The organism is Heliobacterium mobile (genome assembly GCF_009720735.1).
Lineage (GTDB): Bacteria > Bacillota > Desulfitobacteriia > Heliobacteriales > Heliobacteriaceae > Heliobacterium > Heliobacterium mobile.
This window is the reverse complement of record NZ_WNKU01000026.1, coordinates 1-44,361: the sequence shown is the minus strand read 5'-3', so window position 1 is coordinate 44,361 and position 44,361 is coordinate 1. Positions and strand designations below refer to the sequence as shown.

Sequence of the window (44,361 nt, the reverse complement as noted above, 5' to 3'; positions counted from 1 at the left end):
CTTCTTCCCCGAAGACAAGGGTTTACAATCCGAAGACCTTCATCCCCCACGCGGCATTGCTCCGTCAGGCTTTCGCCCATTGCGGAAGATTCCCCACTGCTGCCTCCCGTAGGAGTCTGGGCCGTGTCTCAGTCCCAGTGTGGCCGTTCACCCTCTCAGGCCGGCTACCGATCGTCGCCTTGGTGAGCTGTTACCTCACCAACTAGCTAATCGGACGCGGACCCATCTAAGAGCGGATTGCTCCTTTGGTTCCCAGAGGATGTCCTCCAGGAACGTTATGCGGTATTAGCAGCCCTTTCGGGCTGTTATCCCCCACTCTCAGGCAGGTTATCCACGCGTTACTCACCCGTCCGCCACTAAGAATGAATCCAGTAAACCTTCTTCATTCTCCGTTCGACTTGCATGTGTTAGGCATGCCGCCAGCGTTCGTCCTGAGCCAGGATCAAACTCTCCACAAATAATGTAGATAAGCTTGAGTCAAGCTCTGATTGATAAAGTTTCTTATCGAGGTAAGGCTTCTTGTAACAGAAGTCATCCACTCTCAAGAAGTTGTCCGTCCCGCTCGCGCGGGCCGATATTGACTTTGGTTTCGCACGCTTTTGCTTTAACAACTGTTTGATTTTCAAGGACCAGAAATCGACTAAACTTGTAGCTTTTTGTCGCTTTTCGCCGTTTCGTATCGGCGACGTTTGCTATTATGACATAACCACATCGCCAAATCAACCATCATTTTTTTCCAATCGCATATTTTTTTCGCTTTTTTATCGGAAGACTCAAAAATACACCGGAATGAACCGAACATAAGTGCAGGAACAAATATGTTATCAACATAATGAACGACTTTTCGTTTGCAACAAGATGAGACGAGTTATAGTTACTTGGATATAACGTTGAAAAAATAAAGCAGGTCTTTCTCCTGAGGAGAAAGACCTGCCGATAAGCAACGGGTAAGCACCTATCCGTCGAAGTATTAGTACTTGACGAGGTACTCGTCGACTTCCCAAGGATGGACGGAGATACGGAAGGAATCCCATTCGTCCCGTTTAGCATCAATGAAGCGCTCCGCAACGTGCGGTCCAAGAGCAGCTTTGATAACTTCGTTCTTTTCGAGTTCGTCCACAGCTTCAGACAGGTTGGAGGGCAAGCTGGAAATGCCGACTTCAGCCCGACGAGCGGCATCCATGTGGTAGATGTTTTCGTCCACAGAAGGAGGAGGGGTAATTTGATTTTTAATGCCGTCCAGACCAGCTTTGAGGCAGACAGCCAGGGACAGGTAGGGGTTGCAGGACGGATCGGGGCTGCGCAGTTCGACCCGGGTGGAAGCGCCACGTTTGGCAGGAATCCGGATCAAGGGGCTGCGGTTGCGGCAGGACCAAGCGACGTAGCAAGGAGCTTCATAGCCAGGAACCAGACGCTTGTAGGAGTTGACGAGCGGGTTAGTTACGGCAGCAAAAGAACGGACATGCTTGAGCAGACCGCCGATGTAATACTTCGCTTCTTGGCTCAGTTGATCAGGGGTGCTGGGATCATAGAAGGCGTTTTTGCCGTCTTTGAAGAGCGACATGTTGGTGTGCATACCGGAACCGTTGATACCGAAGATCGGTTTGGGCATGAAGGTAGCATGGAGACCATGACGCTGAGCGATGGTCCGGACGACAAACTTAAAGGTGACAATTTTGTCGGCTACATCGAGGGCGTCGGAATATTTGAAGTCGATTTCGTGCTGACCAGCAGCAACTTCGTGGTGGGAAGCTTCGATTTCAAAGCCCATTTGCTCCAGGGTCAGAACCATGTCGCGACGGGCGTTTTCACCAAGGTCGATGGGGGTCATGTCGAAGTAACCGGCTTTGTCATGAGTGATGGTGGTCGGTTTACCTTCGGAATCGGTCAAGAAGAGGAAGAATTCGAGTTCGGGACCGACGTTCATGGAATAGCCCATTTCAGCAGCTTCGGCGAGAACGGACTTAAGCACGTTCCGGGGGTCACCAACGAAGGGAGTACCATCGGGATTGTAAATATCACAGATCAGACGGGCCACAGCACCGTCTTGAGGACGCCAAGGGAATACGACAAAGGTATTCGGATCGGGACGGAGGTACATATCGGATTCTTCGATGCGGACGAAACCATCGATAGAGGAACCGTCAAACATCATTTCGCCGTCAAGGGCTTTTTCGAGTTGTTCCACGGGGATGGCAACGTTTTTCAATACGCCGAAGATATCGGTGAACTGAAGGCGAATGAACTTGACGTCCATTTCACGGCACATGCGCAGGACGTCTTCTTTGGTGTAACCCATGAACATAACCTCCCATATTTGCTCGTAATAGTTTGGACAAATAAAAAACGCCTTCATGCATCGCGAAAAAATTTTTCGCTATAACAGAAGGCGCCTTTGCCTCATATTTGTCACATCATCGTGACTGCTTTACTCAAGATCAATTATATGCTTGAGGACAGCCACTGACAAGAGGTTCTTTTTAATTTTTATCGAACGTCGACACAACATTCCTTTTTCTGGTGAAACGTCTTCACAATAAACCGGGGTGCATCCTGTTGCCGTATGACCGAACCATATTCGGAGAAAAATAAAGGTGAATAGGAGCTGCGTTCTGCATACTCGCTTAACAAGGCAAAGGCTTTCTTCGTTTTTAGCTCCTTTGTGGAAAGAAGCATATAGAGAGAATCGCCATAACGGAACAAACTGCCGTCCTTCACACCTAAGCTGACTAACCGGCAACAGGCCGAGAGTACATCCTCAAAGCACCCAAATACATAAACCACTTCATCCCGTTCTTCCACAGGTGCCTCTATTTTTTCAACGGGTTTTCTACCTTCTGTTTCTAGTTCGGGAATCGCAGGTGTTTCCTGTTGCCGCTTGAGGATGAGCACCACCCCTTCTGGAACCAATCCTAGGGCTTCTACGGAAAGCCGGAGTGACAGGTCGGTCAGGGTCCCCTCTTCCATGGCAGTTCGAAGGACACCTGCAAGAAAACCTTGAGCTTGTTCTGTGTACTGCCATAGCTCTTTAATCCCAATATTATGGGTCGTCAAGTCCTCCGCTGAGACAAGGATTTGAATCCGTTCCTCAGTGATTTTTTCGACTTTCATGGCAATCAAACCTCCTGCCTCAATTCATCTCTCAACCCAAATTTTTCTCGTCTATCATAATTTTATTCTCTTTCATTTGATTTTACGGGTTTGAACTTTATTATAATCGATTCGTGGAGAAAGTAAAGAAAATTTTTCTGAAAATTTAATCGATTCTGTTAAATATCGTTGAGCACTATCGTATCGCTGATAAAAGCTAATGTTTTCCCGATAAACGGTTATAGTATGTAACAAGAAGAGAGGAAAGGGAGACACCATGACCGACGAAATTCACAAGTTATACACGACAGAAATACGAGAGAAAAAAGCAGCGGCTACCGGTGTTCATCATAAAAAAGGAAGACGCGGTCTCGTTGGTGCCATGATTACACCGGCCGATTTAGCAGGTAAGGAATATAAGTCTCCAGGTACATTACAGGAATTTCACGTAGATGATCTGGTCTCCCGATTGGAGTCCTCCCCCATTTTAAAGACACTCATTCTTGATCGTATGGATGACCAGTATCGCCAATATCGCCAAGCGACAGAACAAACGCTAGATTTGTTGACGGATATCCTTGCAGAATCTCTAAAGCGCTTCGAAAAAGAAGCGGAGAGCCTTCGGCAGCGTATTGCCTGCTTAGAAAATAGTCAAAGGACCGATTCGCTCTCTCTGAATAAACCGCCCTATCCGGTGCCGCTAAACTGGAATCCAAACAAACGAATCCGTTGGGGAAGTACACCAGAAGAAATTAAAGCTGCTGTCTTCCGCCAGCTTCAGCGACTCCAGGCGAACGGTAACCCTATCTGTGTGGAAACCATCAAATCGGAAGTACCGGGGATGTTACGCTGGCTCTATGGGGAAAAAGCTGTTTTCAACGGACTTAAAGGACTGCAACAAGAGTACCGCAGACAGATGGAACGGTATTCTTCCGCAGACGATTACGACCAAGTTGAAATGCAGTAACTTTACATTTTTATGGAAGAACCTAAGGTGGCGCTCCGGACGGGGAATGCCACCTCTTTTTCACTCGCCTTTATTTCGTCTATTTTTTAGTCACTTTTTCCGGTCATTTCTTCGATTTTGCTTCAAGACGCAAAGGGAACAGCGAAGAGATGTCGAAAAAAGTTACCTTTAGTGTGGATTATCGCCACGAATGTTCTCAAAGTACCCCTTGAGGAGGATCCAGTAAAATGTGGGCTCACCCGCTCGTCGTTCCTGCAATCACCTTCGTTGCCGGCGCACTCGCCATGCTGTTGAGCCAACGGCTCTTTGATCTGTTGCATCCGGCCTACCGCACGAGTTCAGAGATTGCCAAGGGTAATGTCGCCGTAGCCCTTGCCAACGGCGGCAGACTGATCGCTCTATCGATGGTGATCTACCAAGCGATCACTCGCAACGATAGCGCAGGTCAATGCTTAGGTTGGGGACTCTTCGGCATCGTCTTTCTTTTGGCGGGCTATTACCTTTTCGATGTTTTAACCCCGACGGTCAAAATCCAACAGCAACTCAAGCAAGACAACCGTGCTGTCGGTGTCCTGGTGCTATGCCTATACATCGGCCTCGGTATCATCGCCAGTGCTGTCATGATGTAGACGGTTGCCGCTTCACAGCCAGGGAACGGTGGATGGACATGGCCGCTCTGATTCCTTCGCAGGTAGCGAAGACAAGCATCTGAGTTTTATTGATGATGTCTCCGGCGGCATAAACATGGGGAACGCTTGTCTCCATCTGTTCATTGACGACAACATGGCCGCTTTCGTTGCATTCCACGTTCAGAGACTGGGCCAATTGATTGTTCGCTTTGACGCCATAGGTGGACAACGCCACATCGACTTCCCGGACAGAACCGTCAGTAAAACGTAGAGCTTGCATGCGCCCTTTTTCACCGGCTTTGCCGATAAACCGTTCGACCAGTTCAGTGAGTACGTCAATGTGATATTCCCTAAGCAGATTCTCGTATTCGTGATAACCGTCTAAGGGTAGACCGTTTGTGACGATACAGACCTGATGGGTATAGTTGAGCAGTTCCAAGGCGTTGTAGATTGTCTTTTTGGAATGGCCTAAGACGGCGGATTTTTGGCCGATGAATTCGTAGCCGTTGCAATCGAGACAGTAATGAAGAGTCCGGCCAGCAAAATCAAACTTGTTGGTGATGTCCGGTTGATTATCCTCCAATCCAGTAGCTAAGACCAAGCGACGACTGATGTATTCGGCACTGCTGGTGGTGACGACAAATTCCTCATTATCCTTTTTCTCAGCTTTTAGGACTTGGCTTTTCACGATTTCAGCGCCATAGTTCTGAGCCTGCTCCCGGCCTACACGCAACAGTTCCTTGCCGGAAATGCCTTGGGGAAAACCAAGATAGTTATGGTATTTGGGAACCCACGATGTTCGTCCATCTCCCCCGTCAAAAACTAAGACAGAATGATTGTAACGGGCCAGTTGAATGGCGGTGGCCAAACCGGCGGCCCCGGAACCCACTACGATGATGTCAAAGCGCACGCTGACTGTCACCAGCCCTTTCTAGGATTTTCTGCGCTTAGCTTTCCCCGGTAAGGACGGAAAAAGATATGGCGAATCTTTCCCGCCATTTTGGCCTACCAAAGCAAAAGAGCACCCATCGACGCAGGGGTGCTCTTTTGCGTTTCCTTATATTTCGGCTAGTACTCCCTTGTACCTACACAACAGTTCGGTACACGCCGGGCGCCACTTCTTTTAGTTTGCCGTCATACATCCCTAAAAACCGAGACGATTGGGTTACAGTGCCACTTTCAATGGCTTCAATCAGATCTTCCTCAGTAACGCGAACGCGGCTCTTGGACACTTCTCCGCGAATCACACCGTCAACGACCAGCTGTTTTAAAACTTCCGGTTCAATCCCAAAACAACGATGAGCCGTACCGGGACTGATGAATTTTTCTGGATTAAACTTTGGCGACATATTACTCCCCCACTTAATCTTCCCATTCGACTTTTTTCTACTTTATTTAAACGTATATATTACCTCAAATCGCATTTTCCTTCTTTTTTCGGCAAATTTTTCATTTATTTTTGCTTCGGCATAGGCATCGTGGCCAGGTTGCATACTACAGATGAGGAATCGGCAAAGGGAGGAATCGACGTGGGTGGATCACAAGGAAGAGGCGACCAACGACCACTTCCGGATAAGTTTGTCCCGGAAGATCTAGGTAGTGCGACTCGGGTGGCACTTGATGGACGTTCAGACTTATATGGACACGTCACTGAAAAGGGGGTCCGTCCTCGTGAGCTAGGAGTGCAAGAGACATCCCAGTTCTCGACGCGAGGTGCCCCTTGGGGAATGCGGGAAAGTCTCGTAGATTTGACTCATGAAATGGGAATTGACTTTGATAAGTTTGTTGAAGGCATCGCCAAAGACAGGTCTGATATGGAGATGGCCCAGGAGTTTGGCGTCCCCGAAGGGACCGTATCTCACCTGAAAAATCATTTTTTCCGTTACGGGATTAATGATGTACAAGGACAGGACTAGGGAGTGTGCCCCAATAAGTTTATGAAAGGTGGGCCTTTTAAGCAGAGGCCCACCTTTCGATTATTTCTCTAGAACGGAAGTAAAAGACTTGTTAAGATTAGGCTCTGAGGGCCTGAATATTCTTACGGTTGACTTTCTAATGATTTTTTGATAGATTATATTTTATTCCAAGTTTAATGATGCGCCCGTAGCTCAGTGGATAGAGCACTGGTCTCCGGAACCAGGTGCGCAAGTTCGATTCTTGCCGGGCGCACCAGTTCATTGGGCGATTAGCTCAGATGGTTAGAGCGCTTGCTTGACATGCAAGAGGTCAGCGGTTCGATTCCGTTATCGCCCACCATAGTTACATATTGAGCGAGAAAGAGTTTTGACCTCCTGTTCGAGGTGTGAACTCTTTTTGTTTTAAGCGCCACTTTTTCCCAGCATAGACAGATATCGTTTCAAGTTGTTCAGGGCAGCTCTGAAGATCAACCAAATTCTATGTTTGAAGGGAGCTAGAAGCATGGCCATTAAAGTCGCCGTTGCCAGCAGCGATGGGAAGTTAGTCAACCAACACTTTGGGCACACTCGGGAATTTCTGATTTTTGAGGTGGATCATCAAGGTTTTCGCTTCTTGGAAAAAAGACCTGTTGTCCCCCATTGCTCCTGCGACGGGGCGCCTCCTCCGACGGCAAAGACCTCCGTAGAATCGCTAACCGATTGCCGGGTCGTACTGGTCACCAGGATCGGTGATGGACCTCAGGAAAAGTTGAAAAGCTTAGGAATTAATTGCATCATCAGCTATGATTTTATTGAGAACGCCTTAAATGAGATCGTATCTTCGGAAATCGCATCATCCTAAGGTTTATGATCTACAAAAATACTGGGGCTTAAATGGCCTCTTTTCTTTTTTGTATTCCCTTGCCAAAATCCCTTTGGCCGTGTATACTGTGTATATAGTCCTGATGTGGTGAAACGCTATCTTCTCGATCGCCTTTGGCTAGGGAGGTTTGACGGATATCCCTAAACAGGGCGAATTATGAGGAGGTTTTTTTATGTTTCAAGACAAAGTGTTAACCTGTAAAGAATGTGGCTGCGAGTTCGAATTTACCGCTTCCGAACAAGAGTTCTATGCGGAAAAAGGCTTCACCAACGAACCCGGCCGTTGCCCCCAGTGCCGGGCTGCTCGGAAAGCCCAAAACAACAACAACCGTGGCGGCGGTTATCGTCAAGAGCGGGAAATGTACCCTGTCACTTGCTCCGCTTGCGGCAAAGAAACTACGGTTCCTTTCCAACCCCGTGGCGATAAGCCCGTATACTGCCGCGACTGCTTCCAGCCCCAACCCCGCAACCGTTGGTAATCTCTTAGCTAACAAAAAAGCTCGCCTTAACTGGCGGGCTTTTTTTCTGTCTTACTTTACATAAAAGGGTTGCCCATAGGGCGGCGCTCTTATAACATTCGGCTAACTGTCATTTGCCTTCACCCGCTCCATAGACCAGTCATGTACCTTTCCGAGAGCCAGTGTGGACATAAGCGCTCCGAACAAGGCTAGGGCCATATCCCACTGCGTATCCCATACATCTCCCTGAGTCCCCAAAAAAGCCTCCGCGGCAGTTCCTGTCGCCAAAGCGACCCACCATTCAATGAGTTCATAGAAGGCGCTGACAGCCAGGCAGACGGAGATGATGAGCAGGTTTAGCAGTTTTCCCCGCTGCAGCGGCGACAAACGCAAAAGAATCTCCCGGGCGATGATGGCTGGAATGAAACCTTGGGCAAAGTGGCCTATCCGGTCATAGTGGTTCCGGCTCAACTCTAAACTATCTCGGATCCAGTCGAAGAGAGGAACCTTGGCATACGTGTAATGACCTCCCACCATAAGGATGATCATGTGGACCGCGATCAGGCAATAACAGAACGTAGAGAATTGAAAACGGCGGTAGGTCACAGCGAGGACGACCATGCCGATCATGGCTGGCAGAACTTCCAAGACCCAGGTGAATCGATCCTGTGGCTGAACACCGGACCAAACAAGGACAGACAACACCAAGATCAGCAATAACACATGAACGGAACGACCGCTCATCGACTCTCCCCCTACTTGCTCAGATGGCTTGTCTCCGTGCAAAAATGATGTAAAATCTATCTGGGATTAAAATGTTGAAATGTTAGCGTTATAAGTTATGATACTTGTGAAAGTTTTGCGATTGCTCGCGAAATTCTATAATAAAGGAGAAATTCTTCGAAGCTCCCATATTCCCCTTTTTTTGAATCGGGACTTTTGGATTCTTTTGGGACTGATTATGATATTTCACCTTGTTCGGCTAGAAGGGCATCTGGAACGGACTGAGTGGAAATATATCATCTATGAACATTATCAAGGCAGCCTAATGTTTGGCTTCGACAGTAGCTTTTTGATTTTTTCAGGTCGTCTTTTTTAACAATGCGATAGGACTAGCTTCATGCTATAATGAGTCGGAAAAATTCAGCGAATGAAGGAGAAGATTCCATGGATTTCCCGAAGGATTTCGGATTTCGTATGCCGCCAGAGTGGGCACCTCATGCCCGCACCTTCATTACCTGGCCAGTTTGCGAAGAGACCTGGCCTGACGAATTGGAAGATGTCCGTAAGGCCTATGCCGAAGTGGCCAATGCCATCGCCAAGTTTGAACCGGTGACCTTAATCGTCCGTCCTGAGTTGGTCAGTGATGCGGCCAAACTTTGCGATCCCGCTGTCGATATAATGCCTCTCGACTATGACGATTCCTGGATTCGTGACAACGGCCCCACTTTTGTCATCGACGGGCAAGGCCATGTAGCCGGCATCAACTGGCAGTTTAACGCCTGGGGCGGTAAATTCTCCTGGGAAAAAGACAACTTAGTGGCGCCGCAAATCTTAGATCATCTCGATGTTCGCCGCTTCAATGCCCCTTTCATCATGGAAGGCGGATCGATTCATGTCGATGGTGAAGGTACCATGTTGACGACAGAAGAATGCCTATTAAATCCAAACCGCAACCCCCATATGGGCCGTTCCGACCTGGAGGGTGAACTGGAGAAGTATTTAGGCGTCGAAAAAGTTATCTGGCTGAAAACCGGTCTCTATGGCGATCATACAGACGGCCACGTAGATAATGTAGCTTGTTTCGCTCGTCCTGGAGTGGTGCTCATCCAGGTCTGCAATGACCTGGACGATCCCAACTATGCCACCAACCAAGAAAACCTGGAGATTCTCCGGCAAGCCACTGACTCACAAGGTAGAAAATTTGAGATCATTCCGATCGAACAGCCTCCTGCCTTATACCATCATGGAGATCGCATGGCTGCCAGCTATATCAATTTCTATTTCGTCAACGGTGGGATCATCTTGCCCGTCTTCGGTGGTGAATGCGCTGAAACGGACGCGAAAGCCGCTGAAACACTAGGCAAGGTCTTTCCCGATCGCGAGATCTATAAAGTTCACAGCCGCTTTATCTTGATGGGCGGCGGCAACGTTCACTGTGCCACCCAACAAATGCCCCGATAAAAATATCCCCCGAAAAACCTATTTTCCTAGATCAATGATGGGATGAGGTGTATCCATTGCGTAAGATAACCCTTGCCGCCACCCAGATGAGCTGCACTTGGGATGTGGACGATAACATAAAAAAAGCGGAGAGCCTGGTCCGTCAAGCGGCGGCCCAAGGGGCACAGGTCATCCTGCTGCAGGAGCTCTTTGAGGCACCTTATTTCTGCCAGACAGAACTGCCCGAGTATTATGATCTGGCCAAAGAGACCGAAAAGAACCCGGCCGTACTTCATTTTCAAAAAGTAGCCCAGGAACTGGGCGTGGTTCTGCCGATCAGCTTCTTTGAAAAGAAAAATAACGCCCGCTACAACTCGGTTGCCATGATCGATGCCGATGGCACCATTCTAGGTGTTTATCGTAAGACCCATATCCCTGACGGTCCCGGCTATGAAGAGAAGTTCTATTTTAATCCCGGCGATACGGGCTTTAAAGTCTGGGAGACGCGGTACGGAAAGATCGGTGTGGGGATCTGCTGGGACCAGTGGTTCCCGGAGGCGGCCCGCTGCTTGGCCCTCATGGGCGCCGAAATCCTCCTCTACCCGACAGCGATCGGCTCGGAACCGGAACAGCCTGACTATGATTCGAAGGCCCACTGGCAAACCTGCATGCTCGGCCATGGCGCCGCTAATTTAGTCCCTGTCGTCGCTTCGAACCGCATCGGCCGTGAGTCTTCTGGAAAGTCGGAAATCAACTTCTATGGCTCCTCTTTCATCTCAGACCCGTGCGGTAAGAAAGTCACTGAGGCGGATCGCCTTACGGAGACTGTCCTCACCGCCACTTTCGACCTCGATGAAATCGCCCAGATGCGCACCTCCTGGGGGATTTTCCGGGATCGCCGGCCCGATATGTACACAGCCATACTAACCTGTGACGGTATCAATCCTTATCGGGGGATCAAGTTTTAGTTGCAATTTATTACAACTCTCTTGTAATTTAGTTACTGTTTGAAAGCGGTGAGCCTCTCACAGTCGAGGGACTCGCCGCTTTTTTATGTCGTTTTAACGTAGTGTCTGTATTGCCATTTTAGCCGGGAATATACCTCAACTGCTGCTAAACCGATTCGCTGGTTCTAATCTACTCTTTTGTTGTAACCTACCCGTTAACAGGACACCACCGGGGAATGCTAATCTGGGAGGTGTCCCTCTTGCAGGAGTTGTATCTGCCTCAGCGGGCTTTATTTGAGGAAGAAGCTTTAACATTTCCCTTGGGCCAACATCTCATGGAGTTCTGCCGGGAAAAGGCCATTCCGACCCGGAAAATTCCTTCCCATAATCGGGTCACCGGCCTGCCCGGCGAGACGCCCCAGCAGAAATACGCCCAAGCGAAAAAGACCCTCGTCGTAGGGGTCAAACAGGATATGCGCTTTCAAAGCTGCCGCCCCTCGGCAGACTACCAGTTCCCCCTGATGACCAGTTGCCCCGGCCACTGTGAATACTGCTATCTGCAGACGACCCTAGGGCAGCGGCCTTATCTGCGCGTCTATGTGAATGTCGAAGAAATGCTGCAACAAGCGGAAAAGCTGATCCTGGAAAAAGCCCCCCACATAACGACCTTTGAGGTGGCCAGTTCAGGCGACCCCTTGAGCGTAGAGCACTTGACCGGATCGCTGTACAGGACGATCGAGTTTTTCGGCGAACAGGAACAAGGGCGCCTTCGGTTCGTTACCAAGTTCACCCACGTCGATCCTCTGTTAAAAGCCAGGCATAATGACCACTGTCGCTTCCGTTTCTCTATCAACAGTGCCAAGGTGGTTCAGGAATTTGAACACAAGACACCATCTGTCGACGAACGCCTGCAGGCGGCTCGAAAGGTCGCTGGTGCCGGCTACCCCTTAGGTTTTATCATCGCTCCGATCATGGTCTATCCAGGCTGGCTCGACGAATACGAACAAGTCTTAGACACATTAAAAAAGGAGTTGGACCTCGTCCAACCCCTTCGACACCCGGTCTCTTTTGAATTGATCCAGCACCGCTTTACCAGCCGCGCTAAAAAGGTGATCCTCGATCGGTTCCCCCATTCGCGCTTACCGATGGTCGAGGAAGACCGTAAGATGAAATACGGCAAATACGGCATGGGCAAGTATGTATATCCCGTCGAAACGGCCAAGGATATGGAGGCCAAAATGCGGGATGCCATCGTCAGGCGCTTTCCCGATGCCTTGATCGAGTACTTTACGTAAGCTAGGAGCGGAAATTGATAAACTGCAGTTCAATGTCCAGATCGGCTTTTTTCAGCAGTGCGATGATAGCCTGCAGGTCATCGCGCTGCTTGCCGACGACGCGAACTTGATCGCCCTGGACCTGGGCTTGAACTTTGATCTTGCTGTCCTTGATCAGTTTGGTAATCTCTTTCGCTTTTTCTTTGGAGATTCCCTGTACCAATTCCACCTGCTGACGGACTGTGTCACCGGCGGCTGATTCCACTTTCCCGTATTTGAGAGCGCGCAGGGAAATCCCGCGCTTTACCATCTTGCTTTCCAGGATATCGACGACGTTTTTTAGCTTAAAGTCGTCATCGGAAACCAGGGTGATGCCTTTATCGTCCTGGCGAATTTCACTTTTGCTGTTCTTAAAGTCAAAGCGATTTTCGATTTCCTTCAACGCTTGATGAACAGCGTTCGTCACTTCCTGCATATCCACCTGAGATACGATATCAAAGGACGCTTCTTTAGCCACAAAACCCGAACTCCTTTCGCATTGACGAGTCTAATGTAAGGTATCCATTAAAAAAACCCGGGGTAAAGGTCCCCGGGTTTTTTTACGAGCGCACAAACTCTTTTGTGACGACTTTATTCAAATCACCGAGGGTGCCTAGATTTTGACCGTTATAGATGACTTCCACAGCACCAGCATTTCCCGCATGGATATAGACCTTGTTTTTCCCGGTAAAGGTCATCGTTTCTCCAATGGACAATGTGCCCGTATAGGCGGGAACATCATCCTGTGTCACCGCCATCCAACAGCGATCTTGAACGATGCGGAACGTGACGGCTACACCATCCGTCGCAGGCGCTTGACTTGCCAGAGGGGTCTCCGGAGTGATCGATGCAGCTGGTTGAGCTTCCGCCGACTTGGAGGCCGATTCGTCTGTGGCCGTTGTAGGTGTAGTATCGGTGCGGTTCGCTTGGGGGTCGCCATTGGCAGGACTTTCCGGAGACGCTGAAGGGGACGGTGTTTGCTTAGAGTTGCTAGCGTTCACTGTCAATGGGGTATTTTCCTTGGTCGGCTCTTTCTCCGCTTGCAGCGAAGGCTTTTCCGGTGGTCCGGGGTTATCTTTAGGCAAGTTCGCCGAGAGGAAGATCAAGCCGGCAACAGCGGCGACAGCTAAGCCGTAACCAGCCAATTTGACGGTATTGCTCGTCTTAGGCCCGGAGAAGTCTTTTTCCTCCTCCGTCGTTGCGGCGGGCGCTTCTTCGACCGTATCTTTCCAGTCGTGTTTTAGCTCTGCAATGAGCGGGACCGGGTCGAGTCCGAGATATTTGGCATAACTGCGCAAAAAGCCGATACCATACACACGGCCCGGCAGTTCATCATAATTACCGTCTTCCAGCGCCATCAGGTAAGCCAAGCGAATGTTGGTTTCGTTCTCCACCTGATGGAGGCTGAGCTGCTTCTGTTCCCTGGCCTGTTTGAGGACAAGCCCAAGGTTCGACATCTCAAATCCTCCTCTCATACTCGATAACGTGCCGTCATATATGTCTCGATCAGGTCAACAGCTTCCTCGACCGATGTTGAATCAATACTCAGGTGATACCGGCGGCTGGGACCGTTGGGGTAACCGTATAAGGGATCGTAATAGTCCTTCAATAACGTTTCCGCCACAGACGCATAAGCACCCTGCTCAACAGCTTCGCAGAGATAGTACACGTTGTTTTTACCTAGCCGTTGCTCTAATCGAAGCAAGGCTTGCGTCAATTCATGAGGTTGTCCCAGCTTGGCATAGATGTCGACGAGGCGTTTGACTCGGGAAGACCGTGACGCATATACATGAATATGGTCCCCCGTTTGCATCTGCTTATAAAAGATTTGAGGCAAAACCACGCGACCGATGCGACGGCTCTCCCCCTCCAGCACGATTCCCCGCTTGTCACGATGCTTTTCCAGCGCCATGACGAGCCGGCCTTCAAACGTTTGCTGGCTCGGTATAGACGAGTAACCTAAATGACCAAAGACGCTGCCCCGGTTTTCCGCTAGCGATTCAAGGTCAACCGTCCCTATTCCTCGCTGCTCCAAGGCAGTTAAAATCTCCGTCTTGCCCACGCCTGTATTGCCGTGAAGAACAGCTAGCCGCAAGGAGGGGACCATCTTTTCAAAGTATTCATTGACGAAACGTCGAAAAGACTTGTATCCACCTTCGAGCCGGTACGTTTCCAGCCCCATCAGGTTCAGCACAGTCGCTACCGATTTGCTGCGCATTCCGCCGCGCCAGCAAAAGAGCACAGCCGGCCCAGTTCCGGCTGCTGCTTGAACACGCCGGCAGATATCGGGAAGTTTCGGACTGACCAGTTCTAAACCGAGTTGCCGAGCCGGTTCAGGCCCTTGTTGACGGTAGAGAGTGCCCACACGGGCTCGTTCAACATTATTAAAAAGAGGTACATTGATTGCACCTGGAATCGTCGCTTCCGCAAATTCCCCTTCCGAACGGACATCAATGAGCGGACCGTATTGGCCCGCTAAGACCTTTTCGATCGACAAGGGGATTTCCGAGTTTGCCCTCATGAGTTCCCTTTCAAATCACTAGCATCATATCGTCGCTTTTTCTACGTTTTTTAATGACATTCTAACATTAGTATATCATTTGGAGTCATAACCTGTCAAAAAGTTCAAAATCCCGCGAGGTCTATCTGGCCTTGTTCAACTTTTTGTAAAAGAGGCATCATTTTTTCGTTTATTTCTGAAGATAAGGGTCTTTTTACGGCGGGTCCGCTCGGAGTCGTTCCCGGCCCGGCAATATAGAGGTTCCAACCGGTTTTACCGAGATTTTTTACATCTTTCCCGGATAGAATGCTTTCCAACTGAGGCAGGATGTCAGTGTCCAAATAACCGCTTTCGACGACAAAGATTCCGGAGGGGGTTGGCTCGTTGGCGTTGACTAAGGCGATCCCCACGTTGGTACCGGTCAAGCTTGCTGTCATCACTGGCAACGTGTCTTTGACAGTAGAAATGAGCACATCACCTGTCAAGGGGATGTTTTCGCCAGTGACGGCCCTGGTCAGGACGGCTTTCTTATTTGTTTCTGCTAACCCTGTTCGCAGCGCTTTTTCCACGACTGCAACCTGAGTGTCACCAGCCGTAAATAGGGCAGTGATGGCTCCGTTTGGTGAGATAGCTCCAGCCAGGGCTCCTACAAGGTAGGCACCAGCCAGTCGGTTGCTGCCGGTTTGTACGTCTCCCGGGGTGAGAGAGAGGAATTTGGTCTTCGGGTAGGTTTGCTCCGCCGAAGGTAAGATATCTTTATAGGCCGGGTCAGCGATCAGTACCACTCGGGCTTCATTTTCCCCAAAGTATCGCAAAGCCTCTTCTGTGCTAAGAAAATCGCTGGTGGTGACGATCTGCTTATGTACACCCAGGCGTGTTTTAACGCTGCGCACAGCCTCTGTCACTTTGGGATTGAGCGTTGCTGTTGCTGAGTCTGCCGGCGCCAGAATGGCACCGACAAGAACAGGGACGGGTCCTCCGCCGGTCTCTTCATCCGTTTCTACAGGGCTGGTCGGGGTACTGCGGCATCCGCTTAACAAGAGACTCAAGATGATCGTAAAGAGAAATAAGGTCTTCAGGCGGTTCACTTGCACAGTCCCCCACTTTCTTTTCCACGGTTTAGCTCCCTGTCTTTTTGGCACTTCCGTATTTCGCTTCAAAGGCAGCTCGTGAGATGAGCAGTTCCCGAGGTTTGCTGCCTTCATAGCCACCGACAATACCACGCTGCTCCATGATGTCGATCAGTCGAGCGGCCCGAGCGTAACCGACGCGCAGGCGTCGCTGTAGCATGGAGATAGACGCTTGTCCGCTGTCTAGGAGAATGCGCACGGCATCCACAAAGAGTTCATCTTCTTCCTCTTCATGGGTCTCGGTCTGCTCCTGCGCTTGAATGACCCCTTCTTGGTACTCAGGCAAGCCTTGGTTTTTTAAAAATTCGACGATGTTTTCCACTTCTTTATCGGAGACGTAACAGCCTTGCATACGGATGGGTTTGTTCGCCCCGACGGGCGAGAAGAGCATGTCGCCGCGGCCGAGTAGTTTTTCGGCCCCTGCTTGGTCCAAAATCGTACGGGAATCGATTTGGGAAGAGACGGCAAAGGCGATCCGTGAAGGAATATTCGCCTTGATGATACCGGTGATGACATCCACGGAAGGACGCTGCGTCGCTACGACCAGGTGAATGCCGGCGGCTCGGGCCATCTGGGCAAGGCGGCAAATGGCATCTTCCACATCGACGGCGGCCACCATCATCAGATCGGCCAATTCGTCGATCAGCACCACTACATAGGGTAAAGCTGGCTGTGGTTCGTCGGGACATTCCTGGGCTTTTAACTGATTGTAGCGGGTAATGTCTTTAACACCGGAGGCGGCAAAGAGTTCATAGCGGTTTTCCATCTCGCTGACGATCCACTTTAAGGCAGTGGCCGCCTTCTTAGCATCGGTTACGACCGGGGCGATCATATGGGGAATGCCGTTGTATTGAGTCAGTTCGACCATCTTCGGGTCGATCATGAGAAACTTCACTTCGTTCGGTTTTCCCTTGAAAAGGATGCTGCTGATGAGGGTGTTCATGCATACGCTCTTACCGGCGCCGGTGGCACCAGCGATGAGCATATGGGGCATCCGGGACAGGTCCGAGATAATCGGTGTGCCCGCGATATCTTTGCCCAAGGCAATGGTCAGCTTCGATGCAGACTGTTGGAATTCGGGACACTCCAAGACTTCCCGAAAAGTAACGGGGGTCACTTCTTTGTTCGGCACTTCGATGCCGATGGCCGCTTTTCCCGGGATGGGCGCTTCGATCCGTACGGCGCCGGCAGCCAAGGACAAGGCGATATCATCGGCCAAATTGGTGATTTTCGATACTTTTACACCAGGGGCTGGTGAAACTTCATAGCGCGTGATGGCCGGTCCCCGGCTGACCTGAGTCACTTTGACGCGCACGTTGAAGTTCTCCAAGGTCTCTTCCAAAATGCGCACATTCTCCGTGATATCTTGATTGAGGCGGGTACTCTTTACGCGCAAAGACCGGTTTAAAAGGCTCAACGGCGGCAACATATACTCTTCAACCATGTAAGAAGGATCGTGAGGTGCCCCGTTTCCCGCCTGATTAGGGCCCCTTTCTCCAGCGGCCGACTGGTCCTGGGCCTCATCAGTGCCTTGTGGCGATCGGGAGAGTTTTTCCACTAAGGTGTCTTCCATGGAATCGGGTTCTTCGGGAAATTCGGTGGGGTTGTCATCATGGCTGAGAACGACAAAAGTAGGGGCTTCTTCCGGCACCGCATCATCAAGAGAGTTCTGCTCTCTCTCCTCCTGGTGCGGCGGCAAGGGCTCATCTTCAGCGACGGTCTCTGCAAAAGATCCTGAACGCGTTGGATTGGACAGGTCCACTTGGGTGAGCCAGTCGGGGGTATTTTTTTCATGATCGATGATGACCAAAGGCACTTCGTCCGTTTCCGTCGGATCAGGAGCTTTCTCTTCTGTTTTCTTGCGACGGCTTTTCTTTTCTACGGATTTCTTCGGAACCGGCTCTTCCTCTTCCACTACGGTGAAGAGCAGTTTACTCAAGGAGGCGTGGGACCGTTGAAAACCTTCGAAGAAGATGGCGGCGACAGTGCCCACCAATTGAACGAGAGACACTTCAAAGGTAAAGAGGACAGCGGCCAAGATGAGTGTGGTCAAGATGATGTATGTACCGATGACCCCAAAGAGCGTTTTGAACAGGATGGCCATGGACGCACCGATGATGCCGCCGCCCTTCCCGTCCATACCGGCTTGCCAATCGGTCCCTTCCAAGGAAAGACCTAAGTGCAAAAAGGTAAGCACGATGATGAAGGCAAAGGTCAATCCGACGACTTTCCTACCGATGATCAGTTTTGCCCGCTGAGTCATGACCATGATGCCGAAGTACGCTAAAAACAAGGGCAGCATGATCTTCCCCTGACCGGCTGTGATGCTGAGGACGTTGACCAAAAACTGGCCGACAGCTCCGGCACCAGCGGAAGATAGGGTTAATGGGCTGCTGTTCACCGTGAAGAGGCTGACGATGCAGAATACAGCCAAAGCCATAATCCCCAAGCCAACCATCTCATACTTGAGGTCTTCTTTAAGTTGTTCAAACATGTTAGCCAAATCTAATCACCTTGCAAGTAAAAGATGTCTGGAACAAAGGAAAGCCATCCCCAAGGGGTGGCTTTTGAAAACAGGATTCCACGCTAATCCGGTGAGATTTGATTCCCCGGCTGAAAGTCCGGTTGTAAAAAATCTTTCGGGTCGGTGCTCAATATGCGGGTCAATTCATAGCGACCGTCTCCCATTTTATAGCCCATCACGGTTCGACCTTTATAGGAGAGGATGGACATGGTCGGCATGTCCGATTCCAACCCTTTTAAAACCATTTCCATGGGAAGAGGGGTGTACAGGATCATTGCAACAGCCCCTTTTGGTTTTTCCGTTCTTCAATAAATTCGTTCAGCTTTTTGACGGCTTCGTGGATTCCGCCAACGGCATCGATCAGTCCACATTCGACAGCTTCCTTACCGACGACGACCGTACCGATATCCCTCGTCAGTTCACCCGTCTTAAACATCAGTTCTTTGAATTTTTCGGCGGAAACTTTAGAGTTTCGCGTCACAAAAGCGACGACGCGGTCTTGCATCTTCTCAAGGTACTCGAAGGTCGCCGGTACACCGATGACCAATCCGGTGAGGCGAATGGGATGTATCGTCATCGTCGCCGTCGAGGCGATCATGGAATAATCAGCCGATACGGCGATGGGAACGCCGATGGAGTGTCCCCCTCCGAGCACGATCGACACGGTGGGCTTAGAGATACTGGCGATCATTTCGGCGATGGCTAAGCCTGCTTCCACGTCACCGCCGACGGTGTTCAGAATGATCAGTACGCCTTCGATATCCTTGCTCTGCTCAATGGCGACCAATTGCGGAAGAATATGCTCATATTTGGTCGTCTTATTCTGTGGGGGAAGGATCATGTGCCCTTCCACTTGTCCGACGATGGTCAAACAGTGGATATTGCTTTTTACAGAAGGAACTTCCGTCTCCCCGAGTTCTTTTAAGGTGTCCATGCGCCGTCCCCGTGCTTTATCAGCATCGGGCGGCGCTGTTTCTGCTCCGCCGGGATTGGGACCTTGCGGTTCTGTTTCGACATCCATATCAGGTGTTTCTTCAAATTGTTCTACCATAACTAGGCGATGTCCTCCTTGTGGCCGATTATTTCCTTCATTTTGATAGTTTGGACCGAACAAGGAGGAACCATTCGCCTATTACCTTCAATTACACTTCCATAATGATCGGCAGGATCATCGGGCGCCGACGTGTTTTTTCGTAGAGGAACTTCGATAGGACATCGCGGACGTTCGTCTTGATGGCCGCCCATTCGGTGACGCGCCGTTCGCCTGACTTCTCCAGAGCCTGGCGCACTTTGACCTTCGCCTCTTCGATCAGTTCTTCCGCTTCGCGAACATAGACGAAACCTCTGGAGACCATATCCGGTCCGGCCACAACTTGTCCAGACTCTTTGCTGATGGTGACGACAACGATCAGGATACCGTCTTGGGACAGTTGGCGACGGTCACGAAGGACGATATTGCCTACATCACCGACACCTAGACCGTCCACAAGAACGCGGCCGGCGGCGACGCGGTTGACGAGGGCCGCTTTTTTAGCGGTCAGTTCTAAGACATGGCCGTTTTCCAGGATAAAGGTGTTTTCTTCCGGTATGCCCACATCCTTGGCCAGTTTAGCGTGGCGAATGAGCATGCGGTACTCTCCCTGTACAGGGATGAAATACTTGGGCCGGATTAAATTGAGCATCATCTTCAGTTCTTCTTGGCTGGCATGTCCCGATATATGCGCACCTGATGCCTCATGGTATACGTCTACACCAAGTTTGCAGAGGGTATCGATCGTCCGGGAAACGAGTATTTCATTCCCGGCGACGGGGCTGGCCGAGATGATCACCGTATCTCCGGGACGATAGTTGCTCAGCCGGGTATCGGTCCAGGGGCCCCGTGAAAGCGCTGACAAGGGTTCGCCGAGGTGGCCCGTCGTCAGCAGCACCAATTCTTCGTAGGGGATGTTGTCCCACTTTTCTTCCGTAGATAAAACTCCCGGCGGGATTTCCAAGTAACCGTTGGCAAGAGCCACCTGAACCACATCTTGCATGGATTTTCCGACGACAACGACCTTGCGTCCGTATTTGGCAGCGACCCAAAAAGACTGCTGGATTCGGTATAAGGCCGACGCGAAGGTGGTAACGATGATCCGACCTTTGGAAAGGCGAAAGACTTCGTCGAGCCGGCTGTGGGCCGCTTTTTCCGATGCCGTCACACCTAGTTTTTCGGCATTTGTTGAGTCCGATAAGAGGGCTAGTACACCCTTTTTGCCTAGTTGGGCTAAACCAAAGTAGTCGACGGGCTGTCCGTCGACAGGCGTCTGATCAAACTTAAAGTCGCCCGTGTGCAAAATCGTTCCGGCCGGGGTGTGAATGGCCACGGCGACCGGATCGGGAATGCTGTGGCACATGCGAATGAATTCGACCGTAAAAGATCCGATCTGTACTGTCTCCCGGGGCTTTACCGTATAAAAGGGCGCTGCGATCGGGATGTTTTGTTCCCGTAGGTAGTTTTCCGCCAACGCCAGTGTCAATTTCGTGCCATAGACCGGAACGGCCAGTTCCTTGAGCATGTAGGGCAAAGCGCCGATATGATCTTCGTGGCCGTGGGTCAGGATGATCCCGCGTATCTGATCTCTATTCTCGAGGAGATAAGTAATGTCGGGAATGACCACATCGATGCCGAGCATCTCGTCTTCCGGAAACATGATCCCGCAGTCGATGACCAGGATCTCCTGGTTGACCTTGATGACCGTCATATTTTTTCCGATCTCGCCTTGACCGCCCAAGGGGATGATATTCACTTTATCCCCTGCGTTCATAGCAACCCTCCTAAATATTGCATAACAAAAAGGCCCTCCCGCTTTCGTTTGGAAGGGATTTGTTCCGATTTCTTTGTCGAGGTTTTACTCATTCCGGCCCCGCCGCCACCGTAAAACCTGAAAAACCAAACCGTACAACCCATGCTTTATTATTATACAAGTTTTAAATTCTAGATACAAGTTTTCCCTGATCCATTAAATAAAACAAAAAAACCACTCCTCCATAAGAAGAGTGGCTTTGTATATTTAAGCGACAGTGGACACTTCGTTGCTTTTCAACAGATTATGTTGGCTCAGCATTTTTTGCACAGCCTCTAGTTCTGCTTCATTGGCGGAAACAAGGGGTAAGCGAACTCCGCCAACCGGTTGCCCCAGCATATTCAAGGCCGCTTTGATCGGGATGGGGTTGGACGTGATAAAGATACCTTTGAAGATTGGATAGAGTTCCCTGTGCAGTTGAGCCGCTTTACGGGTATCTCCATCGAGGAAGGCAGTGATCATCCCTTGGATCTCTTTCCCGATAAGATGACCGGCCACACTGACGATGCCGTGGCCGCCTATGGACATCATGGGCAGCGTCAAGGAATCATCACCGGAGTAAATTTTAAAAGCGGGCGGCAAGAGACGGGTCAATTCACTCACTTGATCTAAGCTTCCCGCCGCTTCTTTGATAGCGACTATGTTTTCAAATTCAGCCAACCGGGCCACAGTGCTGGGAAGAATATTGGAACCGGTACGTCCAGGTATGTTATAGAGCATAATCGGCAGCTTGGTGGCCCGGGCCACAGCGGCAAAATGCTGATAATAGCCTTCTTGAGGAGGTTTGTTGTAATAAGGTCCGACGAGCAGCAGACCATGAACACCCGTCGCTTCCGCTTCCCGGCTAAAGGTGATTGTAGCGTCTGTGTTATAGGATCCTGTGCCGGCGATGACGGTGGCCCGGTTTCCTACGGCTTCCACGACGGTGGCGAAGAGCTTTAATTTCTCTTCTTTACTCAAAGTTGGTGATTCTCCAGTGGTTCCGGCGACGACAATGCCATCAGACCCCGTATCCACCAGATAGTTGGCCAGTTCGGCCGCCCGGTCGTAATCCACTTCCAGGCGGTCGTTAAAAGGCGTGACCATCGCCGTGATTAATCTGCCAAAGTCCATCCTTTCTCGCTCCTTTTCAACAGTTTTAAGGGTAACATGTTTGACCTGTTTCTGCTTCCAGGCAAAACTGCCGATGTAATGCGTTCAATGCTTTCGCCAAGTCTCTTGCCCGGATCAAGCACCAGATGGTGGTATAGGAATCGGCAGACTGGAGAATTTGCACGTTCTCTCGGTTTAAAGCCACGACGATTTGAGCCATGACGCCGGGAACACCGGTCATGTTCACGCCTACGACAGCCACTTTTGCGCATTCTTGGTGCACTTCCGGGCAGAGGCCCTGTTCTTCCAGGACGCGGGTCGCTTTCGCCGTGACCTCGTCGGGAACAGTGAAGATGACCACTTTCGGGCTCACATTGATAAAATCGACGCTGATGCCCGCATCAGCCATCGCCAAGAATACTTGTTGACTGATGGCTCGAGGGTCGGGCCACGGCGAGATATCGATCTTGATTTGGGTGATCGGTGCTGTATGAGCGATGCCGGTGATCAGGCGGCCGCTGCAGAAATCCATCGTTCCACCAGCCATATCTTTTGTCCCGCCGATAGACGTCCCTTTCGACGCTTTTTCAGTGCTGCGCACCCGAAGAGCGAGGCGATGTTTCATGGCGATTTCCACAGCTCGGGGATGGATGACTTTGGCTCCCTCCAAGGCTAACTGGCTCACTTCCCGGTAGGTCACCTTGTTCAAAATTTTGGCATCCGTGACCAATCTCGGATCGGCCGTGTAAATCCCTTCCACATCGGTAAAAATATCAACGACGTCCGCCTTTAGAGCCGCTCCGATAGCAACGGCAGAGGTATCACTGCCGCCACGGCCTAACGTGGTGATCTCACCTTTTTCATCCATACCTTGAAAGCCGGCGACGACCACAACAGGCCGTTGCTGCAATTCCATCGATAACCGTTCCGTTTCCACCCGAATAATACGGGCATCACCGAAATGGCTCGATGTGATGATCCCCGCCTGCCAACCGGACAGGCAGGCCCCGTCAATGCCCGCTTGGTGAAGACTTGCTGTCATGACGACGGCGGAGATGATCTCCCCGCAGACTAAGAGCAGGTCTTTCTCCCGTTCCGGCAGTTCAACCGGCGGAATCAGCGACAACAGTGTATCCGTCGCATAGGGCGCTCCTTTACGTCCCATGGCGGAGACGACCACGACGACGCGATATCCTTCGGCTACAGCTTCTTGTATCCGTTGAAGGGCCTGTTGGCGTATTGTTTCATCGGCAACGGAAGTACCCCCGAACTTCTGGACAGCGATTTTCAAGAAGTTTCACTCCCACCGGGGGGCCTGCCGTTAAACGGAACAATACCTCTGATTTAGATACGATTGCGCTGAATTAAAACTTCCGCAATTTGAATGGCATTTGTTGCGGCGCCTTTACGAATTTGGTCGGCGACCACCCAAAGATTCAAGCCTTTTTCAATGGAAAGGTCTTCCCGAATCCGTCCGATAAAGACTTCATCTTTATCGGATGTATACAGAGGCATTGGATATTGCTTGTTTTGAATATCGTCGATAATAATCACACCCGGTGCTTCAGCCAATACCTTTTTGGCTTCGTCAGCGCTGATTTTCTGGTCAAACTCGATGTTGATCGACTCGGAATGGCTCCGGTAGACGGGGACCCGGACCGTCGTAGCCGTGATGGCCATGTCCGGCTCATGCAGGATCTTCCGAGTTTCTTTGATCATCTTCCATTCTTCCTTCGTGTAATCCCCTTCTTGGAAGACGTCAATATGAGGGATCAGGTTAAAGGCGATGGGATGAGCAAAGACGGTCGGATTGACCGCTTCTCCGCGCAGCACCTGTCCGGTCTGTTCGGTCAACTCGGTGATCCCCTCTTTACCCGCACCGGATACCGCTTGGTAAGTCGATACGACGACCCGCTTGATGCGAGCGGCATCGTGGAGCGGTTTGAGCGCTACGGCCATGATGATGGTCGAGCAGTTCGGGTTGGCGATGATGCCCTTGTGCCAGTCTACGTCTTCCGGGTTCACTTCCGGCACGACGAGAGGAACATCGGGATCGAGACGAAAAGCCGAAGAGTTGTCGATGACGACAGCACCTGCTTTGACGGCCGCATCGGCAAACTCGGTGGAAGCCGATCCGCCTGCGAAGAGAGCGATGTCGATACCGTCAAAAGCATTTTCATCAGTTAGACCGATGGTGTACTCTTTTCCTTGATACTCCATCGTTTTGCCGGCAGAGCGCTGGCTAGCCAGCAGGCGAAGTTCTCCAACGGGGAAATTTCGTTCTGCCAAGACTTTGAGCAGTTCATGACCGACTGCACCAGTGGCACCTACGATCGCTACGTTATATTTTTTCACCCTATTTGCCTCCTTGCTGATGCGTCGGCTGCCTCTTTAGGATTGGTCGGCGTTGACGATCACCGGCTGCAATTGCCGGTTTTTCAGTGATTCCAAAATCGTCTCGGGGATCAATTCCATACGGGCGACAATCGAGTTGGCTTTGGTGGCCGGATTGTCTTGGCCAAAAGGCACCAGGAAAATATTCTTGCTGTTCATGAGAACGCCTAGATTTTTAAGGTTATTGCTAAGGCCGTCATTCGTAGAGACGGCCAGGATGACTGGTTTTTGATTGCGAAGCTGTGCTTTCGCCGCCATGAGAACCGATGAATCGGTAATTCCGTTGGCCAGTTTAGCCAAGGTGTTTCCTGTACATGGCGCGATGACGATAACATCAAGCAGGTTTTGGGGACCGATCGGTTCTGACTCAATAATCGAGGTCAACACTTTTCTTGCTGTTACCCGTTCAAATTCTTCGCGCCAGTGGTCGGCTTTGCCGAAGCGGGTATCTGTCCGGGCGACAGATTCCGAAAAAATCGTTGTCACTTCAGCGCCTTCTTCTACGAGTTTCTGCGCGATGGGAATGACTTGGGCGATGGTACAGTAAGAACCGGTCACCGCAAACCCAATCTTCACTCCTTGCAAACGCATCCTGCGCACCTCCCCAGCGGGTTACCCCCTCCTGTCCAGCATATGCTGCACAATCAGATTGGGATAGATTCGGGCTAGAATTTCTCCGGCTGTTTTCGGCGCCACTTTTCCAGGAAGTCCCGGGACGAGTAGGGCTTCGATCCCGAGTCGCCGGGCCGCTTCAAAATCGATACCACCGGGAGCGCTGGCCAGATCGATGATCAAGGCATCCCGGTTCGTTCCTGACAAGGTTTGCTCATCTAACACCATAACCGGCACGGTATTATAGATGATGTCCGCTCGGGCCAAAGCGTCGGAAAGGGCCTCAAAAGAAACCCCTTCTACAGCCATTTCCCAAGCTCTCGCCCGGGCGCTGGAGTTCCTGGCTGCCACGGTGACATTTGAGCCCATCCCTTTGAGCAAGCGGGCCAAGGTGATTCCGACCCGGCCAAAGCCGATGACCAGGCTTTGACTGGAATGAATGGTGATGGGAAGCTTCTCCATGGCGATTTGGACAGCTCCTTCGGCGGAAGGAACGGAGTTGAACACTGCCACTTCATCCATCTCGGCCACTTCTACCAGTCGCAGTTGTTGGCTTTCTGCCATAGTCCGCAGGTTTGGCCGGGCCACTCCCACAAAGAGGGGACTTCCCGTAGGTAACAAAGCCAGATCTTCCTCACTCAAATAAACTGGTTGACTCTGTAAGGGTGCATAAACCCGACCCGTTGGGTCGATCCCGGGCATCGGCAGTATCAGGGCGGATACCCCGAATAATGCTTCTCGCACATCCTTCACATTTCGTACCCGTTCCTGTTCCACACCGGGAAGCCCAAAGAGATTTACCTGGGCTCCCAGCTCAGCCAACCGGCGCACGACGATCTGGTCCCGTCCGTCACCACCCAAAAGTGCCAGCCGGATTCCTTGAAGGGTAGTCATGGTAAATCCAAGACCTCCTCAACAGTGCGGTAAAACTCAATCCCATCATATGATAAGAAATCATCAAAGGTGCGCAGGATGCAATTTTCAAAGATCGGAAACTAGGGACATATTTAATCGGGAATATTTCGACGTTAATCTCTAAATGGTACTAAAAGAGAATTTTTTCGAGTCCGTAGATCAGACCTTTATAAGCACCGATACGATGAATGGCGGCGAGCACACCAGGCATGAAGGATTCTCGGCTGATGGAGTCATGGCGGATAGTCAAGGTTTGCCCAAGGGCACCGAAGATGACTTCCTGGTGAGCCACGAGTCCCGGGAGGCGAACGGAGTGAATCCGCATTCCGTCAAAATCGCCGCCGCGGGAACATTTGATTTTCTCTTCTTCCTCCGGGTGGCCTTGCCGGATCGATTCTCTCTCTTCCCGGATCAGTTCGGCCGTTTTGATGGCGGTCCCTGAGGGGGCATCGAGTTTCTGGTCATGGTGGTATTCAATGATCTCTACATGGGGGAAGAAACGGGCCGCTTCCCGAGCGAAGCGCATCATCAGCAAGGCGCCAACGGCAAAATTGGGAGCGATCAGGCAGCCTGTGTCACTAGCTGCAGCCCGTTCAGCGATCTCTTCCAAGTCTTTCGGCGATAAGCCTGTCGTTCCTACGACCGGAGATACCTTATGTCTCAGAGCGACACGCACATTTTCCAATACGGCCATGGGATTGGTGAAGTCCACATAGACATCAGGCTTTGTTTCTTCTATAGCCGTTTCCAAGTCGCTGTAGATGATCACTCCCTGCGGCGGGAGTCCTGCTGCCACAGCTGCGTCTTCCCCAGCACTGCTGGGATCGACAGCCCCTACCAGTTGCAATCCAGGGTCTCCGAGAACCGCTTTGACGACCTCTCGGCCCATTTTTCCTTTGGCACCACACACTAACACTCTCGGTTTATGATTCATTCCCGTCACCCCTGATTCAGAATACAAAAAAGACGACCGCAGAGTGCAGCGGTCGCCCCCAATGCCAAAAATTGGATGGCAGATATCCACCGTCCCTGTACTCGGATAGCTCTCCATCAAACCTCGACACGGTTTGACGGCAGTTCCGAACATGTTCTGTTCGGACCCAGCCTGAAAATGAAACGGCCACTTTCAGACTTCGGCGGTTGTCCCTTTCCCCTTCAGCTCATCATCCACCGCTGGACTCACCGGGGTACTCTTTACAAACCGCGCCTCTACCTCTCCACTGGGATGAGGTACCTTTGAAATTATCAGTATGATGTTATCACGGGACGTCGACGGGAGTCAATAACTAAAAGGTAAAACGACGGGAATATCTTTGGTATGTATCATCCAGTTCGACGATGACCACTTCCGCTCCGATTTTGACGACGGCATCCCAAGGGATGATCAAGGGTTCTCGATCAGTCCAAAAGCCGACCAGATTTCCTTTTTGCGGCAGTATGATAGCGTCGATCTCACCAGTCGTCTCGTCAATGATCAGATCTGAATCACCGACGGTGCCCAAGCGGGCCCCCGATGTAATGTTGACGATTTCTTTTCCGACTAAATCACTGAGGCGCATCGTTTCCCCTCCAGTCCCATCGATTAGTATATACGCGGCTAGAGGGGAGAATAGAAGCGTCTATAAACCGTATTTTTCCAGAAGAGATGTCAAATCGACAGGCAACGGTTGAGCAGCGACAACTGCCAAGGCACACTGGTCGCCTTTGAAGATGGTCTGTGCGACTTGATAGATATCATCTAAAGTGACCTTGTACACATGGTTGATCACTTCTTCCGGTGGGACGAATCGGCCGTAACATACTTCCGTTTTTCCCAGGCGAGTCATGCGGGAATTGACGCTTTCCAAGCCCAGATAGAGACTTCCTTTGATCTGGTCTTGGGTGCGCTTCAGTTCTTGGGCTGTGATACCTTCTTTTTTGATACGGGCCATCTCGCCGATCAACAGTTCTAAGACTGAATCGGCGAAAGCGGGACTCGTCCCGGCGTACAAGCCGAACATACCCACGTCGGAAAAGGCCGAATGAAAGGAATAGACCGAATAGGCTAAACCGCGGTTTTCGCGAATTTCTTGAAAAAGCCGTGATGAGGCGCCGCCGCCGATGACGTTGTTCAACACGTGAAGAGCATAGATGGCATCATGTTCCTGCGGGAGACCGGGAGTTCCCAGACAGATTTGAACTTGCTCTACATCTTTTTGTTCAAAAACCGTCTTTTGAAAGACCTGTGGTTCTTTCCGGTCGTATTTCCGGCGTGTTGCCGGCATCGATGCAAAATAAGCTTTGATCTTCGAAACGACTTTCTCCGGATCGATATGGCCAGCGACAGCTACGACGACCCGGTCGGCTGAGTACTCTTTCTCCACATGTTCCCGGACTTGATCACGAGATACGGCGGAAATGGTATCGATCGTCCCCAAAATGGAACGGCCTAAAGCATTGGTCGGCCATATGGCTTCCGATAATAGGTCGTGAACCAGTTCATCGGGTGAATCTTCGTACATCTTAATTTCTTCCAATACGACGCGCCGTTCTCTCTCGATATCTTCAGCTTCGTATTTGGAGTTAAAGAACATATCGCTCAACACTTCGAGAGCCAAATCAAAGTGTTCGTCCAACACTTTGGCATGATAGCAAGTGTACTCTTTCGATGTAAAGGCGTTTAATTGTCCACCAACGGCTTCCAGGACTTCGGCCAGATCTTTGGCAGTCCGTTTTTGGGTTCCTTTAAACAGCATGTGCTCGATAAAATGTGAGACCCCAGCCACTGTCGGATCTTCGTCTCTCGAACCGGTTCCCACCCAAATACCTAGAGCGACCGAACGTACATGGGGGATCGATTCGGTGACAATCCGGACTCCGTTCGGTAGTACAGTCTTCTGAACCATTCTATTGCCTCCTGAAACCATCAATGGAATATTTAGTGTAGCAGTCCGGAACGCCTTTTGTCAATAAAAAGACCAGGAAGTCACGACGACTTTCCCGGTAGGGAAAATCCGTACTCAAAAAGGCGCATGCAATCACCGAACCGATCGTTGGAACGAAGCACTACAGCGATCAACTGGCGGTTATTTTTTGTGGCCGATGCGACAAGGCATTGTCCAGCTGCATCGGTCGTGCCTGTTTTTACTCCATCGGCAAAGGGATAAGACCAAAGCAGCGCGTTGGTGTTAGAGATTTTTTTGGGCCATCCATCTCGATTGTTCAGAAAGGCATTTTTTTGTTTCACTGTTGCGGAGAATTGAGGATTTTTCATGGCATGGCGGGCGATAACGGCTAAGTCATAAGCGCTTGTCCAGTGTTTTTTATGGGGAAGTCCATTCGTATTATAGAACTGGCTGGAGCGGCCCCCTAGAACCCGCGATTTGGCGGTCATCCAAAGGGTGAAGAACTCTTCGCTGCCGGCGACATGTTCCGATATGGACACACAGGCGTCGTTGCCCGATCGAACTAAGGCACCTGTCAGCAGATCACCCAGGGCCACCCGTTCCCCTGGGTAAAGGTTAATGGAGGCTTCTCCTGTATTTCCTGCTTTGTCGCTCACAACGACCTCATCTTGTACATCACCGTATTCAAATCCTAAGATGGCTGTAACGATCTTAGTCGTCGATGCTGGCGGTCTCGCTTGATAGGCATTGCGCTCATACAATACAGTTCCGCTTTCTCCGTCAAGCAGTACCGCTGCTACTGCCGAAACATGAGGTGCCGCTGTGGCAGCTGTGAGCGGTTGGCATAGCAATAAACCAAACAAGCATATCGTCAGAGACCATCTCCCGATGTTTGTCACGTGCAACCTCCCCCGGCAAAATGCTGCCGGGGTTATTATTGCACAGTATCATCAAATTTATGGTTGGGTCATCAATTCAGTCATGGTGACCGGCGTCCACCCTTTCTCGTCACAATACTTTAACAGTTCTGGCAAGGCCTGCACTGTGGACGGTGTGGGATGCATCAGTACCAAGGCACCTGGCACCAGCCCTTTTTGCACGCGCGAGAGCCAAGCTTCGGGAGTCGGGTTGCGCCAATCGACCGAATCCACTGTCCAGTAAACCGTGTCGTAGCCTTCCGCTTTAGCTACATTGAGGAGGCGATCATCGTATTCGCCATAGGGCGGGGCGAACCAACGGGGACCTTTTCCGGTCACCTTTTCAAGAACCTGATGGGTTTTACGAATTTCTTCTCGATTTTGCTCGTCAGAAATTTGGGTCGGGTGTGGATGAGAATAGCCATGGTTGGCCACCTCATGTCCCGCTTCATAGATTTTCTTTACCTCTTCAGGATTTTTTTCGGCAAAGCGGCCGGAGATGAAAAAGGTAGCTTTGGCCTTGTGTTTGGCTAGTGCGTCCAAAAGTTTGGGAATATTTTCCTGTCCCCAGTCGACATTGACCATGACCGCCACTTTATTGACTTGAGGTCCCCGCTCGATGATCTTCGGTTTTTCATTTCGTGACATGACCGGCGGGTCCCCACTTCCGATGTTGTGATAGAGGAAGGTCGATGAGGCCGCCAGAAATAGGCCGATCAGGGAAAACAAGAGGACTCGTAGTAACTTTCGGGAAAGTATGATCGTTTTCATCCCATTTCTCCTTTTCGGTTCTGCCGGATTTTCATTTCCCAATCCCTAGAACCTTATGCAAAAAAGGAGGAAACTAGAAAAGCAAACTCGTAACAGAGTTTGCCCCTTCTAGATGGCCTATTCATTTCAACTTGCATCGCTCTTTAAAAACGTCGCTTCATTTCCGGTGGTTTTCCAGGTCCGCCAGCGCTAGGTCCGGCCGGGGCGGCAGGTTTGATCGTTTTAGGAAGCAGTTCTTTCCGGGAGAGATTGACGCGGCCTTGTTTGTCGATCTCGATGACTTTAACGGTGATCTCATCACCGATCTTGACCACATCTTCCACCTTGGCTACCCGCTCTTCAGCCAGTTGGCTGATGTGAACGAGACCTTCTTTGCCAGGCATTACTTCAACAAAAGCACCAAAGTTCATGATCCGAGTGACTTTGCCGGTGTATACTTTGCCGACTTCCACTTCAGCAGTGATGCTTTCGATGATGCGAACGGCTTTCTGGGCTTGATCGGTATTGGTCGCCGCGATGAAAATACGGCCATCGTCTTCAATGTCGATTTTGACGCCCGTTTCGGCGATGATCCTGTTGATCGTTTTGCCGCCGGGGCCGATGACTTCGCGAATTTTATCGGGATCGATCGTCATGGTGATAATTCGCGGCGCATACGGAGACATCTCTTGAGATGGTTTATCGATGACAGCCAGCATTTTGCCGAGGATAAACATGCGGCCTTCTCTTGCCTGCTTCATGGCCTGCTGAAGGATCTCCCGGTTGACCCCTTTGATTTTAATGTCCATCTGTAGGGCCGTGACACCTTTTTCCGTACCGGCCACTTTGAAGTCCATATCTCCCAAATGGTCTTCCATGCCTTGGATGTCGGAAAGGACGGAGAAATGTTCTCCCTCTTTTACCAGACCCATGGCAATACCAGCGACAGGCGCTTTTACAGGGACGCCGGCATGCATCAAGGAGAGGGTCGATCCGCAAACGCTCGCCATGGAACTGGAGCCGTTCGACTCAAGCACTTCCGAAACGAGACGGATCGTATAAGGGAACGCGTCTTCCGACGGGATGACCGGCAAGAGTGCCCGTTCAGCCAGCGCGCCGTGACCGATTTCCCGGCGGCCCGGTCCACGCATGGGCCGTGTCTCGCCTACGCTGTAGGAAGGGAAATTGTAGTGGTGCATGTACCGTTTCGATTCTTCCACGCCAAGGCCGTCAAGGATTTGCAGGTCGCTGATGGTTCCGAGCGTACAGACGTTGAGCACTTGCGTCTGGCCGCGGGTGAAGAGTGCACTGCCATGAGTCCGAGGCAAAATGCCCACTTCTACCGTAATCGGACGGATTTCGTCGACTTTCCGGCCGTCTGGACGCTGTTTGTCGACAGTGATCAACTTACGGACAATTTCTTTGACCATCGTATCAAGAACTTCCAGGATCGCCCCTTGTCCGTCGGGGAATTGAGGCAAAATGGCTTCCACGGTCTCCGCTTTAACCTTATCCATGTCGGCTTGCCGGGAAAGCTTGTCCGGATTTTGGATAGCTTCCAGCATCTTCTCTCCGACAAATCGGCGGACCGCTTGGTCGATCTCCGGGTTGACCTTATGCAAGATCACTTCCCGCTTCGGTTTTCCCGCTGTTTTCATCATCTCTTCTTGGAATTGGACGATGCGCTGGATTTCCTGGTGACCGAACATGATGGCTTCGATCATATCTTCTTCAGGAATTTCGTTAGCGCCAGCCTCTACCATCATCACAGCATCTTTCGTGCCAGCGACAACGAGATGCATATCGCTCTTTTCGGCTTCTTCCATGCGCGGGTTGATGATCAGTTTGCCATCGACTCGTCCTACTACGACACCGCCGATGGGGCCTTCAAAGGGAACGTCCGACAAGCATAGTGCGCAAGAGGCACCGATCATGCCGACGATATCGGGGGGGCAATCTTGATCGACCGACAAGACCGTCGAGACGACTTGAACATCGTTACGAAAGCCTTTCGGAAAGAGCGGCCGGATGGGCCGGTCGATCAGCCGTGACGAGAGAATCGCCTTTTCTGTCGGTCGACCTTCTCGTTTGATAAATCCGCCGGGAATTTTTCCTACTGCATAGAGGCGTTCTTCATAGTCCACCGTAAGCGGGAAAAAGTCGATTCCTGGGCGAGGTTCTTTCGATGCGGTCGCTGTAGAAAGCACTACCGTATCTCCATAACGAGCCATAACGGAACCACCGGCTTGTTTGGCCACGCGCCCTGTCTCCACAGTCAGGGTTCGTCCGGCAATCTCCATTGAGAATACTTGCAAAGAAAAATGACCTCCTCTCATAAACATCAAGATATTCGACGTATAGGTTAGTATTTCCTTCCAAGGTCAAAAAAAATCGTCCATAAGCAAGAAAGAACGGGAATAACCCGTTCTTTCGCTGTTGCTTAGTGTCGCAGACCGAGCTCACCGATGACTTTACGGTAGCGCTCGACATCGCTCTTTTTCAGGTAATTCAAAAGGCCCCGACGCTGACCAACCATCTTGAGCAGACCACGACGAGAGTGATGGTCTTTTTTGTGCTCTTTCAGGTGGTTTGTCAGGTAGTTGATCCGCTCCGTCAGGATGGCGATCTGGACTTCCGGAGAACCGGTGTCCTTTTCGTGCTGCTTGAACTTAGAGATCAACTCTTGCTTACGAATGTTGTCTAATGCCATTCCTGTCACCTCCTCACTGATATTCTCCATAAGCCCAGGATACCGCCGGAGGATTCGGCAACCCGAGCCAATGGAATCAAATTATTTGCCGATGACGGTAATCACCAGCCGTCCGGTGGCGATATCTTTGACGACGAGGTCAAAGATCCGTCCCGAACGAGCCACAAATCCGCGAAAACGAGTGGCCGTGGGGACATAACCGGGGATTTGCAGGGCTGCAGCTTCGATATCGGCCAACCCCAACCGTTCTTGACGCAGGTTATGGAGGCGCTTCCGAGCGTGTTCCGTAACGAAGACACGAATCATCGGTCCACACCTGCCTGCTTAGGAACCCAGAGGGGATTTGTCGCTCCGCTGAGACATCATGGCATACAGCGCATCTTGGAATGCCAGTTTCGCCGGTTCATCTGTTCCAGATAGGCGATAGAGATCTTCGAGCTCCGCTTTTAGCGACAGGAACTCTTCACTCGCACAGATCGCCGCAACTTCCCGGGCCATCGTGCGCAGTTCTTGATGATGCTCATCAATCAACGGCAGTCCCATCGATGCCTCCCATCCCCAGGATCACCAGCGCTTATTTTAGCACAGGGGTTCCTGGAAGTAAAGTTCGTCTATTTAAATCTCTATGATTTGATGAGGAAAAATATGTTCTCGCTGTTCATGAAAGTAGTGCCGCACTGCTTGCACGTCTCGGTGAATCTGTTCCACCAGTTGTTCAGCGCTCTGAAAACGCATTTCCGGTCGTAAGTGGGACAAGAGGGAAAGCGATAAGGGCTGTCCGTAGAGGTCGCCTTCAAAGTCGATCAGATGGGCTTCGATCGTTTCGGCGAGTCCCGATCCAAAGGTCGGTTTGACGCCGATATTCAGTACAGCCATCGACTCGGCTTCCTTTTGCCCTACCCGTGCCCAGGCGGCGTAGACTCCGCGAGCCGGTAGAAACTGTTCTGCAGCTACCTGAAGATTCGCCGTAGGAAAACCAATGCTTCTCCCTCGTTGGTCTCCGGGAACAACAATTCCCTGAAGGATCGGGCGATAGCCGAGGAATTCGGCTGCTCGTTCTATTCGTCCAGCTTCCAAGGATGAACGGATCAAGGTGGAACTGACGGGCTCTCCAGAGACGGTCACAGCATCGATGACTTTGACGCGAAATCCCTTTTGCTGCCCCAGTTCCCAGAGCAACTGGGGCGTCCCTTTTCCGCCTCGTCCAAAGCTGTAGTTAAAACCGACCGTCACCGACTGGGCTCGGAGATCCTCTATAAGGATCTTTTGCGTGAACTCTTCCGGCGAGAGGCTGGCCAATTCCGCATCAAAAGGAAGCATGAGAACGATATCGACACCGAGGCGTCCCATCAGCGCCGCCTTTACATCGGGAGGTGTGATGATCTTCGGAGCCGATTGGGGCCGCGTGACTTGCAAGGGATGAGGGTGAAAAGTGGCCACCACGGCCGTTCCCTGACGGGCACGGGCTTTTTTCACCATCTCCGAGATGAGTTTCTGATGTCCTAGATGGACGCCGTCAAAATTTCCGAGAGCCACATGGACTGCCTTGTACCCTTTGTCCAAGGGCCCGTCATATATGATGGTTCTCATGGTCATACCTACTTCAATATGCTTTCGCTCCACTGTAATACCTTCCGAGGTTGACAGAGCCAGCGGTCATCCTGCCAAATGGCCTGACCGACAGCGAGCAGTTGCCCCCGGTAATTCATGCGTATCCATTGTCCTTCCATCCAATTCTTATCGGGAAGGAACTGGGCCAATCCCTGTTTTAGCGCCGGAAGCCGCCGCTCGTTGATCTCCATATTGGGTAGGTGTTGCAGCACTTCACCTGGACTGACTAGCTTTTCTGGGGCCAGCCCCTGTTCCAGTTCTTTGAGAGTACAGGAATTTTGCAGGCGAAAAGGACCGCTTCGCCTGCGGATAAGCCATCCCATGATTGCGCCGCAACCTAGACGCTGGCCGATATCATGGCAGAGGGTTCGAATATAAGTGCCGCCGGAGCAATCAACATCCAAAATGAGCTCTCCCGGAGCATGTTCATGATATTGAACGATATCTATCCGGTCGATATTGATCTTCCGGGACGGTCGTTCCACTTCTATCCCCTGCCGGGCATATTCATAAAGGCGTTTTCCGCCGACCGATACGGCGGAGACCATAGGAGGTATCTGTTCCATCAGTCCCTGAAATTCCTTCAACAGCTCTTCCCAGGCTTGGCGGGTCAACTGAGGGATGGGATGTTCTTCAACGATTCGACCAGATACATCCTGACTGTCGGTGATCCGTCCCAGCAATAACTGGGCTCGATAGGATTTGTCTCCCCGGACGAGTTCGATCAACCGAGTCGCTTGACCTAAAGCGATGGGAAGTACACCCGCCGCGTCCGGATCGAGGGTGCCCATGTGGCCGATGCGTTTTTCTCGCAAGATTCGCCGGGCTTTAGCGACGACATCATGAGACGTCATGCCCGGAGGTTTGAGGATGTTTAAAAATCCTTCAAGTGGGGATTTCAAGGGGTTCAAGGGAACTTCTCACCGCCCCTAAGACTTGCTGCTTGACCTCTGCCAGAGTTCCCGACAAGGTACATCCGGAGGCTTTGCGATGGCCTCCGCCTCCAAACTGCCGGGCGATGGCGTAGACATCGATGTTTCCTTTAGAGCGAAAACCGACTCGGAATATCTCTTCGCCAGCTTCTTTAAATAACAAGGCTACCTGAACACCTGCTAAAAAACGGGGGTAATTGATCAATCCGTCACAGTCGCCTTCCGATGCCCCGGCTTGCACCATTGCTTCACGCGTCACCGTCAACGATGCGACTCGACCATCGTCAGACACTTCCAGGGTCGGGAGGATTTGCGCAAGCAAGTTCACAAAAGCGCGGGGACGGCTCTCAAAGACTTTTTCCCGGATTTCATCGGTCCGTGCGCCCATCTCCCGCAGATCGGCAGCCAATCGGAGGGTCTGCGGGGTTGTATTGGCATATTGAAAGGAACCGGTGTCTGTCATCAAGGATGTGTAGATGGCCGTAGCCATATCGTCGGTAATGTGCCAAGAGGCCGTCGTACAAAGCCGGTAGATCATCTCCCCGCAGGCGGCCGCTTGCGAATCGACCCAGTTGATGTGGCCGAATTGGCTGTTACCGACGTGATGATCGATGTTAATGACCGGGGCTTGCCCCTGGAGAAAACGACTTCCGTCGCCGATTCGGCCTTCATCAGCGCAATCGATGACGATAACCAGTTCCGGAGTGAACTCAGGTATCGTGCTGGCCTGAAAGACTTGATCCATGGCTGGAAGAAATCGATAGGAATCAGGGACAGGATCATCACAATAGGCGATCGCTTGCAATCCTTGCCCTCTTAAGCGGGTAAGCATGGCGCTGACTGAACCGAGACAGTCTCCATCAGGTACTTTATGCACAATCAGCAGAACCTTCGACGCCTGTGAAAGCATCTGAAGGATCTGCTGCTGTTGAAGATCAACGGGATTCATGAGGTCCATCCTCACGTTTTTCTTTGGACTCGACCTGGTTGAGTAACTGGGCGATACGAGTCCCTCGTTCGATGGAGGGATCAAAGGTGAAAACGATCTCCGGGATGTAGCGAATCCGCAAAGTTTTCGAGAGCTCACTCCGTAAAAAGCCTGTGGCCTGCTTTAAGGCGGCTAAGGCATTCTGTCGGGCCTCTTCATCACCTAAGAAGCTCACAAAGACTTTCGCATGACGACTGTCCTTGGAAACTTCCACCGCCGTGATGCTGGTGAATCCGATGCGGGGATCTTTCATCTCATCCCGAAGCAACCGTGCCAGTTCACGCTTGATATCCTCGGCCATGCGGGCTACACGATAACCGGCCATTGTGTCAACTCCTTGAATTAGAAGGTAAACCGGGGGGCCTTAAGCCCCCCGGTTTACTACTCAATGTGTCGTTGGACTTCCTCGATAACAAAAGCTTCGATGATGTCTTGTTCTCGAAGGTCGTTGAATTTTTCAATACCGATACCGCATTCGTAGCCTTCCGCTACTTCGCGAGCATCATCCTTGAATCGTTTCAAGGAATCCATCTTGCCTTCGTGGATGACCACGCCGTCACGGATGATACGGACTTCGGCATTGCGGGTAATCTTGCCTTCCAGAACGTAGGAACCGGCAATAGTTCCGGCTTTCGGTACCTTGAAGGTAGCCCGGACTTCGGCACGACCTAAGACGACTTCCTTCTTCTCTGGTTCGAGCAGACCGGACATAGCTGCTTTGATGTCCTCAGTCGCATCGTAAATGACCCGATAGAGCCGGATGTCGACCTGCTGGTTCTCTGCCGCTTTGCGGGTATTCGCATCAGGACGTACGTTAAAGCCGAGGATGATAGCGTTAGACGCCGCCGCCAGCATGACATCGGTCTCGGTGATAGCACCGACGCCGCCATGCACAACGTTGACGCGGACTTCAGAGGTAGACAACCGCTCCAGAGCACCCCGCAACGCTTCTACGGAACCTTGCACATCGGCTTTGACGATAACATGGAGATCTTTGACTTGCCCTTCCTGGATCTGTTTAAAGAGATCATCCAGGGAGACTTTCGAGGTGCGTCTCTGTTCTTCTTCTTTGCGCTTGTTGACCCGTTCGGAGATGACTTGCTTCGCCAGTTTTTCGTCGGTGACGACGGCAAAGGTGTCACCTGCTTGGGGGACATCGGATAGACCTAAGACTTCAACTGGAGTCGAAGGATCAGCTTTTTTCACACGGCGGCCTTTATCATCGATCATAGCGCGGACTTTACCTACGGAGTAGCCTGCCACGATGACGTCACCGATATTTAAGGTACCTTTTTGGACGAGAACGGTGGCCACAGGACCGCGGCCTTTATCCAGTTCCGCTTCGATAACGGTACCACGGGCCTCTCTGTCCGGATTGGCCTTCAAATCCTGCACCTCAGCGACGAGCAGGACCATCTCGAGCAGTTGATCAATATTTTGGCGAGCTTTGGCCGATACGGGAACAGCGATGGTATCGCCGCCCCATTCTTCCACAACAAGACCATGCTCAGTCAGCTCTTGCTTGACCCGATCCGGAGTGGCATCCGGTTTGTCGATCTTGTTGATGGCTACGACGATGGGAACACCAGCCGCTTTAGCGTGGTTGATCGCCTCAACGGTCTGGGGCATGACACCATCATCAGCAGCAACGACAAGGATTGCGATATCGGTAACCTGGGCGCCGCGAGCCCGCATGGCCGTAAAAGCTTCGTGACCGGGCGTATCGAGGAAGGTGATCTTTTTCCCTTCGATTTCGACTTGATAGGCACCGATATGCTGAGTGATGCCGCCGGCTTCTGAAGCCGTTACATTCGCCTCCCGGATAGCGTCGAGCAACGATGTTTTTCCATGGTCGACGTGTCCCATGACGGTGACGACGGGCGGGCGATGGATTAATTCTTCTTCCGTTTCTTCCGGTTCTTCAGCCAGAATCCCCTCAGCAGTGATGTTTTTCTTGACGTCGACAGTGATGCCCCAATCGGCAGCCAGGATCGATGCAGTATCCGCATCGATTTCTTGGTTGATGGTGGCCATGACGCCTAACTGCATGAGCTTTTTGATAATATCGGTCACTGTTTTGCCCATGGCTTGGGAAAGCTCAAGAACTGTGACCGCCTCATCGATCAGGATATGCTTCGGACCTTCATGTTCCGTATAGCGATGGCCCTTCTTGCCCTTCCCTTGCCGTGGGTGAACCAGTTTGGCGCCTGGACGATCCTCATAGCGATGATCATGTTCTTTGGGCTGAAGCTTGTTATTGGCATGCCGTTGGCGGCCGTCTTTTTTCGGTACTTCTGTCGTTTCGGGTGGTTTAGGAATGGCCGATTTGGGGATGGGACGACCACCGCCAGGGCGACCTGGACCGCCAGGGCCTCCCGGACCACCGGGGCGTCCTGGACCACCGGGGCGTCCTGGACCGCCGGGACCTCCCGGACGTCCACCACCGGGACGGGGTCCACCAAAGCCAGCACCTTCCGGACGGGGCGGACGGGGACCTCCAAAGCCAGATCCTTCGGGACGAGGCGGACGGGGACCTCCAAAGCCAGATCCTTCGGGACGGGGCGGACGGGGACCTCCGAAACCAGCTCCTTCAGGACGGGGCGGACGGGGACCTCCGAAACCAGTTCCTTCGGGGCGGGGCGGACGAGGACCGCCAAAACCGTCTTGACGAGGCGGACGGGGGCCTCCCATACCGGCTCCTTCGGGACGGGGCGGACGGGGACCACCAAAGCCATCTTGACGAGGCGGACGGGGACCTCCGAAACCCTCTTGGCGGGGCGGACGGGGACCTCCCATTCCAGTTCCTTCCGGACGGGGCGGACGGGGGCCGCCTTCCATACGTTGCCCTTCCGGACGTGGCGGACGTTGACCGCCTTCCATACGTTGGCCTTCTGGACGAGGCGGACGTTGACCGCCTTCAGGACGTTGACCTTCCGGACGGGGCGGACGTGGGCCGCCTTCCATACGTTGGCCTTCCGGGCGCGGCGGACGTGGGCCGCCTTCCATACGTTGCCCTTCCGGACGGGGCGGACGTTGACCGCCTTCTCTGCGTTGACCCTCTGGACGTGGCGGACGTTGACCGCCTTCCATACGTTGGCCTTCCGGGCGCGGCGGGCGCTGACCGCCTTCGGTGCGCTGACCTTCCGGACGGGGCGAACGTTGGCCGCCTTCAGCACGCTGGCCTTCAGGGCGAGGCGGACGTTGACCACCTTCGTTTTGCTGGCCTTCCGGACGAGTTGGTCGCTGATCGCCTTCGTTTTGTTGACCTTCCGGGCGCGGCGGGCGCTGCCCACCTTCGTTCCGCTGACCTTCTGGACGAGGCGGACGTTGATTGTTATCAGATTTATGTGCTTTCAAAGAGGGGAGTATCTTCTCTACGTCGACATCTTCAATGGTGCTCATATGGTTTTTTGCATCGATCCCTAATTCATTTAATTTATTTAGCACTATTTTGCTTTCTACACCCATGTCCCGGGCCAATTCAAAAACTCGTTTTTTTACCATTCTGTCACCTCCGCGATATTTGGCTGGATTCGGTTGACGTTTCACTTATTGCTTTACGAATAGCCCGGGCAAATCCGTCGTCAAGAACTGCGACCAGTGAACGAGGAGACTGGCCGAGTGCACTCCCGATAGATTCTTTTTGGCCAAAGGTCACTACCGGCACTTTTAGGTCGGCACACCAATGACTGAACTTGTCTGTTACGCCGCTTGAAGCATCCTCAGCGACGAGAAGCAGAGCTACTTTTTGTTTTTTCAAGTTCGCTTCTACTGCGCTGTCTCCAGATGCAATCTTACCGGCACGACGAGCCAAGCCAAGCAATCCGTAGATTTTATTGGTAACCATCAAACCTCTCCCAGTTGGGTTTTCAATGTATCCAAGAGTTCTGGGTCAATGGAATGGCGCAAGGCTTTTTCAAGACGCTTACCCTTGATCGATTTCGTCAGGCATTCTGTGTTGGCACAGACGTAGGCCCCGCGACCCGATTTTTTACCGGTCGGATCTAATTTGATCTCACCTTCCGGTGTTCTTACGACACGAATAAGTGCTTTTTTATCTCTCATCTCCCCACAGCCAACACACATTCGTTGCGGAATCTTTTTCACGCGTGTCATCGTTGGTCCCTCCGAAATCAGCCTTTAAGGTCGGGACTTATTCATATCGGCATCTGCCGGTTTCGGGGAGTCAGAGCTTTCGTCGGTGCCGGAGTCGCTATCATCATAGTCGTCGTAAGCGTCTTCTGCATCGGTTTCGTCGTAGTATTCATCATCAGCATAAGCTTCAGCATCATTTTCATCGACGAATTCGTCATCATAGGCTTCATCATAACTATCTTCGTAATCATAGTCCTGCTCATACTCTTCATCATATTCTTCATAAGAGTCAGCAGCGATTTGAGCAGTTTTAGCTTGGCTTTCGCTCTTGATATCAATTTTCCAGCCGGTAAGTTTAGCGGCTAAGCGGGCATTTTGTCCCTCTTTGCCGATGGCTAGTGAGAGTTGATAGTCTGGAACGACGACACGGGCTACTTTATCATCTTCATAGATATCGACGGTGACCACTTTCGCCGGACTTAAGGCATTGGCCACAAATTTTGCTGGGTCGGGATTCCATTTGACGATATCGATCTTTTCACCCTTCAATTCGTTGACAACCGCTTGCACCCGCATTCCTTTGGGACCAACGCAAGCGCCGACGGGATCGACATTTTCGTCTTTCGAATAGACGGCGATTTTGGAACGAGCGCCGGCTTCCCGCGATGCAGCTTTAAGTTCTACCGTACCGTCGTGAATTTCAGGGACTTCCAATTCAAAGAGTCGCTTTAATAGACCGGGGTGGGTACGAGAAATGAGTACCTGTGGCCCTTTGGTTGTCTTTTTCACTTCAACGATGTAGGCTTTGATCCTATCGCTGTAACGATAAGTTTCACCGTTCATCTGTTCGGAAGGAGCCAGCAGAGCTTCAACTTTGCCCAGGTCTACGTATACGTTCTTATTTTCCATCCGTTGAACAATACCGGTGACGATATCGCCCTCCCGGTTGGAGAATTCCTCATAAATCATGCCTCGTTCCGCTTCCCGGATCCGCTGAACGACAACTTGTTTGGCCGTTTGAGCAGCGATACGTCCGAACTCACGAGGAGTGACTTCCGATTCTAGCACATCGTCAACTTGATAATTGGGATTGATTTTTTGGGCTTCTGTCAGAGACACTTCAATTCTGGGATCGGCAACTTGCTCGACAATGGCTTTACGAGAATATACTTTGAATTCTCCCGTTGCCCGGTCAATGTGAACCCGGACATTTTGCAGAGAACCAAAATTTTTCTTGTATGCCGAAATCAATGCTGCTTCAATCGCTTCCAAAAGAATCTCTTTGGAGATCCCTTTTTCCCTCTCCAGATCCTGAAGTGCCCCCAAAAACTCGACATTCATTGGAACGGCCTCCTAATTCAGTTGTCTCTAAAAAGAAAAGTGCAACCGGACTGACGAAACTTGATCTAGGGGGATCGTTTTTTCTTCGTTATCTCCGGCTATCGTGATACCTTCGCTCGTTTTCTGTATCAGTTCTCCGATATGTTCCTTACTTCCGGCGACTGGAGCGAAAGTGGTTATGCGAATTTTCTCCCCGCGGAATCGCTCAAAATCCCTTTCGGTCTTAAGAGGCCTATCGATACCTGGTGAGGATACTTCCAAGGAATAGGCATGGGTTATGGGATCTTCTCGATCGAGGATGTCATCGAGACGACGGCTAACTTCCTGGCAATCTTCCATCTCGACGCCGCCCTCTTTGTCAATGTAAACCCGTAAGAACCAATGCCCCCCCTCCTTAATCCATTCTACATCGACCAACTCAAGCTTTAGCTCTTCTACAATCGGTTGCGTCCAGGCAGTTACCCGATCTTCAATGCGTTGTTTGCCGGACATGAATTAGCCTCCTTATATACTCATCTATCTGCACTGTCAAAAGGTCGTGCTATTTATTTTTTCCTGAATAATCAGGAGAAATACTTAAACAAGCATTGCTATCAGTTTAACAAACGGAAAGAGTGGGTTGGTACCCACTCCTTCGAATAAACGTAAAATGCACATACCTAGGGATAAACAAGACAGTGAAATCAAAGGCAAACATTGTAATCCCTGCTGAAACACACTAGGGTTAGTATAGCACGCCACTTTTTCCAACGCAAGACTATTCAACGGTATTTATCCACATTGGTAAAGAAAAACAGCAAAAGAACCTGTCTAACAAGTATTGTCCGACAGGTTCTAAAAATTTTCTTATAATGGAGCCACTGACCGGGATTGAACCGGTGACCTTATCCTTACCAAGGATACGCTCTACCGACTGAGCTACAGCGGCAAATGGCGCGCCCGGAGAGATTCGAACTCCCGACCTGCTGATTCGTAGTCAGTTACTCTATCCAGCTGAGCTACGGGCGCATGATGGAGCGGAAAACGAGATTCGAACTCGCGACCCTCGCCTTGGCAAGGCGATGCTCTACCGCTGAGCTATTTCCGCATGGTGCGGTCGAGAGGACTTGAACCTCCACAGCCTTGCGACCACTAGAACCTGAATCTAGCGCGTCTGCCAATTCCGCCACGACCGCATATGAAGATGAGAAAACTGGTCGGAGCGACACGACTTGAACGTGCGGCCTCTACCACCCCAAGGTAGCGCTCTACCAAACTGAGCTACGCCCCGACAAATGGCGGAGTGGGCGAGATTTGAACTCGCGCTGGCCTTACGACCACTAACGGTTTAGCAAACCGTCCTCTTCAGCCACTTGAGTACCACTCCAGGGGTTATGGCGGAGCAGACGGGATTCGAACCCGCGATCTCCAGCGTGACAGGCTGGCATGTTAGGCCTCTACACCACTGCTCCGTATTTTGGTGGGCGATGACGGGATCGAACCGCCGACATCTTGCTTGTAAGGCAAGCGCTCTCCCAGCTGAGCTAATCGCCCGAATAGATGGTGACCCGTAGGGGATTCGAACCCCTGTAACCGCCGTGAAAGGGCGGTGTCTTAGACCGCTTGACCAACGGGCCATGATGGTGATCCATGCTGGACTCGAACCAGCGACACCCTGATTAAAAGTCAGGTGCTCTACCAACTGAGCTAATGGATCGTTATATGGTGGAGGGAGAAGGATTCGAACCTTCGAAGGCAGAGCCGGCAGATTTACAGTCTGCTCCCTTTGGCCACTCGGG

44 protein-coding genes, 12 tRNA genes, 1 rRNA gene and 1 riboswitch are annotated in these 44,361 nt (G+C 51.4%); of the genes, 10 read left to right on the top strand and 47 right to left on the bottom strand.

Annotated features, from left to right (window positions below; genetic code table 11):
- From GJ688_RS16275 to GJ688_RS16265, 3 genes are all read right to left on the bottom strand, one after another.
- Positions 1-458, bottom strand: a 16S ribosomal RNA gene (locus GJ688_RS16275); the annotation flags it as partial.
- 512 nt (positions 459-970) lie between these two features.
- Positions 971-2,299, bottom strand: a complete 1,329-nt coding sequence (gene glnA, locus GJ688_RS16270; protein ID WP_155477590.1) for a type I glutamate--ammonia ligase — start codon at positions 2,297-2,299, stop codon at positions 971-973.
- A gap of 188 nt (positions 2,300-2,487) precedes the next feature.
- Positions 2,488-3,111: an adaptor protein MecA gene (locus tag GJ688_RS16265; RefSeq protein ID WP_155477589.1), complete on the bottom strand. Its 624-nt coding sequence runs from the start codon at positions 3,109-3,111 to the stop codon at positions 2,488-2,490.
- A gap of 256 nt (positions 3,112-3,367) precedes the next feature.
- Here GJ688_RS16265 and GJ688_RS16260 point away from each other — a divergent pair, with 256 nt between their 5' ends.
- Both GJ688_RS16260 and GJ688_RS16255 read left to right on the top strand, forming a co-directional pair.
- The gene (locus GJ688_RS16260; protein ID WP_155477588.1) at positions 3,368-4,057 is read left to right on the top strand and encodes a hypothetical protein; all 690 of its coding nucleotides are present in this window, start codon (positions 3,368-3,370) and stop codon (positions 4,055-4,057) included.
- Between the two features lie 227 nt (positions 4,058-4,284).
- Positions 4,285-4,686 carry a DUF350 domain-containing protein gene (locus tag GJ688_RS16255; protein ID WP_155477587.1) on the top strand — a complete coding sequence of 134 codons (402 nt, stop codon included), beginning with the start codon at positions 4,285-4,287 and terminating at the stop codon, positions 4,684-4,686.
- Here the strand turns inward: GJ688_RS16255 and GJ688_RS16250 are convergent.
- On the bottom strand, positions 4,676-5,608 hold the full coding sequence (locus tag GJ688_RS16250) for an NAD(P)/FAD-dependent oxidoreductase (protein WP_170292085.1): 933 nt from the start codon (positions 5,606-5,608) through the stop codon (positions 4,676-4,678). The two genes, GJ688_RS16255 and GJ688_RS16250, sit on opposite strands and share 11 nt — an antisense overlap.
- 163 nt (positions 5,609-5,771) lie before the next feature.
- The gene (locus tag GJ688_RS16245) at positions 5,772-6,035 is read right to left on the bottom strand and encodes a hypothetical protein (protein WP_155477585.1); all 264 of its coding nucleotides are present in this window, start codon (positions 6,033-6,035) and stop codon (positions 5,772-5,774) included.
- A 180-nt stretch (positions 6,036-6,215) separates the two neighbouring features.
- On the opposite strand from GJ688_RS16245, the gene GJ688_RS20825 reads away from it, so the two are divergent.
- The 5 genes from GJ688_RS20825 to GJ688_RS16220 all read left to right on the top strand — a co-directional run bounded on the left by GJ688_RS20825 (position 6,216) and on the right by GJ688_RS16220 (position 7,942).
- A complete protein-coding gene (locus GJ688_RS20825; protein ID WP_235911049.1) occupies positions 6,216-6,602 on the top strand; it encodes a hypothetical protein in 387 nt (128 codons plus the stop codon).
- Positions 6,603-6,783: 181 nt separating this feature from the next.
- Positions 6,784-6,858: transfer RNA gene (locus tag GJ688_RS16235), tRNA-Arg, on the top strand.
- 7 nt (positions 6,859-6,865) lie between these two features.
- Positions 6,866-6,942: transfer RNA gene (locus tag GJ688_RS16230), tRNA-Val, on the top strand.
- A 162-nt stretch (positions 6,943-7,104) separates the two neighbouring features.
- Positions 7,105-7,443: a NifB/NifX family molybdenum-iron cluster-binding protein gene (locus GJ688_RS16225; RefSeq protein WP_155477584.1), complete on the top strand. Its 339-nt coding sequence runs from the start codon at positions 7,105-7,107 to the stop codon at positions 7,441-7,443.
- Between the two features lie 193 nt (positions 7,444-7,636).
- On the top strand, positions 7,637-7,942 hold the full coding sequence (locus tag GJ688_RS16220; RefSeq protein WP_155477583.1) for a zinc-ribbon domain containing protein: 306 nt from the start codon (positions 7,637-7,639) through the stop codon (positions 7,940-7,942).
- A 102-nt stretch (positions 7,943-8,044) separates the two neighbouring features.
- Here the strand turns inward: GJ688_RS16220 and GJ688_RS16215 are convergent, their stop codons facing one another.
- The gene (locus GJ688_RS16215) at positions 8,045-8,665 is read right to left on the bottom strand and encodes a DUF2238 domain-containing protein (protein WP_155477582.1); all 621 of its coding nucleotides are present in this window, start codon (positions 8,663-8,665) and stop codon (positions 8,045-8,047) included.
- Between the two features lie 423 nt (positions 8,666-9,088).
- Here GJ688_RS16215 and aguA point away from each other — a divergent pair, with 423 nt between their 5' ends.
- From aguA to splB, 3 genes are all read left to right on the top strand, one after another.
- A complete protein-coding gene (aguA, locus tag GJ688_RS16210; RefSeq protein ID WP_155477581.1) occupies positions 9,089-10,105 on the top strand; it encodes an agmatine deiminase in 1,017 nt (338 codons plus the stop codon).
- Between the two features lie 56 nt (positions 10,106-10,161).
- Positions 10,162-11,052, top strand: coding sequence for an N-carbamoylputrescine amidase (aguB, locus tag GJ688_RS16205; protein ID WP_155477580.1), 891 nt, complete (start codon positions 10,162-10,164; stop codon positions 11,050-11,052).
- A gap of 230 nt (positions 11,053-11,282) precedes the next feature.
- Positions 11,283-12,326, top strand: coding sequence for a spore photoproduct lyase (splB, locus tag GJ688_RS16200; protein ID WP_407928960.1), 1,044 nt, complete (start codon positions 11,283-11,285; stop codon positions 12,324-12,326).
- A 1-nt stretch (position 12,327) separates the two neighbouring features.
- Here the strand turns inward: splB and GJ688_RS16195 are convergent, their stop codons facing one another.
- From GJ688_RS16195 to GJ688_RS15995, 41 genes are all read right to left on the bottom strand, one after another.
- Positions 12,328-12,822: a YajQ family cyclic di-GMP-binding protein gene (locus GJ688_RS16195; protein ID WP_170292084.1), complete on the bottom strand. Its 495-nt coding sequence runs from the start codon at positions 12,820-12,822 to the stop codon at positions 12,328-12,330.
- Positions 12,823-12,904: 82 nt separating this feature from the next.
- Positions 12,905-13,801, bottom strand: a complete 897-nt coding sequence (locus tag GJ688_RS16190; RefSeq protein ID WP_170292083.1) for a helix-turn-helix domain-containing protein — start codon at positions 13,799-13,801, stop codon at positions 12,905-12,907.
- A 14-nt stretch (positions 13,802-13,815) separates the two neighbouring features.
- Positions 13,816-14,865, bottom strand: a complete 1,050-nt coding sequence (mnmH, locus tag GJ688_RS16185) for a tRNA 2-selenouridine(34) synthase MnmH (RefSeq protein ID WP_155477577.1) — start codon at positions 14,863-14,865, stop codon at positions 13,816-13,818.
- Positions 14,866-14,969: 104 nt separating this feature from the next.
- Positions 14,970-15,932, bottom strand: coding sequence for a type 1 periplasmic-binding domain-containing protein (locus GJ688_RS16180; RefSeq protein WP_155477576.1), 963 nt, complete (start codon positions 15,930-15,932; stop codon positions 14,970-14,972).
- Between the two features lie 31 nt (positions 15,933-15,963).
- Entirely contained in the window at positions 15,964-18,468 is a 2,505-nt protein-coding gene (locus GJ688_RS16175; protein ID WP_235911052.1) for an FtsK/SpoIIIE family DNA translocase, read from the bottom strand.
- Positions 18,469-18,560: 92 nt separating this feature from the next.
- Entirely contained in the window at positions 18,561-18,773 is a 213-nt protein-coding gene (locus GJ688_RS16170; protein ID WP_155477574.1) for a YlzJ-like family protein, read from the bottom strand.
- On the bottom strand, positions 18,770-19,549 hold the full coding sequence (locus GJ688_RS16165) for a ClpP family protease (protein ID WP_155477573.1): 780 nt from the start codon (positions 19,547-19,549) through the stop codon (positions 18,770-18,772). The genes GJ688_RS16170 and GJ688_RS16165 overlap by 4 nt, the downstream gene beginning before the upstream one ends.
- 91 nt (positions 19,550-19,640) lie before the next feature.
- On the bottom strand, positions 19,641-21,302 hold the full coding sequence (locus GJ688_RS16160; protein ID WP_155477572.1) for a ribonuclease J: 1,662 nt from the start codon (positions 21,300-21,302) through the stop codon (positions 19,641-19,643).
- Positions 21,303-21,548: 246 nt separating this feature from the next.
- A complete protein-coding gene (gene dapA / locus GJ688_RS16155; RefSeq protein ID WP_155477571.1) occupies positions 21,549-22,454 on the bottom strand; it encodes a 4-hydroxy-tetrahydrodipicolinate synthase in 906 nt (301 codons plus the stop codon).
- A gap of 25 nt (positions 22,455-22,479) precedes the next feature.
- Positions 22,480-23,724 carry an aspartate kinase gene (dapG, locus tag GJ688_RS16150; protein WP_155477570.1) on the bottom strand — a complete coding sequence of 415 codons (1,245 nt, stop codon included), beginning with the start codon at positions 23,722-23,724 and terminating at the stop codon, positions 22,480-22,482.
- 53 nt (positions 23,725-23,777) lie between these two features.
- Positions 23,778-24,788 (bottom strand): aspartate-semialdehyde dehydrogenase, encoded by a 1,011-nt coding sequence (locus GJ688_RS16145; RefSeq protein ID WP_170292082.1) that lies wholly within the window; start codon positions 24,786-24,788, stop codon positions 23,778-23,780.
- Between the two features lie 36 nt (positions 24,789-24,824).
- A complete protein-coding gene (locus GJ688_RS16140; RefSeq protein ID WP_155477569.1) occupies positions 24,825-25,418 on the bottom strand; it encodes a dipicolinate synthase subunit B in 594 nt (197 codons plus the stop codon).
- 21 nt (positions 25,419-25,439) lie between these two features.
- Positions 25,440-26,333 (bottom strand): dipicolinate synthase subunit DpsA, encoded by an 894-nt coding sequence (gene dpsA, locus GJ688_RS16135; RefSeq protein WP_155477568.1) that lies wholly within the window; start codon positions 26,331-26,333, stop codon positions 25,440-25,442.
- 151 nt (positions 26,334-26,484) lie between these two features.
- Positions 26,485-27,288, bottom strand: coding sequence for a 4-hydroxy-tetrahydrodipicolinate reductase (dapB, locus tag GJ688_RS16130; RefSeq protein ID WP_155477567.1), 804 nt, complete (start codon positions 27,286-27,288; stop codon positions 26,485-26,487).
- A 98-nt stretch (positions 27,289-27,386) separates the two neighbouring features.
- A riboswitch (Lysine riboswitch) is annotated at positions 27,387-27,574 on the bottom strand.
- A 66-nt stretch (positions 27,575-27,640) separates the two neighbouring features.
- Entirely contained in the window at positions 27,641-27,913 is a 273-nt protein-coding gene (locus GJ688_RS16125) for a YlmC/YmxH family sporulation protein (RefSeq protein ID WP_155477566.1), read from the bottom strand.
- Between the two features lie 60 nt (positions 27,914-27,973).
- A complete protein-coding gene (locus tag GJ688_RS16120; RefSeq protein ID WP_155477565.1) occupies positions 27,974-29,239 on the bottom strand; it encodes a M16 family metallopeptidase in 1,266 nt (421 codons plus the stop codon).
- Between the two features lie 80 nt (positions 29,240-29,319).
- Positions 29,320-30,138 carry a D-alanyl-D-alanine carboxypeptidase family protein gene (locus tag GJ688_RS16115; protein ID WP_170292081.1) on the bottom strand — a complete coding sequence of 273 codons (819 nt, stop codon included), beginning with the start codon at positions 30,136-30,138 and terminating at the stop codon, positions 29,320-29,322.
- Positions 30,139-30,195: 57 nt separating this feature from the next.
- Positions 30,196-30,927 (bottom strand): polysaccharide deacetylase family protein, encoded by a 732-nt coding sequence (locus tag GJ688_RS16110; protein ID WP_155477563.1) that lies wholly within the window; start codon positions 30,925-30,927, stop codon positions 30,196-30,198.
- Between the two features lie 143 nt (positions 30,928-31,070).
- The gene (locus tag GJ688_RS16105; RefSeq protein ID WP_155477562.1) at positions 31,071-33,242 is read right to left on the bottom strand and encodes a polyribonucleotide nucleotidyltransferase; all 2,172 of its coding nucleotides are present in this window, start codon (positions 33,240-33,242) and stop codon (positions 31,071-31,073) included.
- Positions 33,243-33,346: 104 nt separating this feature from the next.
- Positions 33,347-33,616 (bottom strand): 30S ribosomal protein S15, encoded by a 270-nt coding sequence (gene rpsO, locus GJ688_RS16100; protein WP_155477561.1) that lies wholly within the window; start codon positions 33,614-33,616, stop codon positions 33,347-33,349.
- Positions 33,617-33,697: 81 nt separating this feature from the next.
- Positions 33,698-33,919 carry a hypothetical protein gene (locus tag GJ688_RS16095; RefSeq protein WP_170292086.1) on the bottom strand — a complete coding sequence of 74 codons (222 nt, stop codon included), beginning with the start codon at positions 33,917-33,919 and terminating at the stop codon, positions 33,698-33,700.
- A gap of 21 nt (positions 33,920-33,940) precedes the next feature.
- Positions 33,941-34,159, bottom strand: coding sequence for a hypothetical protein (locus tag GJ688_RS16090; RefSeq protein ID WP_155477559.1), 219 nt, complete (start codon positions 34,157-34,159; stop codon positions 33,941-33,943).
- Positions 34,160-34,231: 72 nt separating this feature from the next.
- Positions 34,232-35,239: a bifunctional riboflavin kinase/FAD synthetase gene (locus tag GJ688_RS16085; RefSeq protein ID WP_328597390.1), complete on the bottom strand. Its 1,008-nt coding sequence runs from the start codon at positions 35,237-35,239 to the stop codon at positions 34,232-34,234.
- Positions 35,215-36,138, bottom strand: a complete 924-nt coding sequence (truB, locus tag GJ688_RS16080) for a tRNA pseudouridine(55) synthase TruB (RefSeq protein ID WP_235911047.1) — start codon at positions 36,136-36,138, stop codon at positions 35,215-35,217. Before truB ends, GJ688_RS16085 begins: the two co-directional genes overlap by 25 nt.
- Positions 36,113-37,108, bottom strand: a complete 996-nt coding sequence (locus tag GJ688_RS16075; protein WP_170292080.1) for a DHH family phosphoesterase — start codon at positions 37,106-37,108, stop codon at positions 36,113-36,115. Before GJ688_RS16075 ends, truB begins: the two co-directional genes overlap by 26 nt.
- Positions 37,095-37,472 (bottom strand): 30S ribosome-binding factor RbfA, encoded by a 378-nt coding sequence (rbfA, locus tag GJ688_RS16070; RefSeq protein ID WP_155477555.1) that lies wholly within the window; start codon positions 37,470-37,472, stop codon positions 37,095-37,097. The genes GJ688_RS16075 and rbfA overlap by 14 nt, the downstream gene beginning before the upstream one ends.
- 56 nt (positions 37,473-37,528) lie before the next feature.
- Complete coding sequence (gene infB, locus GJ688_RS16065) at positions 37,529-40,651, bottom strand: translation initiation factor IF-2 (RefSeq protein WP_155477554.1); 3,123 nt, start codon at positions 40,649-40,651, stop codon at positions 37,529-37,531.
- 4 nt (positions 40,652-40,655) lie between these two features.
- Positions 40,656-40,994, bottom strand: a complete 339-nt coding sequence (locus tag GJ688_RS16060; RefSeq protein ID WP_155477553.1) for a L7Ae/L30e/S12e/Gadd45 family ribosomal protein — start codon at positions 40,992-40,994, stop codon at positions 40,656-40,658.
- A complete protein-coding gene (gene rnpM, locus GJ688_RS16055) occupies positions 40,994-41,263 on the bottom strand; it encodes an RNase P modulator RnpM (protein WP_155477552.1) in 270 nt (89 codons plus the stop codon). The genes GJ688_RS16060 and rnpM overlap by 1 nt, the downstream gene beginning before the upstream one ends.
- Before the next feature lie 24 nt (positions 41,264-41,287).
- Positions 41,288-42,583 (bottom strand): transcription termination factor NusA, encoded by a 1,296-nt coding sequence (gene nusA, locus GJ688_RS16050; RefSeq protein ID WP_155477551.1) that lies wholly within the window; start codon positions 42,581-42,583, stop codon positions 41,288-41,290.
- Positions 42,584-42,610: 27 nt separating this feature from the next.
- Positions 42,611-43,075 carry a ribosome maturation factor RimP gene (locus GJ688_RS16045; RefSeq protein ID WP_155477550.1) on the bottom strand — a complete coding sequence of 155 codons (465 nt, stop codon included), beginning with the start codon at positions 43,073-43,075 and terminating at the stop codon, positions 42,611-42,613.
- Positions 43,076-43,435: 360 nt separating this feature from the next.
- Positions 43,436-43,511 (bottom strand) — tRNA-Thr (locus GJ688_RS16040).
- 3 nt (positions 43,512-43,514) lie between these two features.
- Positions 43,515-43,591 (bottom strand) — tRNA-Arg (locus GJ688_RS16035).
- A 4-nt stretch (positions 43,592-43,595) separates the two neighbouring features.
- A tRNA-Gly gene (locus GJ688_RS16030) sits at positions 43,596-43,670 on the bottom strand.
- Position 43,671: 1 nt separating this feature from the next.
- A tRNA-Leu gene (locus GJ688_RS16025) sits at positions 43,672-43,758 on the bottom strand.
- An 18-nt stretch (positions 43,759-43,776) separates the two neighbouring features.
- Positions 43,777-43,853 (bottom strand) — tRNA-Pro (locus GJ688_RS16020).
- Between the two features lie 5 nt (positions 43,854-43,858).
- Positions 43,859-43,949: transfer RNA gene (locus tag GJ688_RS16015), tRNA-Ser, on the bottom strand.
- 8 nt (positions 43,950-43,957) lie between these two features.
- Positions 43,958-44,034: transfer RNA gene (locus tag GJ688_RS16010), tRNA-Asp, on the bottom strand.
- 6 nt (positions 44,035-44,040) lie between these two features.
- Positions 44,041-44,116: transfer RNA gene (locus tag GJ688_RS16005), tRNA-Val, on the bottom strand.
- A gap of 7 nt (positions 44,117-44,123) precedes the next feature.
- Positions 44,124-44,199: transfer RNA gene (locus GJ688_RS16000), tRNA-Glu, on the bottom strand.
- Between the two features lie 4 nt (positions 44,200-44,203).
- Positions 44,204-44,279: transfer RNA gene (locus GJ688_RS15995), tRNA-Lys, on the bottom strand.
- Between the last annotated feature and the right edge of the window lie 82 nt (positions 44,280-44,361).

Coding starts and splice junctions, on each gene's coding strand:
- GJ688_RS16160 (WP_155477572.1), bottom strand. CDS start 21,302: ATGAACGCAGGGGATAAAGTGAATATCATCCCCTTGGGCGGTCAAGGC.
- GJ688_RS16165 (WP_155477573.1), bottom strand. CDS start 19,549: ATGGTAGAACAATTTGAAGAAACACCTGATATGGATGTCGAAACAGAA.
- GJ688_RS16045 (WP_155477550.1), bottom strand. CDS start 43,075: ATGTCCGGCAAACAACGCATTGAAGATCGGGTAACTGCCTGGACGCAA.
- nusA (WP_155477551.1), bottom strand. CDS start 42,583: ATGAATGTCGAGTTTTTGGGGGCACTTCAGGATCTGGAGAGGGAAAAA.
- GJ688_RS16215 (WP_155477582.1), bottom strand. CDS start 8,665: ATGAGCGGTCGTTCCGTTCATGTGTTATTGCTGATCTTGGTGTTGTCT.
- rpsO (WP_155477561.1), bottom strand. CDS start 33,616: ATGGCATTAGACAACATTCGTAAGCAAGAGTTGATCTCTAAGTTCAAG.
- dpsA (WP_155477568.1), bottom strand. CDS start 26,333: ATGACTACCCTTCAAGGAATCCGGCTGGCACTTTTGGGTGGTGACGGA.
- GJ688_RS16190 (WP_170292083.1), bottom strand. CDS start 13,801: ATGTCGAACCTTGGGCTTGTCCTCAAACAGGCCAGGGAACAGAAGCAG.
- GJ688_RS16255 (WP_155477587.1), top strand. CDS start 4,285: ATGTGGGCTCACCCGCTCGTCGTTCCTGCAATCACCTTCGTTGCCGGC.
- GJ688_RS16105 (WP_155477562.1), bottom strand. CDS start 33,242: ATGAGAGGAGGTCATTTTTCTTTGCAAGTATTCTCAATGGAGATTGCC.
- GJ688_RS16260 (WP_155477588.1), top strand. CDS start 3,368: ATGACCGACGAAATTCACAAGTTATACACGACAGAAATACGAGAGAAA.
- GJ688_RS16245 (WP_155477585.1), bottom strand. CDS start 6,035: ATGTCGCCAAAGTTTAATCCAGAAAAATTCATCAGTCCCGGTACGGCT.
- GJ688_RS16075 (WP_170292080.1), bottom strand. CDS start 37,108: ATGAATCCCGTTGATCTTCAACAGCAGCAGATCCTTCAGATGCTTTCA.
- GJ688_RS16175 (WP_235911052.1), bottom strand. CDS start 18,468: ATGTTTGAACAACTTAAAGAAGACCTCAAGTATGAGATGGTTGGCTTG.
- GJ688_RS16265 (WP_155477589.1), bottom strand. CDS start 3,111: ATGAAAGTCGAAAAAATCACTGAGGAACGGATTCAAATCCTTGTCTCA.
- mnmH (WP_155477577.1), bottom strand. CDS start 14,865: ATGAGGGCAAACTCGGAAATCCCCTTGTCGATCGAAAAGGTCTTAGCG.
- GJ688_RS16090 (WP_155477559.1), bottom strand. CDS start 34,159: ATGGGACTGCCGTTGATTGATGAGCATCATCAAGAACTGCGCACGATG.
- infB (WP_155477554.1), bottom strand. CDS start 40,651: ATGGTAAAAAAACGAGTTTTTGAATTGGCCCGGGACATGGGTGTAGAA.
- GJ688_RS16060 (WP_155477553.1), bottom strand. CDS start 40,994: ATGGTTACCAATAAAATCTACGGATTGCTTGGCTTGGCTCGTCGTGCC.
- GJ688_RS16170 (WP_155477574.1), bottom strand. CDS start 18,773: ATGATCCTGTACACCCCTCTTCCCATGGAAATGGTTTTAAAAGGGTTG.
- aguA (WP_155477581.1), top strand. CDS start 9,089: ATGGATTTCCCGAAGGATTTCGGATTTCGTATGCCGCCAGAGTGGGCA.
- GJ688_RS16225 (WP_155477584.1), top strand. CDS start 7,105: ATGGCCATTAAAGTCGCCGTTGCCAGCAGCGATGGGAAGTTAGTCAAC.
- GJ688_RS16220 (WP_155477583.1), top strand. CDS start 7,637: ATGTTTCAAGACAAAGTGTTAACCTGTAAAGAATGTGGCTGCGAGTTC.
- GJ688_RS16120 (WP_155477565.1), bottom strand. CDS start 29,239: ATGGTTCAGAAGACTGTACTACCGAACGGAGTCCGGATTGTCACCGAA.
- rnpM (WP_155477552.1), bottom strand. CDS start 41,263: ATGACACGCGTGAAAAAGATTCCGCAACGAATGTGTGTTGGCTGTGGG.
- glnA (WP_155477590.1), bottom strand. CDS start 2,299: ATGGGTTACACCAAAGAAGACGTCCTGCGCATGTGCCGTGAAATGGAC.
- GJ688_RS16125 (WP_155477566.1), bottom strand. CDS start 27,913: ATGCGCCTCAGTGATTTAGTCGGAAAAGAAATCGTCAACATTACATCG.
- GJ688_RS16110 (WP_155477563.1), bottom strand. CDS start 30,927: ATGAAAACGATCATACTTTCCCGAAAGTTACTACGAGTCCTCTTGTTT.
- dapB (WP_155477567.1), bottom strand. CDS start 27,288: ATGAATCATAAACCGAGAGTGTTAGTGTGTGGTGCCAAAGGAAAAATG.
- rbfA (WP_155477555.1), bottom strand. CDS start 37,472: ATGGCCGGTTATCGTGTAGCCCGCATGGCCGAGGATATCAAGCGTGAA.
- dapA (WP_155477571.1), bottom strand. CDS start 22,454: ATGGACTTTGGCAGATTAATCACGGCGATGGTCACGCCTTTTAACGAC.
- GJ688_RS16140 (WP_155477569.1), bottom strand. CDS start 25,418: ATGCGTTTGCAAGGAGTGAAGATTGGGTTTGCGGTGACCGGTTCTTAC.